At 66.7% G+C, this 55719-nt stretch carries 55 protein-coding genes and 3 tRNA genes (2 of these 58 cut by a window edge); 41 read left to right on the plus strand and 17 right to left on the minus strand.

Translation table 11 applies throughout. The features are described from left to right. The 3 genes from dnaG to ACFTR6_RS06385 form a co-directional block, all read left to right on the plus strand. A protein-coding gene (dnaG, locus tag ACFTR6_RS06375) for a DNA primase (protein WP_377957287.1) crosses the window boundary here: on the plus strand, positions 1-75 show its final stretch. The gene continues 1920 nt to the left of window position 1, outside the view; the window shows 75 of its 1995 coding nt (coding positions 1921-1995); its start codon lies beyond the left edge, outside the window; the stop codon is at positions 73-75. A 90-nt stretch (positions 76-165) separates the two neighbouring features. Then, positions 166-238 (plus strand) — tRNA-Asn (locus ACFTR6_RS06380). A 125-nt stretch (positions 239-363) separates the two neighbouring features. After that, positions 364-436, plus strand: a tRNA-Asn gene (locus ACFTR6_RS06385). Positions 437-513: 77 nt separating this feature from the next. On the opposite strand, the gene ACFTR6_RS06390 is transcribed toward ACFTR6_RS06385, so the two are convergent. Genes ACFTR6_RS06390 through ACFTR6_RS06400 form a run of 3 tightly spaced genes read right to left on the minus strand, consistent with a single transcriptional unit; the run spans position 514 to position 2409 of the window. Further along, on the minus strand, positions 514-921 hold the full coding sequence (locus tag ACFTR6_RS06390; RefSeq protein ID WP_076798221.1) for a hypothetical protein: 408 nt from the start codon (positions 919-921) through the stop codon (positions 514-516). Between the two features lie 41 nt (positions 922-962). Then, on the minus strand, positions 963-1142 hold the full coding sequence (locus ACFTR6_RS06395; protein WP_076798219.1) for a glycine zipper 2TM domain: 180 nt from the start codon (positions 1140-1142) through the stop codon (positions 963-965). 46 nt (positions 1143-1188) lie between these two features. Then, positions 1189-2409 (minus strand): multidrug effflux MFS transporter, encoded by a 1221-nt coding sequence (locus ACFTR6_RS06400; RefSeq protein ID WP_377957288.1) that lies wholly within the window; start codon positions 2407-2409, stop codon positions 1189-1191. A gap of 180 nt (positions 2410-2589) precedes the next feature. On the opposite strand from ACFTR6_RS06400, the gene ACFTR6_RS06405 reads away from it, so the two are divergent. The 6 genes from ACFTR6_RS06405 to ACFTR6_RS06430 all read left to right on the plus strand — a co-directional run bounded on the left by ACFTR6_RS06405 (position 2590) and on the right by ACFTR6_RS06430 (position 7902). Then, positions 2590-3471: a phage holin family protein gene (locus ACFTR6_RS06405; protein WP_377957289.1), complete on the plus strand. Its 882-nt coding sequence runs from the start codon at positions 2590-2592 to the stop codon at positions 3469-3471. A 55-nt stretch (positions 3472-3526) separates the two neighbouring features. After that, complete coding sequence (locus tag ACFTR6_RS06410; protein ID WP_377957290.1) at positions 3527-4150, plus strand: CDP-alcohol phosphatidyltransferase family protein; 624 nt, start codon at positions 3527-3529, stop codon at positions 4148-4150. After that, on the plus strand, positions 4150-5058 hold the full coding sequence (locus ACFTR6_RS06415) for a DMT family transporter (protein ID WP_076798211.1): 909 nt from the start codon (positions 4150-4152) through the stop codon (positions 5056-5058). Before ACFTR6_RS06410 ends, ACFTR6_RS06415 begins: the two co-directional genes overlap by 1 nt. 107 nt (positions 5059-5165) lie before the next feature. Then, entirely contained in the window at positions 5166-6362 is a 1197-nt protein-coding gene (locus ACFTR6_RS06420; protein WP_377957291.1) for a glycosyltransferase, read from the plus strand. A gap of 129 nt (positions 6363-6491) precedes the next feature. Continuing rightward, positions 6492-6565, plus strand: a tRNA-Ile gene (locus tag ACFTR6_RS06425). Positions 6566-6711: 146 nt separating this feature from the next. Further along, positions 6712-7902, plus strand: coding sequence for an acyl-CoA dehydrogenase family protein (locus tag ACFTR6_RS06430; protein ID WP_377957292.1), 1191 nt, complete (start codon positions 6712-6714; stop codon positions 7900-7902). Here ACFTR6_RS06430 and ACFTR6_RS06435 read toward each other — a convergent pair. Further along, positions 7899-8450, minus strand: a complete 552-nt coding sequence (locus ACFTR6_RS06435) for a M23 family metallopeptidase (RefSeq protein ID WP_377957293.1) — start codon at positions 8448-8450, stop codon at positions 7899-7901. The genes ACFTR6_RS06430 and ACFTR6_RS06435 overlap by 4 nt on opposite strands. Positions 8451-8900: 450 nt before the next feature. Here ACFTR6_RS06435 and rpsB point away from each other — a divergent pair, with 450 nt between their 5' ends. The 6 genes from rpsB to ACFTR6_RS06465 all read left to right on the plus strand — a co-directional run bounded on the left by rpsB (position 8901) and on the right by ACFTR6_RS06465 (position 13856). Then, on the plus strand, positions 8901-9749 hold the full coding sequence (gene rpsB, locus ACFTR6_RS06440) for a 30S ribosomal protein S2 (RefSeq protein WP_076798204.1): 849 nt from the start codon (positions 8901-8903) through the stop codon (positions 9747-9749). 126 nt (positions 9750-9875) lie between these two features. Beyond that, positions 9876-10712: a translation elongation factor Ts gene (tsf, locus tag ACFTR6_RS06445; protein WP_076798202.1), complete on the plus strand. Its 837-nt coding sequence runs from the start codon at positions 9876-9878 to the stop codon at positions 10710-10712. A gap of 124 nt (positions 10713-10836) precedes the next feature. Continuing rightward, entirely contained in the window at positions 10837-11574 is a 738-nt protein-coding gene (gene pyrH, locus ACFTR6_RS06450; RefSeq protein WP_076798200.1) for a UMP kinase, read from the plus strand. 98 nt (positions 11575-11672) lie between these two features. Beyond that, positions 11673-12230, plus strand: coding sequence for a ribosome recycling factor (gene frr, locus ACFTR6_RS06455; protein ID WP_076798197.1), 558 nt, complete (start codon positions 11673-11675; stop codon positions 12228-12230). After that, entirely contained in the window at positions 12230-13153 is a 924-nt protein-coding gene (locus ACFTR6_RS06460) for a phosphatidate cytidylyltransferase (protein ID WP_377957294.1), read from the plus strand. The genes frr and ACFTR6_RS06460 overlap by 1 nt, the downstream gene beginning before the upstream one ends. 115 nt (positions 13154-13268) lie before the next feature. Continuing rightward, a complete protein-coding gene (locus tag ACFTR6_RS06465) occupies positions 13269-13856 on the plus strand; it encodes a DivIVA domain-containing protein (RefSeq protein WP_377957295.1) in 588 nt (195 codons plus the stop codon). A gap of 30 nt (positions 13857-13886) precedes the next feature. On the opposite strand, the gene ACFTR6_RS06470 is transcribed toward ACFTR6_RS06465, so the two are convergent. From ACFTR6_RS06470 to ACFTR6_RS06485, 4 genes are all read right to left on the minus strand, one after another. After that, positions 13887-15353, minus strand: a complete 1467-nt coding sequence (locus ACFTR6_RS06470; protein ID WP_377957296.1) for a cation acetate symporter — start codon at positions 15351-15353, stop codon at positions 13887-13889. A 7-nt stretch (positions 15354-15360) separates the two neighbouring features. After that, the gene (locus tag ACFTR6_RS06475; RefSeq protein ID WP_076798192.1) at positions 15361-15723 is read right to left on the minus strand and encodes a hypothetical protein; all 363 of its coding nucleotides are present in this window, start codon (positions 15721-15723) and stop codon (positions 15361-15363) included. After that, positions 15720-16439, minus strand: a complete 720-nt coding sequence (locus tag ACFTR6_RS06480; RefSeq protein ID WP_076798190.1) for a LytTR family DNA-binding domain-containing protein — start codon at positions 16437-16439, stop codon at positions 15720-15722. Before ACFTR6_RS06480 ends, ACFTR6_RS06475 begins: the two co-directional genes overlap by 4 nt. Positions 16440-16506: 67 nt before the next feature. Further along, complete coding sequence (locus ACFTR6_RS06485; protein WP_377957297.1) at positions 16507-17703, minus strand: sensor histidine kinase; 1197 nt, start codon at positions 17701-17703, stop codon at positions 16507-16509. A 168-nt stretch (positions 17704-17871) separates the two neighbouring features. Here ACFTR6_RS06485 and ACFTR6_RS06490 point away from each other — a divergent pair, with 168 nt between their 5' ends. Next, entirely contained in the window at positions 17872-18267 is a 396-nt protein-coding gene (locus ACFTR6_RS06490; RefSeq protein WP_076803473.1) for a DUF485 domain-containing protein, read from the plus strand. After that, positions 18264-19880 carry a cation acetate symporter gene (locus ACFTR6_RS06495; protein ID WP_076798188.1) on the plus strand — a complete coding sequence of 539 codons (1617 nt, stop codon included), beginning with the start codon at positions 18264-18266 and terminating at the stop codon, positions 19878-19880. The genes ACFTR6_RS06490 and ACFTR6_RS06495 overlap by 4 nt, the downstream gene beginning before the upstream one ends. An 86-nt stretch (positions 19881-19966) precedes the next feature. Here the strand turns inward: ACFTR6_RS06495 and ACFTR6_RS06500 are convergent, their stop codons facing one another. The 4 genes from ACFTR6_RS06500 to ACFTR6_RS06515 all read right to left on the minus strand — a co-directional run bounded on the left by ACFTR6_RS06500 (position 19967) and on the right by ACFTR6_RS06515 (position 22370). After that, complete coding sequence (locus tag ACFTR6_RS06500) at positions 19967-20569, minus strand: hypothetical protein (protein ID WP_377957298.1); 603 nt, start codon at positions 20567-20569, stop codon at positions 19967-19969. 19 nt (positions 20570-20588) lie between these two features. Then, positions 20589-20993, minus strand: coding sequence for a DUF4383 domain-containing protein (locus tag ACFTR6_RS06505; protein ID WP_076798187.1), 405 nt, complete (start codon positions 20991-20993; stop codon positions 20589-20591). Positions 20994-21119: 126 nt separating this feature from the next. Continuing rightward, on the minus strand, positions 21120-21758 hold the full coding sequence (locus ACFTR6_RS06510) for a hypothetical protein (protein ID WP_377957299.1): 639 nt from the start codon (positions 21756-21758) through the stop codon (positions 21120-21122). A 138-nt stretch (positions 21759-21896) separates the two neighbouring features. Continuing rightward, entirely contained in the window at positions 21897-22370 is a 474-nt protein-coding gene (locus ACFTR6_RS06515) for an Lrp/AsnC family transcriptional regulator (RefSeq protein WP_087873573.1), read from the minus strand. A 196-nt stretch (positions 22371-22566) separates the two neighbouring features. Between ACFTR6_RS06515 and pdhA the strand changes: the two genes are divergently transcribed. Genes pdhA through ACFTR6_RS06530 form a run of 3 tightly spaced genes read left to right on the plus strand, consistent with a single transcriptional unit; the run spans position 22567 to position 26146 of the window. Then, on the plus strand, positions 22567-23742 hold the full coding sequence (pdhA, locus tag ACFTR6_RS06520) for a pyruvate dehydrogenase (acetyl-transferring) E1 component subunit alpha (protein WP_377957300.1): 1176 nt from the start codon (positions 22567-22569) through the stop codon (positions 23740-23742). Further along, positions 23742-24752 carry an alpha-ketoacid dehydrogenase subunit beta gene (locus ACFTR6_RS06525; protein ID WP_377957301.1) on the plus strand — a complete coding sequence of 337 codons (1011 nt, stop codon included), beginning with the start codon at positions 23742-23744 and terminating at the stop codon, positions 24750-24752. Before pdhA ends, ACFTR6_RS06525 begins: the two co-directional genes overlap by 1 nt. A gap of 8 nt (positions 24753-24760) precedes the next feature. Continuing rightward, the gene (locus ACFTR6_RS06530; RefSeq protein WP_377957302.1) at positions 24761-26146 is read left to right on the plus strand and encodes a dihydrolipoamide acetyltransferase family protein; all 1386 of its coding nucleotides are present in this window, start codon (positions 24761-24763) and stop codon (positions 26144-26146) included. Between the two features lie 185 nt (positions 26147-26331). Here the strand turns inward: ACFTR6_RS06530 and ACFTR6_RS06535 are convergent, their stop codons facing one another. Further along, entirely contained in the window at positions 26332-27027 is a 696-nt protein-coding gene (locus tag ACFTR6_RS06535) for a TetR/AcrR family transcriptional regulator (RefSeq protein ID WP_087873567.1), read from the minus strand. A gap of 146 nt (positions 27028-27173) precedes the next feature. Between ACFTR6_RS06535 and ACFTR6_RS06540 the strand changes: the two genes are divergently transcribed. The 8 genes from ACFTR6_RS06540 to ACFTR6_RS06575 all read left to right on the plus strand — a co-directional run bounded on the left by ACFTR6_RS06540 (position 27174) and on the right by ACFTR6_RS06575 (position 37903). Continuing rightward, positions 27174-28781: a carboxyl transferase domain-containing protein gene (locus ACFTR6_RS06540; protein WP_377957303.1), complete on the plus strand. Its 1608-nt coding sequence runs from the start codon at positions 27174-27176 to the stop codon at positions 28779-28781. Positions 28782-28788: 7 nt separating this feature from the next. Next, entirely contained in the window at positions 28789-31053 is a 2265-nt protein-coding gene (locus ACFTR6_RS06545) for a biotin carboxylase N-terminal domain-containing protein (RefSeq protein ID WP_377957304.1), read from the plus strand. Between the two features lie 2 nt (positions 31054-31055). Beyond that, positions 31056-32231, plus strand: coding sequence for an acyl-CoA dehydrogenase family protein (locus tag ACFTR6_RS06550; RefSeq protein WP_087873565.1), 1176 nt, complete (start codon positions 31056-31058; stop codon positions 32229-32231). Between the two features lie 55 nt (positions 32232-32286). After that, positions 32287-33111 carry a CoA transferase subunit A gene (locus ACFTR6_RS06555; protein ID WP_377957305.1) on the plus strand — a complete coding sequence of 275 codons (825 nt, stop codon included), beginning with the start codon at positions 32287-32289 and terminating at the stop codon, positions 33109-33111. 2 nt (positions 33112-33113) lie between these two features. Then, positions 33114-33860, plus strand: a complete 747-nt coding sequence (locus tag ACFTR6_RS06560; RefSeq protein WP_087873563.1) for a CoA transferase subunit B — start codon at positions 33114-33116, stop codon at positions 33858-33860. Next, positions 33857-34384, plus strand: a complete 528-nt coding sequence (locus ACFTR6_RS06565; protein WP_076798175.1) for a MaoC family dehydratase — start codon at positions 33857-33859, stop codon at positions 34382-34384. Before ACFTR6_RS06560 ends, ACFTR6_RS06565 begins: the two co-directional genes overlap by 4 nt. A gap of 15 nt (positions 34385-34399) precedes the next feature. After that, positions 34400-35230, plus strand: a complete 831-nt coding sequence (locus ACFTR6_RS06570; protein WP_076798174.1) for a CoA ester lyase — start codon at positions 34400-34402, stop codon at positions 35228-35230. A 108-nt stretch (positions 35231-35338) separates the two neighbouring features. After that, complete coding sequence (locus tag ACFTR6_RS06575; RefSeq protein WP_377957306.1) at positions 35339-37903, plus strand: ATP-dependent Clp protease ATP-binding subunit; 2565 nt, start codon at positions 35339-35341, stop codon at positions 37901-37903. Positions 37904-37967: 64 nt separating this feature from the next. On the opposite strand, the gene ACFTR6_RS06580 is transcribed toward ACFTR6_RS06575, so the two are convergent. Next, the gene (locus ACFTR6_RS06580) at positions 37968-39413 is read right to left on the minus strand and encodes a lipase maturation factor family protein (protein WP_377957307.1); all 1446 of its coding nucleotides are present in this window, start codon (positions 39411-39413) and stop codon (positions 37968-37970) included. A 135-nt stretch (positions 39414-39548) separates the two neighbouring features. Here ACFTR6_RS06580 and dxr point away from each other — a divergent pair, with 135 nt between their 5' ends. The 10 genes from dxr (at position 39549) to ACFTR6_RS06630 (ending at position 50235) form a co-directional block, all read left to right on the plus strand. After that, positions 39549-40739 carry a 1-deoxy-D-xylulose-5-phosphate reductoisomerase gene (gene dxr, locus ACFTR6_RS06585; protein WP_377957332.1) on the plus strand — a complete coding sequence of 397 codons (1191 nt, stop codon included), beginning with the start codon at positions 39549-39551 and terminating at the stop codon, positions 40737-40739. 19 nt (positions 40740-40758) lie between these two features. Further along, entirely contained in the window at positions 40759-42090 is a 1332-nt protein-coding gene (locus ACFTR6_RS06590) for a M50 family metallopeptidase (RefSeq protein ID WP_377957308.1), read from the plus strand. Between the two features lie 84 nt (positions 42091-42174). Beyond that, positions 42175-42906, plus strand: a complete 732-nt coding sequence (locus tag ACFTR6_RS06595) for a MarR family transcriptional regulator (RefSeq protein ID WP_377957309.1) — start codon at positions 42175-42177, stop codon at positions 42904-42906. Then, positions 42903-43424: a hypothetical protein gene (locus ACFTR6_RS06600; protein ID WP_377957310.1), complete on the plus strand. Its 522-nt coding sequence runs from the start codon at positions 42903-42905 to the stop codon at positions 43422-43424. The genes ACFTR6_RS06595 and ACFTR6_RS06600 overlap by 4 nt, the downstream gene beginning before the upstream one ends. Positions 43425-43449: 25 nt before the next feature. After that, entirely contained in the window at positions 43450-43743 is a 294-nt protein-coding gene (locus ACFTR6_RS06605; protein WP_377957311.1) for a YciI family protein, read from the plus strand. A 39-nt stretch (positions 43744-43782) separates the two neighbouring features. Further along, entirely contained in the window at positions 43783-44949 is a 1167-nt protein-coding gene (ispG, locus tag ACFTR6_RS06610; protein WP_076798168.1) for a flavodoxin-dependent (E)-4-hydroxy-3-methylbut-2-enyl-diphosphate synthase, read from the plus strand. Beyond that, a complete protein-coding gene (locus tag ACFTR6_RS06615; RefSeq protein ID WP_076798167.1) occupies positions 44912-45799 on the plus strand; it encodes a GNAT family N-acetyltransferase in 888 nt (295 codons plus the stop codon). The genes ispG and ACFTR6_RS06615 overlap by 38 nt, the downstream gene beginning before the upstream one ends. A gap of 322 nt (positions 45800-46121) precedes the next feature. Beyond that, a complete protein-coding gene (locus ACFTR6_RS06620) occupies positions 46122-47933 on the plus strand; it encodes a proline--tRNA ligase (RefSeq protein ID WP_377957312.1) in 1812 nt (603 codons plus the stop codon). A 12-nt stretch (positions 47934-47945) separates the two neighbouring features. Further along, the gene (locus ACFTR6_RS06625) at positions 47946-48740 is read left to right on the plus strand and encodes a TSUP family transporter (protein WP_076798165.1); all 795 of its coding nucleotides are present in this window, start codon (positions 47946-47948) and stop codon (positions 48738-48740) included. Between the two features lie 58 nt (positions 48741-48798). After that, positions 48799-50235, plus strand: a complete 1437-nt coding sequence (locus ACFTR6_RS06630) for a pyridoxal phosphate-dependent decarboxylase family protein (protein ID WP_377957313.1) — start codon at positions 48799-48801, stop codon at positions 50233-50235. A gap of 5 nt (positions 50236-50240) precedes the next feature. Here the strand turns inward: ACFTR6_RS06630 and ACFTR6_RS06635 are convergent, their stop codons facing one another. From ACFTR6_RS06635 to ACFTR6_RS06645, 3 genes are all read right to left on the minus strand, one after another. Beyond that, complete coding sequence (locus ACFTR6_RS06635; protein WP_377957314.1) at positions 50241-51281, minus strand: aminoglycoside phosphotransferase family protein; 1041 nt, start codon at positions 51279-51281, stop codon at positions 50241-50243. A gap of 74 nt (positions 51282-51355) precedes the next feature. Beyond that, positions 51356-52099 carry a VIT family protein gene (locus ACFTR6_RS06640; protein WP_087873553.1) on the minus strand — a complete coding sequence of 248 codons (744 nt, stop codon included), beginning with the start codon at positions 52097-52099 and terminating at the stop codon, positions 51356-51358. A 43-nt stretch (positions 52100-52142) separates the two neighbouring features. Further along, on the minus strand, positions 52143-53441 hold the full coding sequence (locus ACFTR6_RS06645; RefSeq protein WP_377957315.1) for a DUF4439 domain-containing protein: 1299 nt from the start codon (positions 53439-53441) through the stop codon (positions 52143-52145). 105 nt (positions 53442-53546) lie between these two features. Here ACFTR6_RS06645 and rimP point away from each other — a divergent pair, with 105 nt between their 5' ends. The 3 genes from rimP to ACFTR6_RS06660 form a co-directional block, all read left to right on the plus strand. Continuing rightward, positions 53547-54164 (plus strand): ribosome maturation factor RimP, encoded by a 618-nt coding sequence (rimP, locus tag ACFTR6_RS06650; RefSeq protein WP_076798161.1) that lies wholly within the window; start codon positions 53547-53549, stop codon positions 54162-54164. After that, entirely contained in the window at positions 54164-55141 is a 978-nt protein-coding gene (gene nusA, locus ACFTR6_RS06655; protein ID WP_076798160.1) for a transcription termination factor NusA, read from the plus strand. The genes rimP and nusA overlap by 1 nt, the downstream gene beginning before the upstream one ends. Positions 55142-55389: 248 nt before the next feature. Next, positions 55390-55719 carry the 5' portion of a YlxR family protein gene (locus ACFTR6_RS06660; RefSeq protein ID WP_236783186.1) on the plus strand. Its footprint extends 3 nt past the window's final position, so only the first 330 of its 333 coding nucleotides appear in the window; it begins with the start codon at positions 55390-55392; its stop codon lies off the right edge, out of view.

A 55719-nucleotide genomic window follows, 5' to 3' on the forward strand; every position in this document is an offset into this window, starting at 1 on the left:
GAGGAGTTCCAGCAGCTGAACCGGGAGCTCATGATGCTTGAAATGGAGCGCCGGTCGCTGCGCTCCGATGCGTGACCTGTGCCGATTTTGTGTGGCCGATCTTCGCTGACACTGCACCGATTTCGTTTCCGGGGCAAGTGTTTGCTAGGCTGGTACCCGCTTCATTCCTCCTTAGCTCAATTGGCAGAGCATTCGACTGTTAATCGAAGGGTTGCTGGTTCAAGTCCAGCAGGAGGAGCGCACAGTCCCCGTTCCGGGTTCCGGAACGGGGACTTTTTTATACCCGGGAGGGGTATTTCTTCCCAGTAACGGCGCCGATTTCACATTGCGGCAGAACGTTTGCTAATGTCATACCTGCTTCATTCCTCCTTAGCTCAATTGGCAGAGCATTCGACTGTTAATCGAAGGGTTGCTGGTTCAAGTCCAGCAGGAGGAGCGCACAGTCCCGCGGTTGGCCCAAGAGCCGGCCGCGGGACTTTTTTATGTTCTGCCTGGTTTATGTGCTGCCTGGGCTTAGACGAAATCCATCTCCACCTGGAGGAAGCGCTCAGCTTCGGCTATGGCGGCCTCAAACGCTTCCCGCTCCGTCGGGGACTTCCGCGGCTCCCTGGGGTGCCATTCGTGGGGCGAGGAGTGCACTCGGGTGAAGCCGCCGTCGGGCGGCGCATAGAAGATGCCGAACCGCTGGACGGGCCACTCAGGGGAGGTTTCCGGGGCCACCAGCAGGGCAGCGTTGAAAGCCGGGTTGAACCACTGGGCTATGGGCCGGCGCCGGTCCTCAGTGAAAAGTCCCGCCGCATAGAGCGCCGCCGACTGGGCACTGGTCTGAGTGCACAGCCGGTCCCACCACAACGGCAGAATGCCGGAGTCGCACCGCTGCCACGTGGCCGGAAGTGGAGGATGATCCTGCCAGTGGGGCACGTAACAACTTTATCGCGCAGCTACCCGGGCGAACAGATGGCCTAGGGCCTGTTCCAGGGCCCGGGATTCACGCGGTACAGCAGGGCTGAAACGACGACGGCCCCCACCAGGATGCCGAGCACAGCGTTGCCCATCATCCTGCCGGCGAAGAAGCCGGCCACGCCGCCGAGGATGGCTCCGAGGAACAGCCCCCGGCCGTTGCGGTGGGGTTTGCGGGTCATGGTGCCAGCCTACCCGCCGGCGGCTGCAGGAGGAGGCGAACAGGGGTCAGTGGATGGAGGGCACGGTCCGCGGGCGGACCACAAGCCACAGGGCAGCCGCCGCAAGGAAGATGCAGCAGGCCTGGACGGCCCCCATCGGCGTGGCGGAATTTCCTCCCAGCCACCCCACCACAGGCGAGATGATGCCGGCCATGAAGAATGTGGACGCCCCAAGAAGGGAGGCGGCGGTGCCGGCCTGCGCTCCGTGGCTGGCCAGCGCCAGGACCTGGACGCAAGGGAAGGTGAAGCCCGTGCCAAGGATGTAGAACCACAGCGGAACCAGGACGCCCCAGAGCCCGAGCCCCAATTGGTCGAACACGACGATCAGGACGGCCATCAGGAACATCCACGCGGTGGAGCAGGCCAGGATCCACTGCGGGGGGACGCGCTTTATCAGCCGGGCGCTTGTCTGCACTCCGGCGACGATGCCCAGCGAGTTGATGCCGAACAGGAGGCCGTACTCCTGGGGTGAAAACCCGAAAACGTCCTGGAACAGGAAGGGTGACGCGGAGAGATAGGTGAACAGTCCGCCGAAGTTCATGCCACCCAGCATCAGCAGGCCCACGAAGATCCGGTCAGAGAACAGGACGCGGTACCGCTGCCGGGCCGTCAGGCCGGACTGGCCGCGCTTCTCCGGCGGCAGCGTCTCCCGGACGAACACGACGGCGGCCAGGATCACCGCGGTGCCGTAGCAGGCCAGGAAGACGAAGATGCCCGGCCACGCCATGACAAGGAGAAGCTGGGACCCGATCACGGGGGCCAGGATGGGCGCGAGCCCGTTGACCAGTGCCATCCGGGAGAACATCCTCACCATGGCATACCCGCTGAACAGGTCACGGACCATGGCCATCGCCACCACGCCGCCGCCTGCCGCCCCGATGCCCATGAGGACACGGAACGCCCCCAGGGTGGCAATGTCGGTGGAGAGTGCGGCGCCTAGAGAGGCGGCGATGTGCAGGGTGGTGGCCAGGATGAGTGGGAGCCGGCGTCCGAACTTGTCGCTGAAGGGCCCCACCACCAGCTGCCCCAGCGCAAAGCCGACAGTGGTGCCGGTCAGCGTCAGCTGGACTGCGGCCTCCGAGACGTTGAGGCTCGCTTCCAGGGCAGGGAATGCGGGCAGGTAGAGGTCCACCGTGAACGGCCCGAGGGCGGTGAGGGCGCCGAGTAGAAGGATGTAGAGGAATTTCTGCCGGCGGCTGAGCGCATCGCCCGGGTTGCTGGTGGTCACAAGGACCCATCCTAGGGCTGTCAGATCAGACTTTTACAGCGTTGGAGGGCACGCCGGGGCTAATTCCAGAAGTTCCGGCTGACACTGAATGATAGTTTTGTCAGCGGGGGCGCGCGGGCGCACCGGAAACCCCCTCAGCAGCGAAGAAAAATCGACGACGGAACCAGTTAGGCGGAACCTATGAGCGGACGTCACAGCGGGCGGACCAACCAGGGATTGCGGATCACCGCGCTGCCTAAGACGGTGAAACTGGCCCTCAAGCTTGCGCCCCGCCAGCTCAATGACGAGATCGCCCTGGCCAAGATCGAGGCGAAGCGCAAGGGCAAGCAGCTTGGCGTCGCCGGAGCCTTCTTCGGCGTGGCCGCCGTTTTTTTGGCGCTCCTGGTCACCGGCCTGATTGTCGCCGCGATCATGGGCCTGGCCACCATCATGCCGGCCTGGCTGGCAGCGCTGCTCGTCAGCGCGGTTTTCCTGCTCATTGCCCTCATCGGCGGTCTGATCGGACTCCGGAAGTTCAAACAGGCCATGCCGCTGATTCCGGAGGACAGCGTCCGCGGCCTCAAGCATGACCTTGGCATCGCCAAGGAGGGCTCGGACTTCAATGCCGCCGTGCTCGATCCCAACTCACCGCAGGCCAAGGCCGCGGCAGAAGCCAAGGCCGCCGAGAAGGCCAAGGCCAAGGCTGACAAGGAAGCCAAGAAAGCCGCCGAGGCAGTGGATGTTCCCGTGGCCACCGAGCCTGAACTGCGCCGCCGCCTGAAGCAGCGCCGTGAGCACCTCACCGGCGTACGTGATGAGCTCGGCGAGGAGCTCGACGTCAAGACCCAGGCCCAGGCACTGCTCGGCGTCGCCAGGCACCGCGCTGCGGAAGGCAACGAGCGGTTCCAGGAGGTCCGCGGACGGGCGGTTGAACGGTTCGCCGCCCTGTCGGCGTCGGCCCGCTCCGGCGCTCCGGCAGGCTCGCTGCCCGGGCAGCTTGAGGCGCGCTGGAAGCCGCTCGTTGCCCTTGCTGCCTCAACGGCCGTCCTGGTCGCCTTGCTGCGCAAACTCTTCAAGAGCTGAGCCTTGTCCTGAACGAAGACTGTAAGAGGCCGCTGGCCGCGGAGAGGGAGGGCTGATGAAATTCATCGGCGCTGGTTCCCGTCCCGGCCAGCCGCATGTGGACCGCGACCTGGTCTACACCGTCCCAAATCTCCTCACGGTACTGCGCTTCATGGGCGTGCCGGTCTTCGTCTGGCTTGTGCTGGCCCGGAAGGACTACGGACTCGCTGTGCTGGTGCTGGCGATCATGGGCAGCACCGACTGGGTTGACGGATATGTCGCCCGGCGGTTCAACCAGACCTCCAAACTGGGACGCGTTCTGGACCCGATCGCCGACCGGCTGGCCATGATCGCGGTCGCCGTCACCCTGGTGATCGCCGGCGTCGTGCAGTGGTGGTACCTGGCGGCGCTGGTGGTGCCCGATGCCGTCCTGCTGGGCATGTCGCTGTTCTACTTCCGCGGACACCCGGACCTTCCCGTCAGCCTGGTGGGCAAAACCCGGACCGGACTGCTGCTGCTGGGAACTCCGCTCCTGGTCCTGTCCAGGCTGCCCATTCCGTTCGCGGAAGCGTGGTTCGTCGCGGCCTGGGTGGTGCTGGGGCTGGGTCTTATTGGCCATTGGGTTGCCGCCTACAACTATTTCTGGGCGATCCGGCGCAAAGGCAAAATGCTGGCTGCCGGCGACGGCGGGAACGGCTGATGGTCTGGGTTGCGGTTTTGCTCGCGGTCCTGGGCGCCTTTTGCCTCGCCTTCGGTGCGCAGCGCCAGGGCAGCGCCGTCAAGGCGGACACGGGCGGGCTGGCGCTGAGCTCCAACGGTTTCCTGCGCCTGCTGCGGAACCCCCGGTGGGTCTTCGGCCTCTTCCTGCTCTGCCTCGGCATGGCGATGAACGCCGTGGCGCTGGTGACGGCACCCCTCACCGTGGTGCAGCCCATCGGCGCCATCGCCCTGGTGATCACCACCGTGGTCAACACCAAGGACCAGGGACTGAGCATCAACCGCGCCACGGTGGTGGCGATCACCGCGTGCGTGACGGGTTCGGCGCTGTTCGTCCTGCTCGCTGTGAACGTCACGCAGGAAAGCCACCACGTCACGCCGGAAGATGAGCTCACGATTGTGCTGCTGCTTGCCCTGGCGGTGGGCATTTTCGGCACCCTCGCCGCCATGTTCAAGCACCGCATGAGTGCGTTCATCTACATCCTGGGTGCCGGCATCCTGTTTGGCTTCGTAGCCGTGTTGACGCGGATCATCGGCAAGCACCTGCTGGATCCGAATGGCCTCTTCCTGCTGAATGTGCCGTGGTACTCGGTGGTGGCCATCGCAGCGGCCGGGGGACTGGGCTCCTGGTTCGTGCAGAGCGCATACTCCACCGGTCCGCCGGACCTGGTGATTGCCGGTCTCACCGTGATCGACCCCATTGTGGGCATCGCCATCGGCATCACGATCCTTGGCGAGTTACGCCCCGATGTCCACGCTGTCATGGCGATTGCGATGGGGACGGCGGCAACCCTTGCTATCGTGGGGGTAATCGCCCTTTCAAGACACCATCCCGAGGTCACCAAACGGAAGAAGGATGTTCGGAAGGCCACGGGCAGGGCGTCCCACTAGCCGACTTTGACTGCGGACCAGGAAAGAATGTGCCGGTGCATCCCGTGCCGGCAGCGGCCAGTGTGGTCAGCCGCAGCCGACCACCATGACCACCAGGAGCTTTCTACGTGACCATGCCCGACGCCCAGCGCCCACTGACCATCCTCATCGCGGCGGACACGTACCCGCCCCACGTTAACGGAGCCGCCCAGTTCGGCTACCGGCTGGCCAAGGGCATGACACAACGCGGACACGACGTCCACGTGCTGGCCTGCCGGCAGGACAAGGGCAAGAGCTTTACGGAGTTCCGTGCCGAAGCGACTGTCCACCGCCTCCGTTCGCACAGCGTCTTCACGCACGAATATTTCCGGATCTGCTTTCCATGGGAGATCAAGAAGGAAATCAGCCTGCTGTTCGACAAGGTCCAGCCGGACGTCGTGCACATCCAAAGCCATTACATGATCGGCGAGCACGTCCTGTACGAGGCAGTGAAGCGCGGCGTCCGCATCGTGGCCACCAACCACTTCATGCCTGAGAACCTTAACCCGTTCCTGCCGTTCCCGCAGTGGTTCAAGGACCTCATCGGGAAGATCTCCTGGAAAGACATGGGCAAGGTCATGGGCAAGGCGGATGTCGTCACCACGCCCACGCCCCTGGCGGCCAAGGCGATGCACCAGCATGCCTTCCTGCGCAAGGTGCTCCCGCTGTCCAACGGCATCGACTCGGCGGCCTACGAGCTCAAGCCGGACGAGATCATTGAGCCGCACGAATATCCCACCGTGCTGTTCGCGGGCCGGCTGGCGGAGGAAAAGCACGTTGACGTGCTGATCAAGGCGGTGGCTGCCACCCCCGCCGACCTGAACGTCCACCTGGAGATCGTCGGCGGCGGCGAGGTGCGTCCGTCGCTCGAGGCCCTGGTGGAACGGCTTGGCCTGCAGGACCGGGTGAAGTTCCTGGGCCTCGCCAGCGACGACGAACTCCGCGAGGCCTACATCCGGGCCGACCTGTTCTGCATGCCCGGGACGGCGGAACTGCAGTCGCTGGTTACGCTGGAGGCCATGTCCGCATCGACGCCTGTCCTGCTGGCGGACGCCATGGCCCTTCCGCACCTGGTGCGCGACGGCGAAAACGGCTACCTGTTCACGCCGAATGACAGCGCCGACCTGGCGGAGAAAATCACCCGGATCTTCCGGCTGCCGGCCGAAGAACGCAAGGCCATGGGCAACGCCAGCCGGTGCATGGTGGAGCCGCACAGCATCGAGGGGACCCTGCAGACGTTCGAGGATCTTTACTATGGGGCGAACTACGAGGACAAGGTGGTCTGAAGACCACGCTTGCCTGAAGTGGTCAGAAGCCTGTCGCCGGTTTGCTAGAGTGAATCTGCCCAGCGACGACGGGCCCCTTGAGGGCCGGCGCTGGCAGGGCGCGCCTCCCGCAATGCGGGACCGGTGCACGGGGCTATAGCTCAGCTGGTTAGAGCGCGGGACTCATAATCCTAAGGTCCTCGGTTCAAGTCCGAGTAGCCCTACCTTCAGAGCCCTGATCTGCGACTCCGCGGATCAGGGCTCTTTCCATTTCCTGCGCCCCTGCGATATGTTACTGGCGAGTAACTAGTCCTTTCCGGCGCCCGTGTTTCTGTTCCTTCGCGACCGCCGGCCACCGCGAAGGAGCGCCATGTCCGCCGCTGCCACAGATATCATCAGCCTGCCCTACGCCGACGGCGACTTCTTCGCCTTTGAGGAGATGCTCAGTTCCAAGGAGCGCGACCGGCTGGCAGAGGTGCGCTCCTTCCTGGCGCGGGAAGTAAAGCCGATTGCCGTGGAGTGCTGGAACCGCGGTGAATTTCCGCTGGAACTGATTCCCAAGCTGGCCGAGCTCGACCTTGTCAGCCCGGTCAGGCGCCAGGGTTACTCCAATCTCTTCGCCGGCATAGTGCACGCTGAGGTCACCCGCGCGGATACCTCCATCGCCACCTTCATGGGTGTGCACGACGGCCTCTTCACCGGCTCCATCGAAGCCCTGGCTTCCCCGGAACAGCAGGATGCCTGGTTGCCGGACATCTACTCGCTGCGCAAGATCGGGGCCTTCGGACTGACCGAACCCCTGGGCGGCTCCGATGTTGCCGGCGGCACGCGCACCACGGCCAGGCGGGACGGCGACCACTGGTTCCTCAACGGCGCGAAGCGCTGGATCGGCAACGCGACATTCTCCGACTGGGTGGTGGTCTACGCCCGCGATGTGGCCGACAACCAGGTCAAGGCATTCCTCGTGGATACGGCGCTGCCCGGGTTCAGCGCCACGAAGATCGAGAACAAGATTTCGCTGCGGACCGTGCAGAACGCAGACATCACACTCGAGGACGTGGTGGTGCCGGACTTCTTCAAGCTGGCCAACGCCAACAGCTTCCGTGACACCAACAAGGTCCTGAAGGTCACCCGCCTCGCTGTCGCCTGGCAGGCGGTGGGCCAGCAGCTCGCCGCCTTCGACGTGGCCCGGCGCTATGCCGTGGAGCGGCACCAGTTCGGGCGCCCGCTGGCCTCTTTCCAGCTCGTGCAGAGCCAGCTGGTCCAGATCCTGGGGAACGCCGTCAGTTCGATGGGCATGATGGTGCGCCTGTCCCAGCTTGAGGATGCAGGCCAGGCGAAGGACGAGCAGTCGGCCCTCGCCAAGGCCTTCACCACGGCCCGGATGCGCGAAAGCGTGGCCATTGGCCGGAGCCTCCTCGGTGGCAACGGCATCGTGACGGACTTCGAGATGGCAAAGATCTTTGCCGATGCGGAGGCGATCTACTCCTACGAGGGCACCCACGAGGTGAACACTCTGGTGGCGGGCCGGGCCGTTACCGGCGTCTCCGCAATCGTCTAACCACCCGGTTCCCCGCTGCCCTTTAGCGGCAACAGCACCGAAGGCCGCAGGTCCAGGATGAAGGACAGCGGGTTAAGGTACTCCTCGCCGCGGCGGACACCCCAGTGCACGCACGGGGACCGGCCGCAGTGGCCGGCGACCAGCGTGCCCACCACGGCGCCTTTGGCCACGTAAACGCCCTTTTTGAGCGGGCTCCGCACCGGTTCGAAGCTGCTGCGAAGGCCATTGCCGTGGTCAATGGTGATAACGGGCCGGTCCACCACCACGCCGACGAAGCTGACGGTGCCGGACTCCGGGGCGGTGACCGGGCCGCCGTCGGACGCGGCGCGAAGGTCCACGCCCCGGTGCCCGCTCAGCCACGGCTGGGGCGGGGGATCGAAGGGCCGCAGGACCGCCGGCCGCGGCGCCAGCGGCCAGCTCCACGCCGCCGGGGCCGGAACGGCAGCAGAAACAGCGGGCAAGGTGCGGACAGCGGAAGGTGCCGGTGCGGCGGAAGGTGCAGCCGCCGTCGTGAACAGGAGCAGCGCCAGCATCACGTAAGCTTTCATGTCCCCAGCATGGGCGCCCGGTCCGGCTGCCGGAACGGGGCCCTTGGCCTATGTGGAAAACGCCCTACGCCGCGGCGGGGGCGAGGCGGATCCGGTGCATTTGCCGCGGACCGCTGTAGTACACTTGGTGGAGCAGTCCGCTGTGCCCTCCACGCATTTCATGGACATGGCATTCCATGGACATGGGTAGCGTCAGCACGCCCCATTCAGGAGTGCGGGGGAGCAGCAACTGACTACGCGTATCCAGCCCTCCACAACCGGTAAGCAGCTGCTTGCTGCTGAGGAGGATTGTGCCTCTCGCGGTCGGGTCCGGCAACGGTCCTGATGAGATGTGCAATGGATGCCAGGAGCCTGTGCCCGCCTGGGCAAGGCTAAATAACCGTCAACTATTGGCAGGGTAAGAGCGGCTGCGGCCGTTCTCATGAATGACCTGCCGGAAGGAGCGTCGGCATGCCCGTCGTAACCATGCGCCAGCTGCTTGACAGCGGCGTCCACTTTGGACACCAGACCCGCCGTTGGAACCCGAAGATGAAGCGCTTCATCTTCACCGAGCGCAACGGCATCTACATCATTGACCTCCAGCAGTCGCTGTCCTACATCGACCGCGCCTACGAGTTCGTCAAGGCCACCGTCGCCCACGGCGGCACCGTGCTGTTCGTCGGCACCAAGAAGCAGGCCCAGGAAGCCATTGCCGAGCAGGCCACCCGCGTTGGCCAGCCGTACGTCAACCAGCGTTGGCTCGGCGGTATGCTCACCAACTTCCAGACCGTTGCCAAGCGTATCCAGCGCATGAAGGAACTCGAAGAGATCGACTTCGACGACGTCGCCGGTTCCGCTTACACCAAGAAGGAACTGCTGCTGCTCCGCCGCGAGCTCACCAAGCTCGAGTCCAACCTCGGCGGTATCCGCAACCTGACCAAGGCTCCGTCCGTGCTGTGGGTTGTTGACACCAAGAAGGAGCACCTCGCGGTTGACGAGGCCAAGAAGCTCAACATCCCGGTTGTGGCCATCCTGGACACCAACTGCGATCCGGACGAGGTCGACTTCCCGATCCCGGGCAACGACGACGCCATCCGCTCCGTGAACCTCCTGACCCGCGTTGTTGCTGACGCTGTTGCCGAGGGTTTGATCGCCCGCAACCAGCGCGCAACCGGCACCACCGAGACTCCGGAAGAGCCCCTGGCTGAGTGGGAGCGCGAGCTCCTCGAAGGCAGCAAGGCCGAGGCTCCGGCTGCCGAGGCTGCTCCCGCCGCTGAGGAAGCCCCGGCTGCCGCCGAGGGCACCGACTCCGCGAAGTAACAACTTCATCGGGATTTCCGGGCGCTGTCCGCAGCGCCCGGGCAACTGACAGGATGGCCGCTCACCTGGTGAGCAGCCGTCCTGTCGGTCCGTACACACAAAAATTTTCTAGACAGAGGGGTTCACATGGCGAACTACACTGCCGCTGATATCAAGGCTCTGCGCGAGCGCACCGGCGCCGGCATGATGGATGTCAAGAAGGCTCTCGACGAAGCCAACGGCGACGCCGAGAAGGCGATCGAGATCATCCGCATCAAGGGCCTGAAGGGCGCCACCAAGCGCGAAGGCCGCTCCACCGCCGAAGGCCTGGTTGCTGCCAAGGTCGAAGGCGGCGTCGGCGTAATGATCGAGGTCAACTGCGAGACCGACTTCGTCGCCAAGGCTGACAAGTTCATCCAGCTGGCTGACAAGGTCCTGGCCATCGCCGTCGAGTCCGGCGCTGCCGACCTCGAGACCCTGCTCGCCACCGATGTTGACGGCAAGCCGCTGTCCGAGGTTGTCGTCGAAGAGGGCGCTGTCCTCGGCGAGAAGGTTGTTGTCCGCCGCATCGCCCGCATCGAGGGCGCCACGGTCGACGCTTACCTGCACAAGACCTCCAAGGACCTCCCGGCCCAGGTCGGCGTCCTGTTCGCAGTTGACGGCGAAGGCGAAGCAGCCACCACCGCAGCCCACGACGTTGCCGTGCACATCGCCGCGATGGCCCCGAACTACCTCTCCCGCGAGGACGTTCCGGCTGAACTGGTCGAATCCGAGCGCCGCATCGCCGAGGAAACCGCCAAGGCCGAGGGCAAGCCCGAAGCTGCCCTGACCAAGATCGTCGAAGGCCGCGTTACCGGCTTCTACAAGGGCGAGGTCCTGGTTGACCAGGCATTCGCCAAGGACGCCAAGAAGACTGTGGCGCAGGTCCTCGAAGAGGCCGGCGTCAAGGGAACCGCTTTCACGCGCTTCCGCGTCGGCTCCTAGTCTGACACGCAAGGGGGTGGCCACTTCGGTGGCCGCCCCTTTTGCATGCACCGGCCACATAAGAATGTGAGCGCTGGCCGGATGCGCGATAACCTAGCTCAGAGTTCACCAACCGGAAGGCACCATGGAAGCCGTCAACACTCCCGTCCAGTCAGAGAAAACCAGGCGCCGGGTCCTCCTGAAGCTGTCCGGTGAGGTCTTCGGCGGCGGCAAGCTGGGCGTCGACCCGGACACTGTCCGCGGCGTGGCCAAGCAGATCGCGGCAGCCGTTCCGGAGGTCGAAGTGGCCATCGTGGTCGGCGGCGGCAACTTCTTCCGCGGCGCCGAACTGTCCGACGGCGGCATGGACCGTTCGCGTGCCGATTACATGGGCATGCTGGGAACGGTCATGAACTGCCTCGCCCTGCAGGACTTCCTGGAACAGGCCGGTGTTGAGACCCGGGTGCAGAGCGCCATCACCATGGGGCAGGTGGCCGAGGCCTATATCCCGCGCCGCGCCATCCGCCACATGGAGAAGAACCGTGTGGTCATCTTCGGGGCCGGAGCCGGCCTGCCCTACTTCTCCACGGACACCGTGGCAGCCCAGCGTGCACTCGAAGTGCACGCCGACGTCGTCCTGATGGCCAAGAGCGGCGTGGACGGCGTATACACGGCCGACCCCAAGAAGGACCCGGCGGCCGAGAAGCTGGAAAAGCTCAGCTACGACGACGCACTCCGCCGCGACATCCGCGTCATGGACCAGACCGCCATGACCATGTGCAAAGACAACAAGCTCTCCATGGTGGTGTTTGGCATGGAAGGCGAAGGCAACGTCACCCGCGCCATCCGCGGCGAAACGCTGGGAACGCTGGTCACGCCCTAGTTACAGCTAGGATATTTCTAGGACGGTCCCGCCCGGTGGGCGGGGCCAGGATTGTGAAATGCCCCGGTTGGCCGGGAACCAATTTCTGAGGAGAGATCGTGATCGAAGAAACCTTGCTCGAAGCCGGAGACAAGATGGACAAGGCGGTTGAGGTAGCCAAGGAAGACTTCGCCTCGATCCGCACCGGGCGGGCAAACCCCGGGCTGTACAACAAGGTCATGGTGGAGTACTACGGGACCCCCACGCCGCTGCAGCAGCTGGCATCCTTCGCGATCCCCGATGCCCGCACCATCCTCATCACGCCGTTCGACAAGACCGCACTGCGCGACATCGAGCGCGCGCTGAGCGACTCAGAGGTCGGCGCCAACCCGTCCAACGACGGCAACGTCATTCGCATCACCATCCCGGAACTGACGAAGGAACGCCGCAAGGAATACGTCAAAATCGTCAAGTCCAAGGGTGAGGACGCCAAGGTGTCCATCCGCAACATCCGCCGCAAGGCCAAGGAAACCCTGGACCGCCTGGTCAAGGACGGCGAAGCGGGCGAGGATGAGGGCGCCCGGGGCGAGAAGGAACTCGACGCGATCACCAAGCAGCACGTCGACGGCATCGACGAGCTCCTCAAGCGCAAGGAAGCTGAGCTGCTCGAGGTCTGATGGGCCAGGCACAGCAGGCCCCCGGTGCGCGGGCCCGAACCCGGTCCCGCCAGCCAAGGCCCAACCCCACGCCCGGGGCTGGGCGCAACCTGCCGGCGGCCATCGCCGTGGGCCTGGCCATGCTTCTTGCGGTGCTCGGCGGGCTGCTCTTCCTGCCACTCGGCTTTGTCGCCGTCGTCACCACCTTCGCCGCCTTCGGCGTATGGGAGGTTTTCCGGGCGCTTGAAGCGAACGGTACGCGCCTGCCCATCGTGCCTGTCATGGTGGGCACACTGGCCATGCCGTTCTCGGCCTACTTCGGCGGACTGGAAAGCCTGTTGTTCGCGATGCTCGCCAGCAGCGTGGCCGTGTTGCTCTGGCGCTCGGTGGAAAGTGCGACGGGCTCGGCCCGCAGCATTTTCGCCGGTGTGTTCGCCCTCGCCTGGGTGCCCTTCCTGATCAGCTTCGCCGCACTCCCGCTGCACGTGGAGGGCGGCGCTTCCCCGGTGGGCCCTTGGCCCGGCGGAGTGGTGCCGGAGGGCGCCTGGCAGATTGTCATCCTGCTGCTCCTGGTGGTTTCCAACGACACGTTCGGATACCTTGTGGGCGCACGCATGGGCAAGCACCCGATGGCGCCCAAGATCAGCCCGAAAAAGTCCTGGGAGGGATTTGCCGGATCCATCGCCGGCGCGATGCTCGTCGGGGTGCTGGCCAGTATCTTCCTGCTGGACAAGCCCTGGTGGGTGGGGGTGGTGCTCGCGATCGGCATGGTGGCGGCCGCCACGGCCGGAGACCTTGCCGAATCGATGGTCAAGCGCGAACTCGGCGTCAAGGACATGAGCAGCATCCTGCCGGGGCACGGCGGGGTGATGGACCGGCTGGACTCGATCGTGTTCGCCTCGCCCGTGGCCTTCATGCTGTTCGTCCTGTTCTCCGGCGCCTGAGCCTTTCAAGGGCCTGAGCCGTTCCGGTCCCGGTTGTCCCGGGACGGCCCCCGGGCCCTCCGCAACGCCCTAGAATAATGCGGTTACGACCCGCCGATGAAGTATCGAAGGAAACATGGTGAGAGTGGACAGCAAGCGGCAGATTCCGGCGTCGTTCGAACGTGTGGCGCGGACGGAGTACGGCTACAACGCCAAGCAGGTGGACCAGTTCCTGCAGCAGGCGCGCGTATCGCTGGAGACGCCCGAGGCCGCCGCCCACCCCATCAAAAGCGCCGACGTCCGGTCCGTGTCCTTCGATCCTGTCAAGGGCGGATACTCGGCCACCGCGGTGGACGCCGCGCTGGACCGGCTGGAGGACGCCTTCGCCCGCCGGGAGCGGGACGACCTTATCGCCGAGCGGGGCGAGGACGCCTGGCTCCGGCAGATCGGCCAGCTGTCCGGGACACTCCGCGGCCGGCTTCACCGGCCCGACGGTGAAAGGTTCCGCCGCCCGGCCAAGAAAAAGTCACGCAGCTACAACACCAAGGACGTGGACAGCCTGTGCCGCGACCTGATCGGCTACCTCGAACAGGACAAGCCCCTCAGCGTTGACAACGTCCGCCGGGCCGTCTTCCGGCCCGCCGTGGGCCAGGACGGCTACGAGGAGACCCAGGTGGACGCGTTCCTCGACCGGGTGGTCGAACTGATGGCTGCCATCGACTGACGCCCTCACCGCCCGGCTCGGGACCTGGAATCAGCGCTCCGTGGCCAGCGGCCGCTCAGGCGTGTGCAGCCGTACCATCACCCTGGTGATGGTACGCGGCACCCGGGACCGGGTGGCCCGCGACGTCACCACCATCACCGTGAAGGCCGCCGGCACGGTCCAGGCCGCGGGCTGCGCCAGCCACGGCGGCGTCCCCGCTACCCCCAGCACCGAGCCCGCCACCATGGCGCCGCCGCACAGCAGCCCGCCCGTCACCATCCCCGCGATGGCACCGGCGTCGGTCAGCCCCCGCCACCAGATGCCCAGCAGCAAGACCGGGCAGATCGTGGATGCCGTAAACGCGAAGACCAGGCCCACGCTGCCGGCCAGGGCCAGCGAGTCCGTCATGAGCGCCAGACCCAGCGGAACGGTGATCGAGATCAGCGCCGCCACCCGGAAGCCGCGCACACTGCCGCCCAGCACATCCTGGCTGATCACACCAGCAAGCGAGACCACCAGGCCGGACGTTGTGGACAGGAAAGCGGCGAACGCCCCTGCCACCACCAGGGCGGACAGCAGCTCGCCAGCCGGGCCGCCCACCAGGCGTCCCGGCAGCAGCAGCACCAGCGCATCCGCCTGGCCCGCCCGCGCCAGGTCCGGGGCGAACAGGCGCCCGGCCAGGCCGTACGCCGTCGGAAACAGATAAAACACGGACAGCAGGCCAAGCACGATCAGCGTGGTCCGGCGCGCCGACTGCCCGTCCGGGTTGGTGTAGAAGCGCACCAGGACGTGCGGCAGCCCCAGTGTTCCGAACAACAGGGCAACGAGCAGCGAGATGCTCTGGTAGGGGCTGGCGGGATCCGCGCCGTCGGGGTTGGCGGCCGGCACCGTCACTGCGGGCGAGCCGTTGTCTGCCAGCACCAGCAGGATGAAGATGAGGGGTACCGCAAGCGCCGTGAGCTTCAGCCAGTACTGGAAGGCCTGGACGAAGGTGATGGAACGCATCCCGCCGGCCACCACGGTGAGGCATACCACCACCACGACGGCGGTCGAGCCCGCCCAGGCGGGCAGCCCCGTGGTGGTCCGGATGGTCAGGGCGGCGCCGTGCAGCTGCGGAACGATGTAGAGCCAGCCCACAATGACCACGGCCAGGCTGGTTACCCGGCGCACGGCACGTGAATCCAGCCGCGCTTCGGTGAAGTCCGGGATGGTGTAGGCCCCGGAACGGCGCAGCGGCGCGGCCACGAACAGCAGGAGCATCAGGTATCCGGCGGTGTAGCCCACGGGATACCAGAGCGCATCCGTGCCGGACAGCAGGATCAGGCCGGCCACGCCCAGGAAACTGGCCGCGGACAGATATTCCCCGCCGATCGCCGACGCGTTCCACCACGGGGGCACGGTCCGGGAGGCTACGTAGAAGTCGCCGGTGGTCCGCGAGATCCGCAGTCCATAGAAACCGATCACCGCCGTCGCCACGGAAACGGCGGCCACCGCCGCAATGCCCACTGCAGGATTCACCCCAGCATCACCGGTCGCCTGCGAGGTCTCGGTAACGGGCCTCGTTGCGTGCTGCGCTGCGGATGTACAGCCAGGCGCTGATTCCTGTCACGGGATAGATCCCGGCTCCCAGCAGGAGCCAGTCCAGGGGGATTCCGGCGAGCCGGGTTTCAGCCATCTCCGGTATCGCCGCGAGCAGCAGCGGAAAGGCGCCGAGGATCAGCAGGAATCCGCCGGCCACCACCAGGGCAAGCCGGAGCTGGGAGCGGATCAGCGAGCGGACGAACACCTGGCCGACGGCCGACTCCTCGGCGGACTCGCGCGGGTCGGCCGAGGAGTCGGGATATATGCGCGACGCCGAACGGGGCGCCGTGACCCTGACACGGGTCATGCCTGGGGCCGGATCCGGGTTGCCTCAAGCTTCTCGCGGACGGCCGGCAGGTGCCGGCGGCTGATCGGCAGTTCGGCGTCCTCGACGGAGACGCTGGGCCGGCCGGCGGCGAGCCTGAGGTGCGAGACGTGGGCGAGTGCCACGAGGTAGGAACGGTGGGTGCGGATGAAGCCCGCGTCCGCCCACTGCTGTTCGAGGTCTGCCAGCGGAACACGGATCAGGTAGCTGGCGTCGGCTGTGTGGAGCCGCGCATAGTCGCCCTGGGCCTGGACGTACGTGACGTCTTCGCGCCGGATCATCCTGGTGGTGCCGCCTTGGTCCACGGTGATCATCTCCGGCGCGGCCCCGCCGTCGCGGATCAGCTCACTGATCCGGCCCACGGAGCTGGCCAGCCGCTCGGCCCGCACGGGTTTGAGCAGATAGTCCACAGCCGCCAGCTCGAACGCCTCAAGCGCACAGTCCTCGTCGGCAGTGACAAAAACGACGGCGGGCGGCCGGCTGCTGCGGGAAATGGCCCGGGCGATGTCCAGGCCGGACACTGCCGGCATGTGGATGTCGAGGAAGACAGCGTCCACAGCGCCGGCTTCGAGGACCCGCAGGGCCTCGGCGCCGGAGGAGGCGCGCAGGATGGTGCCGATCCGCTCATCACGGCCGAGGAGGAAGGCAAGCTCCTCGACTGCGGGCAGCTCGTCGTCGACGACGAGAACGTTAATCATGGTCCTAGGTTATCTTTCCGGGTCCCTGCCGCGGCCACGCGCGCCGGGCGTTCAGGCATCGTGTATTTCAGGCGTCATGGTCCGGCTGGGACTTGGGGACCCGCATGGTGATGAGCGTGCCTTCTCCGGGAGCCGTCTCGATCACCAGGCCGTGGTCGTCCCCGTACACCTGCCGGAGGCGGGCATCGACGTTCCGCAGCCCCACATGCTCGCCGTCCGTGTGGCCGGCGAGCATGGACTGCAGCTGCACCGGGTCCATGCCCACGCCGTCGTCCTCTATGGTCACCTCGGCGAACGCGCCCGAATCATTGGCGCAGATGGTGATGTGGCCGGGCCCCTCCTTGGCCTCCAGGCCGTGCCGGACGGCGTTCTCCACGAGCGGCTGCAGGCTCAGAAAGGGGATCACCGTGCTCAGCACCTCCGGCGCGATCCGCAGGCTGACCTGAACCCGCTCACCGAACCGTGCCCGCTCCAGCAGCAGGTACCTGTCGATGCACCGCAGCTCCTCGGCCAGGGTGGTGAAGTCCCCGTGCCGGCGGAACGAGTACCGGGTGAAATCCGCAAACTCCACCACGAGTTCCCGGGCCCGGGCCGGGTCGGTGTTGATAAAGGAGGCGATCGCGTTCAGCGAGTTGTAGATGAAGTGCGGGCTGATCTGGGCGCGGAGTGCCCGCACCTCGGCCTCCATCAGGAGTGTCCGGGAGGCGTCCAGCTCGGCCAGCTCCACCTGCGCTGCCACCCAGTCGGCGACTTCGGTGGTGGCACGCACCAGCCCCGCTCCTGCCTGCGGCGCCAAGGCAGCCACGGCACCCACCACCCGTGCGCCGGCCCGCACGGGAGCAACGACGGCGGCGGCAACGGATCCGGATTTGGGGGAGTGGAGCTGCAGGTCGGCAGCGTTGAACACCTGCGTCCTTCCGCTGGCCAGGACCTCCGCGGCCAGGCCCGCCAGCCGGGTCCGCAGCTCCTCGGCCGTCCCGTCCCAGGCCAGCACGCCGGACACGTCTAGGATGGCCAGCGCGTCACAGCCGAGCAGGGCCCGCAGCTGGCGGCTGGCTTTTGCAGCGCCAGCGGGGTTCAGGCCGGTCCGCAGGTGGCGTCCGGCTTTCGACGCGGCGTGGAGGGTGTTGTAGGTGGCCCGTTCGGCGTCAGTGCCCAGGTCGCGGAAGGAGCGCAGCACCTTGAGGCCGATAGCGACGACGGCGGCCACCGCGAGCGCGATGACGGCCACGGCGGCCGCGGAATAGAGAGGCGAGTCCGGCATGCTGCCCAGCGTAGCGCGTGCCGTTTGGCGCAGCATCGACGCCGTTGACCGACCGGAAGCGCGCATCCACTATAAAAACATCCGCGCTACGACGCACAGTGAGGACAGTCACATTTGGCTGGTGAATCGTGCAGCCGGTGTGGGAGACAGTCTCAATGAGGAGGAATGATGGGTAACGATGCCCGAACTCCGGACGCCCCGGCGTCCGCGGACTTCGAGGAAGTCCAGGCCACCCAACAGTTCAGGGAGCTGCGCAAGCGCCACCGCAGCTTCGTGTTCCCCATGGCCATCGCGTTTCTGCTCTGGTACTTCGCGTACGTCATCCTTGCCGCCTACGCCGTGGACTTCATGTCCACCAAGGTGTGGGGCAACATCAACATCGGCATCATCATGGGGCTGTTGCAGTTCGTGACCACCTTCGCCATCACCGGCTGGTACGTCAGCTACTCGAACAGGCGCCTGGACCCGATCGCCACCGACATCCGGCACGGCATTGAGGGCCACGAGTACGACAAGACCGGCAGCACGGCATCAGGCAGTTCAGTAGGCGGAGGAACACAATGATCAGCATTCCCACAGCGGTTGACGTCTCGGCGCTGAAGGACACCACGCTGCTGAACATGGGCATCTTCGGCCTGTTCGTCGCAGTCACCATGGTGATCGTCTTCCGGGCCAGCCGGAACAACAGGACAGCAGCCGACTACTACGCCGCCGGCCGCTCCTTCACCGGTTCGCAGAACGGAACGGCCATCGCGGGCGACTACCTGTCAGCTGCCTCCTTCCTGGGCATTACCGGGGCCATCGCCATCAACGGATACGACGGCTTCATGTACTCCATCGGCTTCCTTGTTGCCTGGCTTGTGGCCCTCCTGCTCGTCGCCGAACTGCTGCGGAACACCGGCAAGTTCACCATGGCGGACGTCCTGTCCTTCCGCCTTCGGCAGCGCCCGGTCCGCATCGCCGCCGCCATCTCCACCCTGGCCGTCTGCTTCTTCTACCTCCTGGCCCAGATGGCCGGTGCCGGAAGCCTGATCTCCCTGCTGCTCGGCATCAGCGACTGGGGCGGACAGTCGCTGGTGATCATCGTCGTCGGCGCGCTCATGATCATGTACGTCCTGATCGGCGGCATGAAGGGCACCACCTGGGTGCAGATCATCAAGGCCATCCTGCTCATCGCCGGTGCCGCCGTCATGACCCTCTGGGTCCTGGCCATCTACGGGTTCAACCTCTCCAGCCTGCTGGGCGGCGCGGTGGAGGCGGCGAACAATCCGGCCGTTCTGAACCCCGGCCTGCAGTACGGCAAGACCGAAACATCCAAGCTGGACTTCATGTCCCTGGGCCTTGCCCTGGTGCTGGGCACCGCCGCTCTGCCGCACGTGCTCATGCGCTTCTACACCGTCCCCACCGCCAAGGAAGCCCGCAAGTCCGTGGTGTGGTCCATCTGGCTGATCGGGCTGTTCTACATCTTCACTCTGGTCCTGGGCTACGGCGCCGCTGCCCTGGTGGGTGCGGACACCATCAAGAACGCGCCGGGCGGCGTGAACTCGGCAGCACCGCTGCTGGCCTTCCACCTGGGCGGGCCGCTGCTGCTGGGCTTCATCTCGGCGGTGGCTTTTGCCACGATCCTCGCCGTGGTCGCCGGCCTCACCATCACCGCTGCCGCCTCGTTCGCGCATGACATCTATGCCAATGTCATAGCCAAGGGAAAGGCCGACGCCGACACTGAAGTTAAAGTCGCACGCCGCACCGTAATCGTGATCGGCATCCTCGCCATCCTGGGCGGCATCCTGGCCAACGGCCAGAACGTGGCCTTCCTGGTGGCTCTGGCCTTCGCGGTGGCCGCCTCGGCCAACCTGCCCACCATCATCTACTCGCTGTTCTGGCGCCGGTTCACCACCCAGGGAGCGATCTGGAGCATGTACGGAGGGCTCGCCTCCGCGATCATCCTGATCGCACTGTCGCCGGTGGTGTCCGGCGGTGCGACGTCCATGATCAAGAACGCCAACTTCGCCATCTTCCCGTTGAGCAACCCGGGCATTGTGTCCATCCCGCTGGCCTTCCTGCTGGGCTGGCTGGGCACCGTCCTGGACAAGAAGCAGGAGGACCGCAGCAAGCAGGCCGAAATGGAGGTCCGGTCACTGACCGGGGTCGGCGCCGAGAAGGCCGTGGAGCACTAGCTTCTTCCGTCCGGCCTTACCAGGGCAGGAGCCCCCGCGCATCGTGAACTGCGCGGGGGCTCCTGCCTTTGTGGCCGCCGGCGCACTTATGGCGCGTGGTGGCCCCGGGTGTGTTCACCGTGCGGGACCGCGAACTGGCCTGCCGTCGACGCGGCGAGTCCCGGCGTCGTAATGGCTGCAACCAGCAGTGCCCCGGCGAACGCGGCGGCGAGCAGCTGACCGGCGCCCAGCCGGGCAGCAGCGTTCCGGCCCGGCATGCCGGGAAGTTTCTGCGAGCTGCGGCGGAGCCATGAGGTGGCCGCGAGGACCATGAGGGTCAGTAGCAGGGCGGCGAGGTGGCTGATGCCCAGGCCGGCCATTCCGGTCCCGGCCCCCAGCGTGATGGCCGCCACGTGCGCCGCGGCAGCGGCGGGCAGCACTGCGGCGAAGGTCCGCGGCAGCGGGAAGCGGTTCCTGCTCAGCCCGGCAACGGTCCATCCCAGCAGGACACCTCCCCAGACGAGGGCGGCCGCGGCGCCGGCCGCCCTCCCGGGGAGGACAGGGCCGGCGGCCGCGAACAGGCTGGAGGATACGGCCAGGTTGACCGCTGCCGCACCGAGCCCGGCGAAGCCCGCGAACAGCCGCACGGCATCGGAACGGAACGTTTGCTGCGGTGCCGGGGCTGCCGCGATGGCCTGGCTGGTCATCATCTCTTAGGCGCCGGGTCTTCTAGGCGCGGGCTGTGGCGGGGACCTTGTCCAGGGACAGTCCGACGCCGAGCAGCAGGACGGCGCTCGCCAGGTGGAGTACGTTGTCCGCGCCGTTGAGGGCAATGATGTTCAGCGGCGAGTTGAGCAGGAACAGGCCGACGATGCCCACCAGCAGGTACACGGCACCCACTGCCGTGTTGACGGTGCGCGCCAGCTGGACGTCCTTGACACCGGCGTAGAGCAGTGCGGCGCCAATGGCCAGGTGGATCACGTTGTGCAGCGGGTTGACTTCGAAGATGATCAGGTTGGCGCCTTCGGTGGAGAAGAAGCCCACTCCCGACGTCACGGCGAAGCCAACGAGTCCCACCAGCAGGTAGACGGCTCCGAAAACGGTGGCGACAAGTCGGTTGGGTGAGTTGCGCATGGCCCATGTCCTTCCGGTTGGGGCCGGGCAGGTGCCCGGCCTGGGTGCGGAGTCCCCGGGCGGGACCCTTCGGAAGCAATTCGGCCCTGGTATGCGCTTGGATGGGTGGACGGTCAAAAAAGAGGATCAGGACTTAGGCCGGAGCCGGATGGTGACCATTTTCAGGTCGTCCTTGCCGGCGAACCGGTACACGAGTTCAATGTCCTTGTCCCGGCATTTGATGAGCCCTGCGACATCCGCGATGTTGTTGCCGTTCTCGGTCGTGACCTTGAGGTCGTCGTAGGTCGTGGTGCAGGACGGATCGAGTTGGAGGCTCTGGACGCCGGAAGCGAAGCCCTCGCGGCTCAGCTGCTCCTTGAGGCTGGGGTCCATGTAGTCGTTGTAGGCCTTGTCCGTGTCGCCCGCGATGACCAGCTTGGTGAAGCCGTCCGCAAGGTCCCCGGCCTGCCTGGTGCCGCCGCCCACGAGGTTCATCAGGAGCCACGCCCCGACGCCCACCAGCAAGAGCACGCCCGCCACAATGCCCGCCACGAGCCAGGTGCCCTTGCGGCTCCTGGCCGCCGGCACGCCGGGCAGGCCGAACGGAGACGGCGGGAGCGGCCTCCGGCCAACCGGCTGCTGCGGACCGGGCTGGTTTGGGCCGGACGGATAGGGACCCGGCTGCTGCGGACCGGGCTGGTTCGGGCAGGACGGATAGGTGCCGGGCTGCTGCGGAGCAGGCTGTTGCCCGCCCGGCTGCTGCGGGGGGAGCGGGGGATTGCTCAAGGGTGGCCTTTCCGGCACCGCACCAGCGGCGCTCCAATTAACGGGCACGCCGGCGCCCGGTCACGTTTGTGGAATAGCCTATAGCGCCCGCGCGGCCGAACATCGATGTGTCCCGCGGTTACAGCCGGCCGGCCATGCTCACTCTCCGGCTGAGTTGCGGTCCAGCAGCGGCTGGATCCGGAACGGGATCAGTTCCCCCATGGCCAGGGCGGTATCGGTCCGCTCGACACCGTCGCAGGCCAGGATCTTCCCGTTGATCCGGAAGAGGTCCTCGGCGTCCAGTGCCACCACGCGCAGCAGCAGGTCCGCAGAGCCGGTCAGGCCATAGCCCTCGAGGATCTCCGGCACGGCGGCCAGTTCATCGGCGAGGGAACCGAGCTTCTGCTGCTGGACGTGGACCGAGATGAAGGCCATGAGCGGATACCCCAGGGACACCGGATTGATGCGCCGCTCGAACGAGAGGAAGGCGTGCTTCTTCTCAAGCTGGGCCATGCGCGCCTGGACGGTGTTGCGGGAAAGGCCGAGCTTTTGCGCGAGGGCCACCACAGTACGGCGGGGATCCTGCGCCAGGGCGGAGAGCAGCCGGGTGTCAGTGCCATCCAAAGCTTGCATAATGCGCAAGGCTAGCACGGTCTGAGTCCGCCAAACAGTGCATTCTGCTCAGTTTCCACCGCAGTGGTTGTACCACTTGAACATTGTGAGTATGGTCACAATTAACCGGGGCAAAGGCGCCCGGGAGGCCGGAATGCGGCGGTATCACAAGTCCTGCCGCGGGATGGTTACACGACGTCAGAAGGTTGCGGCAACAGTGGTGACAGACGATGCGGGCCAGGGCGGAACAACCGCCGGCCGGGACAACAAGGCAGGGCACCAGGGTGGCGCAGGCCACGGCATGGTTCAGCTGATCACCCCCGCGGGGGAGCGCGTCAGCCATCCGGAGTATGACCCCTGGGTCAAGGACATCTCGGACGAGCAGCTGTGCTCGCTTTACGAGGACCTGGTGGTGATCCGGCGGATCGACAAAGAGGCTACCGCCCTGCAGCGCCAGGGTGAGCTGGGTCTGTGGCCACCGCTGCTGGGCCAGGAGGCCTCGCAGGTGGGCTCCGTGCGGGCCCTGCGGGACGACGACTTCATTTTCCCCAGCTACCGCGAGAACGGTGTTGCCTACTGCCGCGGGGTCGACCTGCCGGACATTCTGCGCGTCTGGCGCGGCGCCGCCTCCGGCGGTTGGGACCCGTACACGGTCAACATGGCAATACCGCAGATCGTCATCGGGGCGCAGACGCTGCATGCCACCGGGTACGCCATGGGAATCCAGAACGACGGCGCCGATTCCGCGGCCATTGTTTACTTCGGCGACGGAGCCACCAGCGAGGGCGATGTCAGCGAGGCCATGGTCTTCGCCGCCAGTTACCAGGTCCCTCTCGTGTTCTTCTGCCAGAACAACCACTGGGCCATCTCCGAACCGGTGCGCCTCCAGTCCCACACACAGCTGGTGGAACGCGGGATCGGATTCGGACTCCCGAGCATGCGCGTTGACGGCAACGACGTGCTGGCGGTCATGGCAGCCACGCGGGTGGCCCTTGACCGTGCCCGCCGCGGCGGCGGCCCCACCTTCATCGAGGCCGTCACCTACCGGATGGGACCGCATACGACGGCAGACGATCCCACCCGGTACCGCGACCCCAACGAACTCGAGGACTGGGCGGCCAAGGACCCCATCGGCCGGGTCCATGCGCTGCTGGACCGGAAGGGCCTGTTCACCGAGGAGTTCGAAACCAGCGTGCGGACCAAGGCAGACGCCGTCGCCCGCGAGCTGCGGGCCGGCTGCGTGGACATGCCGGACCCCGCCCCCCTCGACGTGTTCCAGCACGTCTACAGCACCCCCAACTCCTGGCTGGAACGCCAGCAGGACCACTACTCCCGTTACCTTGCCAGTTTCGGCGATCCCGACGCGGCAACCCAAGAAGAAGGTGCGCGCTGATGACGCAGATGACCTTTGCGCGGGCAATAAACTCCGGCCTTCGCAGATCCCTCGACAACGATCCCAAAGTGGTCCTCATGGGCGAGGACATCGGCACCCTTGGTGGTGTCTTCCGCGTGACCGACGGGCTGCAGAAGGACTTCGGCAAGCACCGCGTAGTGGACACGCCCCTGGCCGAGTCCGGGATTGTGGGCACCGCTGTGGGCCTGGCCTACCGCGGGTACCGCCCGGTGGTGGAAATCCAGTTCGACGGCTTCGTCTACCCCGCCTTCGACCAGATCGTGTCCCAGGTGGCGAAGATGCATTACCGCAGCCGGGGCACCGTGAAAATGCCCATCACCATACGCATCCCGTTCGGCGGCGGCATCGGGTCCCCGGAACACCACTCCGAGTCGCCTGAGGCTTACTTCGCGCACACCGCGGGCCTGCGCGTGATTACGCCGGCCAGCCCGCAGGATGCCCACACCATGATCCAGCAGGCCATTTCCTGCGACGACCCCGTGGTGTTCTTTGAGCCCAAACGCCGCTACCACGACAAAGGCGAGGTGGACGAGGCGCTCGATCCTGCTTCGGCCCCGCCAATGGGCCAGGCGAGGGTGGTCACGGACGGCAGCGACGTCACGCTCGTCGCCTACGGGCCGTTGGTCAAGACCGCCCGCGATGCTGCCACGGCGGCCGCGGACGAGGGAGTCTCTGTGGAGGTCATCGACCTGCGCTCGCTGGCTCCCGTCGATTTCGCCACCGTGGAGGCCTCCGTCCGCAAGACGGGCAGGCTGGTGATCACCCATGAGGCCGGGCAGTCGGGCGGACTCGGCGCGGAGGTTGCGGCCAGCATTACCGAACGCTGCTTCTACCACCTTGAGGCCGCACCCGTCCGCATCACCGGGTTTGACGTGCCATACCCCTATTCGAGGGTGGAGATGCACCACCTTCCGGATCTTGACCGGATTCTCGACGGCGTGGACCGCGCGCTGGGCCGGCCGAATTCGCTGAGCGGGCTGGAAGGATGACCGCCACCATGATCAAGGAATTCCGGCTGCCCGATCTTGGCGAAGGACTGACCGAATCGGAAATCGTCAGCTGGAAGGTGGGGGTAGGGGATACCGTCAGCCTGAACCAGGTCATTGCCGAGGTGGAGACTGCCAAGGCGGTGGTGGAGTTGCCTTCCCCGTTCGCCGGCGTCATCACCGCCCTGCATGAACAGCCGGGAACGGTCGTGGAGGTGGGCAAGCCGATCGTCTCGTTCGAGGTGAAGGACGACGCCGGCACCCAGCCTGCCGCTGCTGCCCCGGCTGAGGCGGCGCTCCCCAAAAGGGAACCCAACCTCGTCGGGTACGGCGCCGTGGTCGAAAGCACCGGCCGCCCAGTCCGGCGGCAGCGCACGCTGGCCGAGCCGGCCGAGCCCCGGCCCGTCGAGACCAAGCCCGTCGAAACCAAAGCCCCGCTGGCTGAGCCTGCCGAAATCAGGCCTGTGGAAACCAAGCCTGCCGAAACCAAGTCCGCTGAGCGCCCGCGTTCCACACCGCCGGTCCGGAAGCTTGCCAAGGACCTGGGTGTCGAACTGGAAAAGGTGGCCGGAAGCGGTCCCAGCGGCCTGATTACCCGGGACGACGTCCGCAACTTCGTGGGCGGCGGGGACCTTCCCGCAGCGGCGCACGAGTTGGCGGCACAGCCGGCGGCACCCCAGGCTGTGCCACAGGGCGAGCGCGAGGTCCGCACGCCAATCAAGGGTGTCCGCAAATTCACGGCAGCCGCGATGGTCAGCAGTGCCTTCACGGCGCCGCACGTCACGGAATTCCTCACGGTGGACGTCACGCCGGCCATGGAACTGCTGGCAAGGCTGAAGGAGAGCAAGGCCTTTGCCGGCCACAAGCTGACGCCGCTGACCCTCGTGGCCAAGGCCGTGCTGATCGCGCTGCGCCGCAACCCCGGGCTCAATGCCAAGTGGGACGAGGCCAACCAGGAGATCGTGCAGTTCAACTACGTGAACCTGGGTATCGCGGCCGCAACCCCGCGCGGGCTCACCGTCCCCAATATCAAGGACGCCGACCGCCTGGCGCTCGTGGACCTTTCCACGGCGCTCGCGGAACTGACGGACACCGCCAGGGCAGGCAAGACCAGCCCGGAGGACCTTTCAGGTGGCACCATCTCCATCACCAACATCGGTGTCTTCGGGATCGACGCCGGCACGCCCATCCTCAACCCGGGGGAGGCCGCGATCCTCGCCATGGGCGCCGTCCGCAAGATGCCATGGGAGTACCAGGACCAGGTCGCACTGCGGCAGGTCATGACCTTGAGCCTGTCCTTCGACCACCGGCTGGTGGACGGTGAGCAGGGCTCCAGGTTCCTGGCTGACGTCGGTGCCCTTCTCGCGGATCCCGGCATGGCCCTCGCAATGGCCTGATCCTTCACCGCAGTTTCTTTCGAGCCTGCAACCAAAACGGGGTACTTTGGCGCCGCAGTGGGGGTTTGATGGCCCCAACGTCGGCGTGTCCGTATCGAAGTGCCCCGTTTTGGCCTGGCGGGAGGTTCGCCGCGGCACCCTGGCCCAGGGATGCCGGATAGGCGCGGGGCCAGCAGGGGGAGGGCTCAGGTGCCGAGCGGGCTGGACGTCACCAGCAGGGCCGCCAGCGCCATGTTCTCCAGGAGCGGCCGGGCCGACCTGATGGCCATCCGCCGGCCGTGGTTGCGGACAGAGTGCGGCGTCGAGTTGATGAGGCCGAAGGTTGCCAGGGCGCGCATGCGCAGTTCTGCGGTGTCTGTGGTGCCATGGATGCCGGCGAGCACGTCAACCCACACCTCCACGTAGCTGCGCTGCAGGGCCCGCACCTGCTCCTGGTCTTCACTGGTCAGGTTGCTGAAATCCCGGTCCTGGACCCGGATCACGTCGGGGTTGCTGAGGGCGAAGTCCACATGGAACTGCACCAGACGGGCCAAAGCCGCGGAGGGTTCGGCGGCGTTGGCAACCACGCGGCGGCCGCCGTCGAGCAGGTCCTGGCTGACAGTGAGCAGCAACGCGCCGAGCACGGCCTGCTTGCCCGGGAAGTGGCGGTATACGGCCGGTCCGCTCACTCCGGCTGCGGCCCCGAGGTCCTCGAGGGAGACCCTATTGAAGCCGTTGCCGGCGAAGAGCGTGGCCGCGGCTGACAGCAGCGCCTGCCGGCGGGATTCCTTCGCCCGGCTGCGCTGGGTGGGGCCGGGTGTTGAATCAGGGCCGGGCGCTGTTTCTTGGCCGGGCGCGGCCTGGCCGGCAGCGGTGAGCTCTCCGTGATCTGTGGTGGGCACATTTCCTCCTCGAAAACCCAAAGAACTCTACCAACATCCTGTGTTGGACATCACAGTCACTAGAGACTAACCTAAACTCAGTTACGAGGCACTAACCGAAATGCGGCGCGACTGCCGCCGGAAGTGCCCGGGAATGGAAGCGGTCAATGGAGACACTCGCCAGCCGGCTGGATACCGCCGGTAGCGCGTTTGAGGCGAACAGCCTTGCGCAGCGCGCGCTCGCCGACGAGCTGCGGAAACGTCTTGCCACCACGGCGCTGGGCGGGCCGGAAAAATCCCGTGAGCGGCACATGTCCCGCGGCAAGCTGCTTCCCCGGGAGCGGATTGACCGGCTTCTCGACGACGGCAGCCCCTTCCTTGAGATTGCCCCGCTGGCAGCGAACGGTATGTACAACGACGATTCACCCGGCGCCGGCATCATCACGGGCATCGGCCTGGTGCACGGCCGCCATGTGCTGGTCATTTCCAACGACGCCACCGTCAAGGGCGGCACCTACTATCCCATGACGGTCAAGAAGCACCTCAGGGCGCAGGAGATCGCGCTCGAAAACCGGCTCCCGTGCATCTACCTGGTGGATTCGGGCGGGGCCTTCCTCCCGAAGCAGGACGAGGTGTTCCCGGACCGGGACCATTTCGGCCGCATCTTTTACAACCAGGCCAGGATGTCAGCCGCGCGGATTCCGCAGATCGCCGCCGTCATGGGCTCCTGCACCGCAGGGGGCGCCTACGTTCCCGCGATGAGCGATGAAACGGTGATTGTCCGCAACCAGGGAACCATCTTCCTGGGCGGGCCGCCCCTGGTGAAGGCGGCCATCGGCGAGGTCGTCAGCGCCGAAGAGCTCGGGGGCGGCGAGGTGCACTCGCGGATTTCCGGTGTCAGTGACCACCTCGCCGAAAACGACGAGCACGCCCTGCAGATCGTCCGTGACATCGTGGCCACACTGCCGGTGCCCGCGCAGCCCGTCTGGGACGTGGACGCCGCCGTCGAACCCGTTGCCGAGCCCGGCCAGCTCTACGGCGCCGTCCCCACGGACGTCAATGCGCAGTACGACGTCCGGGAGGTCATCGCCCGGCTTGTGGACGGCAGCCGCTTCCATGAGTTCAAGAAGAATTACGGTGCCACCCTGGTGACCGGATTCGCCCGGCTGCACGGACACCCCGTGGGCATCGTGGCCAACAACGGCGTGCTCTTCAGCGAGTCGGCACTCAAGGGCGCCCACTTCATTGAACTCTGCGACCAACGCGGCGTCCCGCTGATCTTTCTGCAGAATATCTCCGGCTTCATGGTGGGCAAGGACTACGAGCAGGGCGGCATTGCCAAGAACGGCGCCAAGATGGTCACCGCCGTCGCTACCACGCGCGTGCCCAAGCTGACGGTGGTGATCGGCGGGTCCTTCGGTGCCGGCAACTACTCGATGTGCGGGCGGGCTTATTCACCGCGCTTCCTGTGGATGTGGCCCGCCAGCCGGATTTCCGTCATGGGCGGCAACCAGGCCTCCAGCGTCCTGGCCACCGTCAAGCGCGACCAGTATGAGGCAGCCGGGCAGGAGTGGTCCGCCGAGGAGGAAGAAGCCTTCAAGGCTCCCATCCGGCAGCAGTACGAGGACCAGGGCAGCCCCTACTATTCCACGGCACGCCTGTGGGACGACGGCGTGATCGACCCCGCGGACACCCGCACGGTCCTGGGCCTGGCCCTCGACGTCGTCTCCCGCGTCCCGCTGCCGGAGCCCTCCTTCGGCCTCTTCCGGATGTGAGCCTGACATGACTATCGAACGTAAGTTCCGCACGGTCCTGGTGGCCAACCGCGGTGAGATTGCCTGCCGGGTGATCAGGACCCTGCGCGCCATGGGAATCCGTTCCGTTGCGGTCTACAGCGATGCCGACGCCGGTGCCCGCCACGTGCGCGAAGCCGACACCGCCGTCAGGATCGGGCCCGCCGCGGCGGCCGAGAGCTATCTCAGCATCGACGCCATCATCAGGGCGTGCCAGGACTCCGGTGCCCAGGCGGTGCATCCGGGCTACGGGTTCCTGAGCGAGAATGCCGACTTTGCCCGGGCACTAGCGGCCGCCGGCATCGCCTTCATCGGCCCCGGGGCCGAGGCGCTGGATGTCATGGGGGACAAGATCCGCTCGAAAAACCACGTGTCGGGGTACGGCGTTCCGGTGGTTCCGGGCATCGCCGAACCCGGCATGACGGATGCGGAACTCATCGCGGCCGCCCCGGCCGTGGGTTTCCCCCTGCTGATCAAGCCCTCGGCGGGCGGCGGCGGCAAGGGAATGCATGCCGTGGACCGGCCAGAGGACCTGCCGTCCGCCCTGGCCACCGCGCGGCGCGTTGCTGCGGGCGCGTTCGGGGACGACACCCTGTTCCTGGAACGCCTGGTGACGTCCCCGCGGCACATCGAGGTGCAGGTCCTGGCCGATACCCACGGCAACGTCATCCACCTGGGGGAGCGCGAGTGCTCCCTGCAGCGGCGGCACCAGAAGGTCATCGAGGAGTCCCCGTCACCGCTGCTGGAATCACTGCCCGACGGCGAGGCCGTCCGGGCGAAGATCGGCGAGGCCGCCTGCCAGGCCGCCCGCAGCGTCCACTACACCGGTGCCGGCACCGTGGAATTCCTGGTGTCGGACGACTCGCCGGATGAGTTCTTCTTCATGGAAATGAACACCCGGCTCCAGGTGGAACACCCGGTGACGGAAATGGTCACCGGCATTGACCTCGTCGAGTGGCAGGTGCGCATCGCCGCCGGCGAGGTGCTCACCGTCGGGCAGGACGACGTCGTGCTTAACGGCCATGCAGCCGAAGCCCGCGTCTACGCCGAAACCCCGCACCGGAACTTCCTGCCCTCCTCGGGCGAGGTGGTGCTCCTTGACGAATACGGCGCCTCGTTCGGGACCGGGTTCCGGCCGGAGCACCAGGACGAGGGCGTCCGCATTGACTCATCGCTGCTGCCGGGGCTGCAAATCTCCAGCGACTACGATCCCATGCTGTCCAAGGTCATTGCCTGGGGAACGGACCGCAAGGCCGCCCTGGACAGGCTGGACGCGGCCCTGGAACGCTACACCGTCCTGGGCATCGACACGAACGTGGAATACCTGCGGCTCCTGATCAATGACGACGACGTCCGCGCCGGCCGGCTGGACACGACGCTGATCGACCGGAGGATGCCGGACCTGGCGTTCCGGGAAGCCGGCGAGGCAGAGCTTACGGCTGCCGCCCTGACATTCTGGACGCGCGAGGCCGCGGCTGCTGAAGACGCCGGCGCGGGCGCTTTCGGTGGCAGACGGACAGGTCCCCGGCCGCCCTGGGACAGCGCACGGGGCTGGCGACTCGGTGCCCCGGCACCATGGCGGATTAACTTCGGCCTTCCCGGCGGCGGCATGGCCACCGTGGGCATCACCTGGCAGGGCGACGCCGGCCATGCCCTGGTGCGCGTCGGCGACGGCCCGGAGCGGACGGTGCACGTCCTCGGAGCGGCGGGTGCCGCCGTCGGGCCGGACGGCCGGGAGCATGCCGCAGAGTCCGCATCCGGCGTCATCAGGTTCGAGCTGGAGGACCAGCAGCACACGTTCGCCGTGGGGATGTCCGGGGAGCTGCACGGCAGCGCCGGCCTTCGCGGGCAAGCGCGGACGCGGCACGTTTACGTAGGCAGCGGCGGCTGCGCGTGCGGACTCGAGGTCCTCACCCGCGAGAGCCGCGTGGAGCGCGTGCTGGCCGCCATCGAACGGGAAGAAGGCGCGGCCGATCCGGAAGTCCGGTCACCCATGCCCGGAACGGTTGTCTCCGTGGCGGTGCAGGAGGGAGATCCCGTGGCCGCGGGACAGGTGCTGCTGTCCGTGGAGGCCATGAAGATGGAGCACCAGCTCGTGGCCGAAGTCGCCGGGACCGTCCATATCAGCGTCAGCACGGGTGACCTCGTCAGGGCAGGCCAGACCGTCGCCACCATCCACCCGGCGGACACTTCCGGCCCTGTATCGGAAGGCACCGCAACCCACGATGCAACAGATGAACGTAAGGAGGCCTAACCATGGCCGATTTTGACCTCAGCGAGGAGTACCAGGACCTCAGCAAGACCGTCCGGGAGTTCGCCGACGAGGTGGTGGCACCCGTCTCCACCAAGCACGACGAGGAACACAGCTTCCCCTACGAGGTAGTGGCACAAATGGCCGATATGGGCCTGTTCGGCCTGCCGTTCCCGGAGGAATACGGCGGCATGGGCGGCGATTACTTCGCGCTGGCACTTGCGCTGGAGCAGCTGGGACGGGTGGACCAGTCAGTTGCCATCACGCTCGAGGCCGGTGTTTCGCTCGGCGCCATGCCCGTTTTCCGCTTCGGCACCGAGGCCCAGAAGCAGGAGTGGCTGCCGCTGCTCGCGTCCGGAAAGGCGCTCGCGGGCTTTGGCCTGACCGAACCGGAGGCGGGCTCGGACGCCGGCGGCACGAAGACCACAGCCCGGCTGGAGGACAGCGGGGACGGAAAAAACTGGGTCATCAACGGCAACAAGGAATTCATCACCAACTCGGGAACGGACATCAGCAGGCTGGTGACCGTCACCGCCGTCACCGGCCAGCAGGAGCGCAAGGACGGCAGCGTCAAGAAGGAGATTTCCACGATCCTGGTGCCCACCGACACGCCCGGGTTCAAGGCGGAGAAGGCGTACAACAAGGTGGGCTGGAATGCGTCGGACACCCACCCCCTGACCCTGCGGGACGTCACTGTGCCCGAGGCGAACCTGCTGGGGGAGCGGGGCCGCGGCTACGCCAACTTCCTGTCCATCCTGGACGAGGGCCGGATCGCCATCGCTGCCCTGGCCACCGGCGCTGCGCAGGGCTGCGTGGATCTTTCGGTCCGCTACGCCAAGGACCGCAGCGCCTTCGGCACCAATATCGGCAAGCACCAGGCCATCTCGTTCAAGATCGCCCGCATGCAGGCACGTGCCCATACCGCGCGTCTTACCTACTACGATGCGGCCGCCCGGATGCTCGCCGGCAAGCCGTTCAAGACCCAGGCGGCCATAGCTAAGATGGTCGCAGGCGAGGCGGCCATGGACAACGCGCGGGATGCCACCCAGGTATTCGGCGGCTATGGCTTCATCAACGAGTTCACCGTGGCGCGCCACTACCGGGACTCCAAGATCCTGGAGGTGGGGGAGGGCACCACGGAGGTCCAGCTGATGCTTATCGCCCGCGAACTCGGGCTGTAAAAGGCCAGGTGGCCGTGTCTGTCGAGAGTCTGTGGAGACGCCGAAAGGATCAAGGATGATTGACAAGGTTGTTGCCAGCGCTGACGAAGCGGTCGCCGACATATCCGACGGCGCATCGCTCGCCGTCGGGGGTTTTGGCCTGTGCGGGATCCCGGTGGCGCTCATAGATGCCCTCCACCGCCGCGGCACCAAGGACCTCGAGACCGTCAGCAACAACTGCGGCGTGGACGACTGGGGCCTGGGCGTCCTCCTCAGGGACGGCCGGATCCGGCGGACTGTCAGCTCGTACGTGGGGGAGAACAAGGAGTTCGCCCGGCAGTACCTCGCCGGCGAACTTGAAGTGGTCCTCACCCCGCAGGGCACCCTCGCCGAAAAGCTGCGCGCCGGCGGCGCCGGCATCCCCGCCTTTTACACGAAGGCGGGGGTTGGAACGCAGGTGTCCGACGGCGGCCTGCCGCAGAAATACGACGCCGACGGAGGCATCGCCATCGCGTCCCCGCCAAAGGAAGTGCGCAGCTTCGATGGCGTCGACTATGTCCTGGAGGAATCACTGACCCCCGACTACGGCCTGGTCCACGCCTGGAAGGGCGACCGGCACGGGAACCTCGTCTTCCACGCGACGGCCATGAACTTCAACCCCCTCTGCGCCATGGCGGGACGGATCACGATTGCAGAGGTGGAAGAACTCGTGGAGCCGGGCGAGCTGGATCCGGAGCACGTCCACCTGCCGGGCATCTTTGTCCAGCGCGTGGTGGTGGTGCCCGAGTCCGAGAAGCGTATTGAGAAGCGGACCGTGGCACTGTCTGCGGCGTCTGCAGCCCAGCCCGGAAGCACGGGGGCAGCCGAAAGCACCGCAACCAGCGAACAGGCAGGAGCGTAACGATGGACCCGAACAGCCCCCTGGCTCCCCGCCCCGAGGCCGTGCGGCACGAATACCGCCGGGCCGCCTCCTCCCACCCGGAAGGCAAGGGCTGGACGCGCAATGAGCTCGCCGCCCGCGTAGCCCAGGAGCTGAGCAACGGCCAGTACGTGAACCTCGGCATCGGCATGCCCACCCTGATCCCCAACTACATCCCGGCCGGCGTCGAAGTGGTTCTGCACTCCGAGAACGGCATCCTCGGCGTCGGCCCCTATCCCGGCGAGGACGAGGTGGATCCGGATCTGATCAACGCCGGCAAGGAAACCGTCACCGTCAACAAGGGTGCCGCATTCTTCGACTCCGCCCAGTCCTTTGGCATGATCCGCGGCGGGCACGTGGACGTGGCCGTGCTCGGCGCCATGGAGGTGGCCGCCAACGGAGACCTCGCCAACTGGATGATCCCCGGAAAGATGGTCAAGGGCATGGGCGGGGCCATGGACCTGGTCTTCGGCGCCAAAAAGGTGATCGTCATGATGGAGCATGTGGACCGCAGCGGAAAGCCGAAAATCGTGGAACGGTGCTCGCTGCCGCTGACGGGCAAGGCCTGCGTGGACCGCATCATCACCGACCTCGGCGTCATCGACGTCGTCGCCGATGCCGGCGGATCCCGTCTGGTCCTGCGTGAGCTGGCGCCCAACGTGTCGGCGGAGGACATGGTCGCGGCCACCGGGGCGGAACTGTTCGAGGAAGACCAGGAACTCACCGTATGAGTGCAGTTTCGGCAGGCTCAGCCACCGGCGGCGCGCGGGTCATCGAGCAGCGCGGACTCTACTTCGAGGAACTCGAGGAGGACGTCGTGTACGCCCACCGCCCGGGGCGGACCGTTACCGAGACGGACAACGTGCTGTTCACCACCATGACCATGAACACGCAGGGGCTGCACCTGGACGCGGCCTGGAGCTCGGGACAGCCCTTCGGCCAGCGCCTGGTGAACTCCATGTTCACGCTGGCCACGGTGGTGGGGCAGTCCGTTGGCCAGCTGACCCAGGGCACCATCATTGCGCAGCTGGGGCTGACGGACGTCTCCTTCCCGCATCCGCTCTACCATGGCGACACCCTCTACACGGAGACCGTCATCACCGGAAAGAGGCTCTCCGAATCACGGCCGGGGCAGGGCGTCGTCACCATGCAGCACACCGGGCGCAACCAGGACGGAACGGTGGTGGCGCTGGCCACGCGAAGCTGCCTGATGTGGACTCGCGAGGCACACATAGAGGCGCAGCGGGACAAATAATCGGACAATGGCACTATGACTTTTGTGATGGGACCCGCCCTCCTTTTCTGCCCTGCCGACCGTCCCGAACGCTTCCAAAAAGCCGCCGAGCGCGCCGATGCGGTCATCCTGGACCTCGAGGATGCCGTGGCCGCGCCGGACAAGCAGCGGGCACGGGGCGCCATCCTGGCCCAGCTCGGCGGATCCGGGGAAGGGCCGGAGCTGGATCCCAGCCGGACCATCATTAGGATCAACCCGGCTGGCACCGAGGACTTCGAGAAGGACCTGCACTGCCTGGCCCACACCCCCTACCGCACCGTCATGCTTGCCAAGGCGGAGAGCGCCAGCCAGCTCCGGGCCCTGCCGGATTTCCACGTGATTGCCCTGTGTGAGACCGCCGCGGGCGTGGTCCACGCACCCGCCATTGCCGCCGAACCCAACGTGGTGGCCATGATGTGGGGGGCCGAGGACCTGCTTGCTTCCCTTGGCGGCACGTCCAGCAGGAACGACGACGGCAGCTACCGTGCCGTAGCCCTGCACGCCCGCTCGTCGGTGCTCCTGGCCGCCGGCGCAGCCGGCAAACAGGCCGTGGATGCCGTGTACGTGAACATCCCGGACCTTGACGGGCTGGCCGCGGAGGCCCGGGACGCCGTTGCCTCGGGTTTCGGTTCCAAGGCCTGCATCCACCCCAGCCAGGTGGCCGCCGTCCGGGAGGCGTACGCGCCCTCCGAGCGGGACGTCGCCGCGGCACGCGAACTCCTGGAAGCGGCACGCACTGCCGGAACCGGCGTGTTCCAGTACCAGGGCAGGATGATCGACGGGCCCATCCTCCGGCACGCGGAGTCGGTCCTGGCCCGATCCCGCTAGCCGTATCCAGGGACGAAGAGAACCCGGGAAAGGGGCACCGCCGGCTAGGGAATAAATCTCCAGGACCAAGACTTGAGTCAAGTACACTCAAGTTTCTATGGAGGTTGAATGCCTACGTTTTTCGGGCCTGCCGCTTCCGGCAACGGTTCGTTTGAAGAGTTCTTTGCCCGTTACCTTCAGGGCCAGCGGGGTGCCAGGCCGGCACGTACCCGGGATCTCACCCGGCTGCTGAGCCGCCGCACCCACGAGGTGCTGGCCCTCGCCGCCCGGTTCGCCACTGACCACGGTCACAGCGACGTCGACGCGTTGCACATTCTTCGCGTCATGGTGCAGACCGAACCCGCCGCCGGGTACCTGCGGCGCGCCGGCGCCGATCCCGCCACAGTCGCCCAGGCAGCGGAAGAACGGCTGCCCGAAACGTCGAGTGCGGCAGTGGACGGAGCACCGGCCCTGACGCCGTCGGCCCAGCGGGCCCTGCTTGACGCCCACCAGGTTGCCCGTGCCTTCGGCTCGACCTACATCGATCCCGAGCACCTGTTCGTTGCCCTGGTGCTCAACCAGGAAGCGCCGACAGGCCAGATCCTCATGGCCTCGGGCGTGACGCCCGAGTCCTTCCAGTCGGGGGCCAATGAGGCAGAACCTGACGGCGGATTCGCAAGCGGACCCAATTCGCCGGCTGCCGCCCAACAGGCCGCAGGGCCCGCTCCTGCGACGCCCACCCTTGACACCTACGGCACGGACCTGACCGCGCGTGCCCGCGAAGGCGGACTGGATCCGGTGATCGGACGCTCGGAGGAAACCGAACAGGCCATCGAGATCCTCGCCCGCCGGACCAAGAACAACCCTGTCCTGATCGGGGAGGCCGGCGTGGGCAAGACAGCCATTGTTGAGGGGCTGGCGCAGGCAATTGCCGCGGGCGCGGTTCCCGAGCAGCTTCGTGACAAGCGCGTCATTGCACTGGACCTGCCTGCCATGCTCGCCGGGACCCGGTACCGGGGCGACTTTGAAGAGCGTCTCACCAAGGCGATGGACGAGATCAGCGGCCAAGCGGGAAGCATCATCCTGTTCATCGACGAACTGCACACCGTGATGGGTGCCGGCGGGGCAGGCGAGGGCGGCATGGATGCGGGCAACATCCTGAAGCCCCGCCTAGCACGCGGCGAACTCCATCTCGTGGGGGCCACGACGCTGAACGAGTACCGCAAGGTGGAAAAGGACCCTGCCCTCGAACGGCGGTTCCAGCCCGTCCACGTCAGTGAACCGCACATCGAGGATGCCATCCAGATCCTGGCTGGGCTGAAGGACCGGTACGAGGAACACCACGGCGTGCAATACACCGACGCTGCCATCCGCGCCGCGGTCGAACTGTCCGCACGCTACGTGACGGACCGCTTCCTGCCGGACAAGGCCATTGACCTCATTGACCAGGCGGGAGCACGGCTCAGCCTGCAGCGCGGCACGGGTCAGCTGGATGCCCTGCGTGAGCGTCTCTCCGCCCTGAAGGAATTAAAGAATGCCTCCGTCGCTGACGAACGCTTTGAGGAGGCGTCCCGGCTGCGGGACGAGATCGTATCCCTGAAGGAGAAGATCGACTCCGGAGCGGCGCCCGCTGCCGCCCCTGCGGTTGTCGACGAAGCGGGCATTGCCGAGATTATTTCCCGGGCCACCGGCATTCCGGCAAGCCGGATTACCGAGGGTGACCGGGAGCGGCTGGCAAAGCTGGAAGAGGAACTGCATGAGCGGGTCGTCGGGCAGGACGACGCAGTGACGGCCATTGCCAAGTCTGTCCGCCGCAACCGCACCGGAATGGGCGCGGAGGGCAGGCCGATCGGCAGCTTCCTGTTCCTCGGGCCCACCGGCGTCGGTAAAACCGAACTGGCCAAGGCGCTGGCCCGGTCCCTCTTCGGCAATGAGAACGCCCTGGTGCGCTTCGACATGAGCGAGTTCGGCGAACGGCACACCGTCAGTCGCCTGGTCGGTGCCCCTCCCGGATACGTCGGGTACGGCGAGGCCGGCCAGTTGACCGAGCGGGTGCGGCGGAATCCGTACTCCATTGTGCTGCTGGACGAGATCGAGAAGGCCCACCCGGATGTGTTCAACCTCCTGCTCCAAGTCCTGGATGATGGGCGTTTGACCGACGGGCAGGGACGGACAGTTGACTTCCGGAACACCGTGATCATCATGACGTCGAATCTGGGGTCCGAGTTCCTCGCCAGCAGGACGGGCCCGGCGGGGTTCGCCATCCAGGCCAGTGAGGGGGACGCCGGTTCGGACCGGGCTCTGCGCGGACGCGTGATGGCCCGGCTTCGTGAATCGATGCGGCCGGAATTCCTCAACCGCCTCGACGAGATCGTCCTGTTCCGCAAGCTCGACCAGGCGCAGCTGCGCCAGATCGTCCGGCTCATGCTGGACGGCACGGAAGGCCGCCTGCAGGCGCAGGGGATCGGCTTTTCCGTGACCGGGGAGGCCGTCGACTGGATTGCCGCGCGGGGCTACGAACCGGAATACGGTGCGCGTGCGATGCGGCGGGTGATCCAGCGCGAGGTGGACGACCGCATCGCCGACCTGCTGGTGGCGTCCGAGGTGCAGCCGGGCGGAAGCGTCACAGTTTCCGTCGAGGGCGCGGAGATCAGCGTCAGCGCGGGCAGCCGGGTGCTTCCCCTCGCTGCGTAGACATCAGACGGAACTGGCGGGGCGGGTGCGGAGCGACGCACCCGCCCCGCCTGCCGCTTCCCTGCTACCTGCCGGCACGCAGGGAAATGGGCGGGATCGCCTCATAGAGCGGCGTCCGGATCCAGCGCTGGCCGGTCTCCCGGAACTCCGCGCGGGTGGCGAAACGGTACAGGTAGGTGCGGGCGCGCACCCACCGGGGGCGCTCGCCGTCGAACGGGTCGTGGCGCAACAGCCGCAGCATCGCTGCGTCCGCCTCCAGCAGCTTGCCCAGGAAAGCGTAGAACCATTCCTCGTGGACCGTGCGCAGGGGCAGGAACCACATGAGCCAGTCCAGCCGCAGGTGGTACGGGGCCCACTGGCGGGGCAGCCTGCGCACGTCGCCCGGCTTCCCCTTGAACCCGTACTCGCGCCAGTCGGCCGCCTCGTCCGGCTCATCGTCCAGCGTGCCCTCCACTGCCACCTCGATGCGCTGCTTCGTCACCGTGCCGAACGCGCCGTAGGTGTTCACCAGCTGCCAGCGGTTGAAGCTGGCGTTCATCAACTGGTACTGGGAGAACAGGTTCTTGATGGGCCAGTAGCTGAGGACCACCAGGAGCAGGGACGCGGCCAGCGTGATGACGAGCCACAACAGCGGAGTCTCCCCGGTGGTGTGCCACTCGAGCGGAATGAACGGGAGCACGGCGTGCGCCACGGGATCGCTGACTCCGGCGAAGGCCAGCACAATCGCAATCCAGTTCAGCCAGGCGAAATTGCCGCTGGCCACCAGCCACAGCTGGGTGAAGATGATGATGCCTGCCGCGATGCTGCCCAGCGGCTGCGGCGCGAAGAGGAAGAACGGAACCACCAGCTGGGCGAAGTGGTTGCCCACCACCTCCAGCCGGTGGAAGGGCTTGGGCAGCAGATGCGCCTGCCGGCTGAGGGGGCCCGGCATCGGCTGGGTTTCGTGGTGGTAGTACAGGGCGGTGAGGTCGCGCCATTCCCGGCCGCCGCGGATCTTGATCATGCCGGCGCCGAATTCCAGCCGGAACACCAGCCAGGCCACGAGGATCAGGACGGTCCGGGGTGGGTCGGTCTGGTCGGACCCCAGGAAGGCCACCGTGAAGCCCGCCTCCAGGAGCAGCATCTCCCAGCCGAACCCGTAGAACGTCTGCCCCACGTTGACCACCGACATGTACAGCAGCCACAGCGCCAGGAACGCGATCAGCGGCACCCAGGGCGGGCCCAGCTGCGGGATGCCCAGGACCAGGACAGCCGAAATGACCAGGCCCACCGCACAAACTGTCCGGAACAGCCGGTCCGAGTAGCGCCAGCGGAACAGCGTGGGCCTGCGCATCCGGGTGAAGGCCTTCAGGTAGTCCGGAACAGGAAGCAGGCCGCGCTCGCCGAGAAGGGCGGGAAACTGGTTAAGGGAGGACAGGAACGCGACGAAGTAGAGTGCGGCCACACCGCGCTGCAGCACCTGCCGGGCGAATTCATAGTCCGGCGCATCGAACCACGCTGCCCAGTCCACGGGCACCACGTTACCCCGGCGGGCAAGCGCGTCAAGGTGCGGCCGGCCGCATGTGTGACACGGCTCCCGCCCGTCCGGCGGCCGCCAGCAGTGCGGGATACTTAAGCAATGCAGACTTCGGGCCCCGACCTACCCATGACAGGCCAGCCGCGCAGGATCGCCATCCTCGGATCCACCGGTTCCATCGGCACCCAGGCGATTGACGTCGTCGACGGCGCCCCGCACCTTTTCGACGTGGTGGCACTGAGCGCGGGAGGCGGCAACCTCGAACTGCTCGCCCGGCAAGCCGTGCACACCCGGGCCGCCGCCGTCGGTATTGCCGAAGGTGATCCCGGGCTCCTGCGGGACCTGATCAATGATGCAGCCGGCGCGGCAGGGATCGGGCAGTATCGGCCCGAGATCGTCGCCGGCCCTGACGCCTCCGCGAGGATCGCTGCAGTGGAGGCGGACGTGGTGCTCAACGGCATCACCGGTTCGATCGGGCTGGCCCCAACCCTCGCCGCGCTGGAGTCCGGCGCCACCCTGGCGCTCGCGAACAAGGAATCCCTGATCGTGGGCGGGTCGCTGGTCAAGGCCGCTGCCGCGGAGGGACAGATCGTCCCGGTCGACTCCGAGCATTCCGCCATCGCCCAGTGCCTGCGCTCCGGGACCGCCGCAGAGGTGGACAAGCTCATCCTGACCGCCTCGGGCGGGCCGTTCCGCGGGCGCACCCGCGAAGAGCTTTTCGCCGTGACCCCCGAGGAAGCCCTGGCCCACCCCACCTGGGACATGGGCCTGATGGTCACCACCAATTCAGCCAGCCTCGTGAACAAGGGCCTGGAAGTCATCGAGGCGCACCTGCTGTTCGACATCCCCCTGGACCGGATCGACGTGGTGGTCCATCCCCAGTCCGTGATCCACTCCATGGTCCAGTTCGTGGACGGTTCCACCATCGCCCAGGCCTCGCCGCCGGACATGCGCCTGCCGATAGCCCTGGGCCTGGGCTGGCCGGACCGGGTGCCCAACGCCGCCGCGCCCTGCGACTGGAGCCAGGCCACCAGCTGGACGTTCGAGCCGCTCGACGCCGAAGCCTTTCCCGCCGTCCGGCTTGCCAAGGACGCTGCCCGGCAGGGAAGCACGTACCCCGCCGTGTTCAACGCCGCCAACGAGGAAGCCGTCATGGCCTTCCACGCGGGCCGGATCCGGTTCACGGACATCGTGGACACCATCGACGCCGTCCTCAGCGAACATTCGGGTTCCTCCGGGCTGACGGTCGGATCCGTGCTTGATGCTGAGAAGTGGGCACGTGCGCGCACGCACGAACGTTTAGCAGTGAGCAGTCTCTAGGAAGCAGCAGATCTTTAGCATGAGTCCCGTCATCCTCTTCATCCTTGGTGTCGTCTTTGTGGCCATCGGCATCGCAGCATCGATTGCGCTGCACGAGGTGGGCCACCTGCTGCCCGCCAAGCTGTTCAAGGTGCGCGTCACCAAGTACATGATCGGCTTCGGCCCCACCATCTGGTCGACCAAAAAGGGTGAGACCGAGTACGGCTTCAAGGCCCTGCCGCTGGGCGGCTACGTGTCGATGATCGGCATGTACCCGCCCAACAAGGACGACGGTTCCGTCCGCCCGTCCAGCACCGGGATGTTCCAGACCATGGCCAGCGAGGCCCGCTCCCTGGCCCATGAGGACGTGGGTCCCGGCGACGAGAACCGCGTGTTCTACCGGCTCCCGGTCTGGAAGAAGATCATCATCATGCTCGGCGGGCCCGCGATGAACCTGCTGCTTGGCCTCATTCTCACGGCGGTGCTGCTCATGGGCTTCGGGATCTCCGAGCCCACCACCACCATCGCCGACGTCTCCAAGTGCCAGGTCAAGGCGGGGGAGACCGTTGACCCGGATTCAGCAGACTGCAAGCCCACCCCGGCCGCTGCCGCCCAACTCAAGCCCAATGACGTCATCACCTCCTTTGACGGAAAAACCGTGACCAGTTGGGAGCAGCTGACAGGCTGGATCCGCGCCTCCGCCGGCAAGGAAGTGTCCATCACCGTGGAGCGCGACGGCTCGCCGGTGACCAGCACCGTCACGCCGGTCCTGTCCGCACGCCCGGTCGTCGGTGCGGACGGACGGCAGGCAAGGGACGAAGCCGGACAGCTCCTGTACCAGGACGTCGGCTTCCTCGGCATCGGTGCGCAGACCGCCCTGGTTCCCCAACCGGCGTCGTCCGTCCTGCCCATGGCAGGGGAGAACATCAGGCAGGTCGCGGGCGTCGTGCTTAACCTGCCGGCCCGGGTTGCCGGCGTTGCCCAGGCGGCGTTCAGTGAAGAACCCCGCGACCCCAACGGCCCCATCAGCGTGGTGGGCGTCGGCCGCGTCGCCGGCGAGGTGGCCGCCATGGAGGAAGTGCCGGCCCAGGCCCGGCTGGCCGCCTTGGTGGGACTCCTCGCCGGGCTGAACTTTGCCCTGGCAGTGTTCAACCTGATCCCGCTGCTCCCGCTCGACGGCGGCCATGTCGCCGGCGCACTCTACGAGGCGGTGCGGCGACGGGTCGCCAAGCTGCTGGGCAAGCCCGACCCGGGCGCATTTGATATCGCGAAGCTGCTGCCCGTGACCTACGTGGTAGCCGCGCTGCTGATGGGCATGGGTGCCCTGCTGATCTATGCGGATATCGTCAAACCGGTTAATCTCTTCGGCTAACGGACCGTTAGCCAAAATCGGCTGATTCACAAAAATCAGCTTCAAATGATTGATTCGCAAATATAAGCCGGATACGGTTTCGGCATGTACGTTCTGACTATTGACCAGCGGGGCAGCACGAATGACGTGGACCGCGTACCCGAATTCCTCGGGGACCTCGGCGCGTATCCCGATGTTCGCTTTGAACGCTCGGTCGGCGACGAGGTGCAGGGGGTCCTGCAGGACCCTGCCTTGGTCGTCGACATCGCCCTCCGCGCCCTGCGAAGCGGGCGCTGGTACGTGGGAATCGGCGTCGGGCCCGGAACCTTGGCGCCGGACGCCAGCCCCCGCGAAGGATCCGGGGCCGCCTTCGTTGCTGCACGCCACGCGGTGGAGCGGGCCAAGTCAGCCGCGGGCCAGGTGCCCGTGGCCGTAATCGCGGGGAGCCGGGAGCGCGAGTCCGCCGCGGCATGCGCCAACGCGGAGGCAGTGCTGCGGCTGGTCGGTAGGCTGGTGCAGGACCGGACCGAGGCCCAGTGGCGCGTGGTGGATGCCCTCCGCGCGAAGAGCGGGGCAGCAACCGGGCAGGGGACCGGACGCCACGGGCTCCAGAAACTGGTTGCGCAGGAACTGGGAATCAGCGAACAGTCGGTGAGCCGCTCCGTGCTCCGGTCGGGCTGGCAGGAAGAATGGGCGGCAAGGCCCGCGGTGGAAATGCTGCTGGCCACCGCACACCGCCTCACCCTGGAGAGCCCCGGCTGTGAAGACCCGGACCCCGCCGGTAACCGGAACCATCACCAGGATCAGGGCCGCGACGAGAACGTAGGAGAAGCGTGAACGCTGTCTGGATCGCAGCCGCCCTGCTGACGGCCGGATTCGTGGGCTGGCCTGTCACGGCCCTGGTTTTCCGGCTGGCGCGCACCATCGACGACAAGGCGGACGCTGCCGCCGGCGCCGGAAGGGACGCCGCCGACGACCCCTCGGCCGATGTGACGGTGGACCGCCCCGTCGCGGATAATACGTCCGCGGCCGACAGGGGCAATACCGTGAACGGCGACATTACGGTGGAAGCCGGCGCTGCTGCCGCACTGGAATCCGGGGGCGAGGCGCCGGTCACACGGATTCTCCGGGGCGGGGCCATCATCGGCGTGCTCGAGCGGCTGGCAGTCTGCCTTGCCATCCTGGCGGGACAGCCCGTGGCCATCGCCTATGTGGTGGCCATCAAGGGCCTGGGCCGGTTCGCGGAACTCAAGGAGACGCCTGTGGCTGCCGAGCGGTTCATCATCGGCACCCTGGCCTCCATGCTGTGGGCGGCCGGAGTTGCGGCCTTCACGAAGGTCGTGCTCCTCGGGTAGCCCGGCCGCGGGATAGGGTATCTCTATGACTGTTTTTGCTGTTGAGTACGTATACGACGCCGAGTCCTCCGAAACGCGCGCGGCCAGCCGCCCCGCCCACCGCGAATGGACCGCAGGACTGGCGCAGGATGGCACGCTTCTTGCCAGCGGACCTTACGGCGACGGCGCGGGCGCCCTGCTCATCTTCAAGGCAGTCGACGAAGCTGCCCTCAACGAGGTCCTGCGGCAGGACCCCTTCGCCGCTGCGGGCGTCATTTCCGGCACGCGAACCACCGAATGGGTCCCTGTGACCGGCCTCCTGGCTGAGCACGCCGCCTAGCCAACCCCGCACCACGATTTTCGATTTCAAGGAGTCCATGTGACCTCGGTCAGCCTGGGAATGCCGTCCGCACCGCCGCCCGTTCTTGCTCCGCGCCGCAAGACACGCCAGATCAAAGTGGGCTCCGTCGGCGTCGGTTCCGATTTCCCCATCAGCGTGCAGTCGATGACCACCACGCCCACCACGGACATCAACGCCACGCTGCAGCAGATTGCCGAGCTGACCGCTTCCGGCTGCGACATCGTCCGAGTGGCCTGCCCCTCGGCCGATGACGCCGAGGCGCTTCCCATCATCGCCCGGAAGTCGCAGATCCCGGTCATCGCGGACATCCACTTCCAGCCGAAGTACGTCTTCGCGGCCATCGAGGCCGGCTGCGCGGCGGTGCGCGTGAACCCGGGCAACATCCGCAAGTTCGACGACCAGGTCAAGGAAATCGCCCAGGCGGCAAAGGACCACGGCACGTCCATCCGCATCGGCGTCAATGCCGGATCGCTGGAACCGGGCCTCTTGAAGAAGTACGGCAAAGCCACCCCGGAGGCCCTGGTCGAATCTGCGGTCTGGGAAGCCTCGCTGTTCGAGGAACACGGCTTCCACGACTTCAAGATCTCCGTCAAGCACAATGACCCGGTGGTCATGGTGGCGGCCTACGAAATGCTCGCCGAAAAGGGTGACTGGCCGCTGCACCTGGGCGTGACCGAAGCCGGACCGGCCTTCCAGGGAACCATCAAGTCGGCCACGGCCTTCGGTGCCCTGCTCTCGCGCGGCATCGGAGACACCATCCGCGTGTCCCTCTCCGCTCCTCCCGTCGAGGAAATCAAGGTGGGCAACCAGATCCTGCAGTCGCTGAACCTGCGCCCGCGCAAGCTGGAAATCGTCTCCTGCCCGTCCTGCGGCCGTGCCCAGGTGGATGTCTACACCCTCGCCGAGCAGGTCACCGCCGGCCTCGAGGGCATGGAGATCCCGCTGCGCGTGGCCGTCATGGGCTGCGTCGTCAACGGTCCGGGCGAAGCGCGGGAGGCCGACCTCGGCGTCGCCTCCGGCAACGGCAAGGGCCAGATATTTGTGAAGGGCGAGGTCATCAAGACTGTCCCCGAGAGCCAGATTGTTGAGACACTGATCGAAGAGGCCATGCGTATCGCGGAAGAGATGGGGGAGGCCGATGGCGAAGATGCTGTCAAGGGTAGCCCCGTGGTTAGCGTCTCATAAGGACGGCGCCGCCCCGGACGGTGCCGCCGTCCGGGTACTGGGTGTTGCGGACACCCGCCAATTGCGCGACCTGGCCGGGACGGATCCTGTTGCCAACGTGTTCATCCTGGCGCACCTGGAGTCGACGGACTCTGCCGCGCCCACCCCGGGCGGCGCCAGCGTCCTCGGCGTTTTCGACGACGACGCGCTGGTCGGCGCCTGCTGGGCAGGCGCCAACCTGGTCCCTATCCAGCTCGATCCGGAACTGGCCGGCCCGGTGGCTGCTGTAGCCCACCGCTCCGGGCGCCGGTACGCTTCGATCTTCGGACCGGCCGGCACGGTTCTTGCCCTGCACCGCCACCTCGAGGAGCTGGGCCATGTCGCCCATGAGGTCCGGCCCGACCAGCCGCTTATGACCATCACCGGTGCCCCGGCCGTTGAACCGAACTGGGAGCTGGGATTCGGGCAGTACGCAGATTTCGATGCCATCCTTCCCGCCTGTGCGGCAATGTTCGAGGAAGAGGTTGGCTATTCGCCGTACCTCGGCGGGCGCGACTTTTACAGCCGCCGCGTGGCAGGACTGATCCGCCAGGGCCACTCCCTGGTCCACCTCAAGGACGGCGAAGTGGTGTTCAAGGCGGAACTGGGCGCCGTCACCTCCGAGGTCACCCAGGTGCAGGGCGTATGGATGAATCCCAGCCACCGAGGACTCGGGCTCAGCGCCGGGTATATGGCGGCCGTAGTGCTGCTGGCCCAGAAACTGGCGCCGGTCACCAGCCTGTACGTCAACGACTACAACTCCCGGGCGCGGGCAACCTACGAACGTGTTGGCTTCCGGCAGGTGGGCACCTTCGCTACTGTCCTCTTCTAGCCGATGCCGCCGGCGTGCTGTACGGCGGCATCGGGGCACAGCCGGCCCGGGTCAAAAGTGGATTTGAATTCGGTGACGGCTATCACATAGGTTCTATTTAATCGCGTTTTCGGACGCGGGTGGTCTTTCGAGAATTAGCGGCATGACCGGCCGTGGAGCCACGCCACCACAGGGATGACCAGCCGCCAACGGCCAGGGGCTTCTCCTGCGGGGCGTGGCTTTTCTGTTCAGCTCCCACAGGGCCCGGAACCTGTACTGCTGCCCAGCCGGTAGATTAGTACCCAGACAATCAGCACTTCCCCCAAGAAACGGACACCTACCCGTGGTTCTTCGACTCTCCAAGCTTTTCCTGCGCACCCTGCGTGAAGACCCCGCCGATGCCGAGGTGGCCAGCCACCGGCTGCTCGTGCGCGCGGGATACATCCGCCGCGCGGCCCCGGGCATCTACACCTGGCTGCCGCTGGGGCTGAGCGTGCTGCGCAAGGTGGAACAGATCATCCGCGAAGAGATGGCCGCCATCGGCGCCCAGGAAGTCCACTTTCCTGCGCTGCTCCCGAAGGAGCCCTACGAGGCGACCAACCGCTGGACCGAATACGGCGAAGGGCTGTTCCGGCTTCAGGACCGCAAGGGCGGTGACTACCTGCTGGCACCGACGCACGAGGAAATGTTCACCCTGCTGGTCAAGGACCTGTACTCCTCGTACAAGGACCTGCCGCTGAGCATCTACCAGATCCAGAACAAGTACCGCGACGAGGCACGCCCGCGCGCCGGCCTGCTCCGCGGCCGCGAATTCATCATGAAGGATTCGTACTCGTTCGACGTCGACGACGCCGGGCTGGATGCCGCCTACGCCGCCCACCGTGAGGCCTACCTGAAGATCTTCGAACGGCTGGGCCTGGAAGTCATTCCCGTCACGGCCACGGCCGGCGCCATGGGCGGCTCCAAGAGCGAGGAATTCCTGCACCCCACGGAGGTTGGCGAGGACACGTTCGTTCGCTCCGCCGGCGGCTATGCCGCCAACGTCGAAGCCGTGACCACGGTGGCCCCCGCCGAGATCGACTTCACCAACGCCCCGGCCGCGGTGATCCGCGACACCCCGAACACCCCCACGATCGACACGCTCGTGGCGGCATCCAACGAGCTCGCGCCGCGCAGCGAGGCCGACGGCGGCCCCTGGACTGCCGCTGACACGCTCAAGAACGTCGTTCTCGCCGTTACGCTGCCCACCGGTGAGCGCCAGATCGTCGTCCTCGGTGTGCCGGGCGACCGGGGTGTGGACCTCAAGCGCGTCGAGGCCAACATCGGCGCCTACCTTCCGGTCGCCGGCGAAATTGCCGTGGAAGCCGCCGGCGAGGAGGACCTGGCCCGCAACCCGCTCATCGTTCGCGGCTACCTTGGCCCGGGCATGTCCCTGGACGAGCCGCTCCTTGGCCTGGAAGGCGCCGCCAAGCTCCTGTACCTGGTGGATCCGCGCGTCGTCAGCGGCACGGCCTGGATCACCGGCGCCAACATGGCTGGCAAGCATGTCTATGACCTTGTGGCGGGACGCGACTTCACCTGGGACGGGGTCATCGAGTGCACCGAAGTGCGCGCAGGTGACGAAGCCCCGGACGGCTCCGGACCGCTCGAGATCGCACGCGGCATCGAGATGGGCCACATCTTCCAGCTGGGACGCAAGTACGCCGAAGCGCTGGAACTGAAGGTCCTGGACCAGAACGGCAAGCAGGTTGTGGTCACCATGGGTTCCTACGGCGTGGGTGTCACCCGCGCGGTGGCCGCGCTGGCGGAATCCAACCACGACGCCAAGGGCCTCGTCTGGCCCCGCTCCGTGGCTCCGGCGGACGTCCATGTCGTGGCGGTCGGCCGCGGTGACGAAATCTTCGCGGCCGCCGAGCAGCTCGCCCTCGAGCTCGAAGGCGCAGGCCTCGAGGTCATCTACGATGACCGGCCCAAGGTTTCCCCTGGAGTTAAGTTCGGCGACGCCGAGCTTGTCGGTGTGCCCACTATCCTGGCCGTCGGCCGCGGGCTCGCGGACGGCGTCGTCGAAATCAAGGACCGCCGCAGCGGCGAGGCCGAAAACGTGGCCGTGGACAAGGCTGTTGACTACGTGGTCAACGCCGTCCGCAGCAACTGACGCCCGCCCCCAGTGGTTTCGGGGTTTGAGTCAATCCAGCTCGCCACTATCGTCCTGATAGTGGTGGCTGGCTTCTCAGCCGGCTGGGTGGATGCCGTGGTGGGCGGTGGCGGCCTGCTGCAGCTGCCGGCGCTGCTGCTGGTGCCGGGGATCACCCCGGTACAGGCACTGGCCACCAACAAGATGGGCTCCATCTTCGGCACCACCACGAGTGCCGTGACCTATTACGGCCGCGTTCGGCCGGATCTGAGGACTGCCGTGCCGATGGCGGCCATTGCGCTGGCGGGCAGCTTCGGCGGTGCACTGCTGGCCACCCGGCTGCCGGCGGAGGTGTTCAAACCCATCATTGTGGTGGCGCTGGTGGCCGTCGCGCTGTTCACGGCCCTCAAGCCCGACGCCGGACACCTCACCGAGCTCAGGCACGACGGCCGCACCCACTATGTGGTGGCCTGTGCCATCGGCGCCGTCATCGGCTTCTACGACGGCCTGATCGGGCCAGGCACTGGTTCATTCCTGGTGATCGCACTGGTTTCGGCGATGGGATACGCGTTCCTCGAGGCCAGCGCCAAGGCGAAGATCGTCAACATGGCCACGAACGCCGGGGCCCTCATTTTCTTCCTTCCGCACGGGTCGCTGCTGTGGGGCGTGGGCCTGCTGCTCGGCGCAGCGAACATGGCCGGCGGCTACCTCGGCGCACGCACCGCTGTAAAACAGGGGAGCAAATTCGTGCGCGTGGTCTTCCTCGTGGTGGTTTTCGCCCTGATCGTCAAGCTCGCCTTTGACGTCTGGCAGGAAAACTTCGCCTGAGCCAACTCCTCGCGGGCGGGCTATGTCGTCGCGGCCGGGGACGGCGTAGCATGCCTCTATGTCCGCCGGTGCAGAACCGTACAGGGACGCCTTGGCTGCAGCCGTCCGGCACGCTACGCTCTGGCTGGAAAGCCAGCCCACCCGCCGGGTAGGTCCGCGGCAGGCAGCCCGGGAACTCGCCGCAGCGTTCGACGGCGCGCTGCCACAGTCCGGGTCGGCCCCGGCCGACGTGGTGGACTACCTGGCCCGCCACGCCGAACCGGGCCTCATGGCGATGCCCTCCGGGCGCTTCTTCGGGTGGGTCATCGGCGGCACACTTCCTGCCGCCATGGCGGCCGACTGGCTCGTCAGCGCGTGGGACCAGAACTCGGTGCTGCGCTACGCGACGCCCGCGATAGCCGCGATCGAGGATGCCGCCGGTCACTGGCTGCTCCAGCTGCTGCGCCTTCCGGAGGAATCCGACGTCGGCTTTGTCACCGGAGCCACCATGGCCAACTTCACCGGACTGGCGGCCGCCCGGTGGCGGCTCCTGAAAGACGCCGGCTGGGACCTGGAACGCGACGGACTCTTCGGCGCGCCGCGGATCCACTGCCTGGTGGGGGAGGAACGGCACGAGACGGTGGACGTCGCGCTGCGCTACCTCGGAATGGGCAGCCCGACAGTGGTCCCTGCGGACAGCGAGGGGCGCATCGAGGCCGCTGAGCTTGACTGTGAGCTGGACCGGATCGCGCTGGACCATGCTTCGGCATCCGGCGAAAGCTCCCGTCCCGCCCTCGTGCTGGTGTGCCTGCAGGCCGGCAACCTCCACTCCGGAGCCTTCGACCCTTTCGGCGCAGCCATCGCCGTGTCCAAGGCACATGGGGCCTGGGTGCACGTGGACGGCGCCTTCGGACTCTGGGCCGCTGCCGTCCCGGAGCTCGCCGGACTGACCGCGGGCGTCGAAGGGGCGGACTCCTGGGCCACCGACGCGCACAAGAGCCTCAATGTCCCGTACGATTGCGGCGTCGTCGCGGTCCGCGATGTGCAGGCCCTGCGCAGCGCCATGGGGCTGAACGCCAGCTACCTCCTTCAGGACGCTGACGGCGCTGGTGATCCCAGCCAGCGGGTCCCGGAGCTTTCCCGCAGGGCCAGGGGAGTGCCGGTCTGGGCCGCGCTGAAGTCGCTCGGCAGGGACGGCGTGGCCGAACAGATACGCCGCCTCGCCGCGTCTGCCGCCCGGCTCGCCGAGGAGCTCGCCGCCGTCGAGGGGGTGGAGGTCCTCAACGACGTTGGCTATACCCAGATCACGGTCGCCTTCGGGGACGACGCCATGACGCGCCGGGTAGCGGACAGGCTTATCGCCGACGGTAAGGTCTGGATGTCCGGTTCCCGCTGGCACGGCAGGGACGTGGTGCGGATATCCGTGAGCAACTGGAGCACCGACGCCGACGACCTGGCCACGGCTGTGGAGGCGGTCCGGACCGCGTTGGAAGCCGCCCGCTCCGAAAGGTCCTGACCGCGCTAGGCCGGGGATGAATTCAGGGCGTCCCCGCCCGGTTCGGGCAGATCATGGGCGGCCGGAAGCCCGTCCAGTGTCCGCCCCGCGAGCGTGCTGGCCACCCACAGCGAGCGGGCCATGTCTCCGCCATGGCCGGGCCTGGAGGCGTAGTGCAGGGCGTTGTCCACCTCGCGGGCCAGGCTCCACTGGCGGGCCACTTCAGGGTCCAGTCCAGCGGCGACGCTGAAGTCATGGCACCTGGCGAGCAGGCCGGCGGCGGGATCTCTTGCGGGCAGGTCCGGAATCCGGTTCCAGAGTACGGGTGCAACGGCGAATTCCGCCTCGCCCACCATCGGCTGCGGGTCGATGGCGGCAAAGCCGGTGGCTGCAGCACTGCCTCCCTCGTCAAGCCTGGCCAGGATGTTGAGGTAGTGGAAATCAGTGTTGACCAAGACGTCGTCGGAGGAGCGGCGGCCCACGGCACCGCGCGTCTGGCAGACCTCGAGCGCGGCCTCCAGCAGCCACCGGGGGAACGGGCGGCCCAGCTGTTCCCATTCGGCTGGCAGGTCGTCGCTCCACTGTTCCGCCCGGGCGGCCACGTGCACAAATTCCTGCCACTGCGGCCGGCCGTCGGGAACGAGGCACAGCTCCCGCATCAGCCTGCCCCACACCTCAAGGGCAGTTTCCATCGGCTCGGTCCGCAGCGACCTGGCGGCATCCAGGCGCTCAAGGAGCATGGAGCACGTACCGGCGTCGGAGGCAAGCAGCTGCACTGCACCATGGCCATCCCACAGCGCCAGCGCATGGCGCTCCACCAGCGCTTCGTCGTGCGGAAAAGCCACCTTCAATGCAGAGGCCACTCCTGCCGCGCGGACCGGGACCACAACACCGCCGTGCCCGCTCCACGGAAGGGTTCCCGGTTCCAGGTCAAGCTCGAGCTGCCACTGGTCCAGCCGGCCCCGGATCATGTCCGGCAACGACGCCAGCCAGGCCCTGCCGGCACTGCTGCGGGAATAGCGGCGCATCAGGTCCGGCGGAATAGGAACGTCTGCTGGCGGGCTCACATCTCCAGCGTAGTAGAGGGGGCGTCGGAAGGCCGGTAGGGGACAGCTCCTGCCAGAAAGGACCTCTGGCGCCCCTACATGATGCCGGTGGCGCCCAGCAGGTTGCCGATGGTGAAGGTCGCGGCAAGGGCAAGGCCGCCTCCCACCACCACCCGTGCAGCTGCCCGGATTTTTGAGCCGCCGCCAATCCACGCGCCGACGGCACCCGTCACGGCCAGGGCCAGCAGGACCGCTCCAAAGGTCACCGCAACGCGAATGTTTTCGGGAGGCAGCATGATGGCGAGCATCGGCAGCAAGGCCCCCAGTGTGAACGCGATGGCTGACGCAAAGGCGGCATGCCAAGGGCTCACGATGTCCTCTTCGTCAATATTGAGCTCGGCGGAAAGGTGAGCAGCCAGGGCATCGTGCTCGGTGAGTTCCCGTGCCACGTTCCGGGCCGTTTCTTCGCTGAGGCCCTTGCTCCGGTAGATCGCAGCGAGTTCCATCAGCTCCTCTTCCGGTTCCTCGGCAAGTTCCCGCCGTTCCTTCTCGATCATTGCCTTCTGGCTGTCGCTCTGGCTGCTGACGGAGACGTACTCGCCCAGGGCCATCGAGACGGCACCGCCCACCAGGCCGGCTGCACCGGCCGCGAGGATGGGGCCGTGCTCGCTGGTTGCCCCGGCCACGCCCACCACAATTGCCGCGACCGAGACGATCCCGTCGTTGGCTCCGAGGACACCGGCACGCAGCCAGTTCAGGCGGTGCACGATGTCATTGCTGTGGGGCTCATTGGCGTGCTGCCCCTCAGGGGGCAATGCCGGATTGTCCGCTGACTCCATGGCTCCAGCAAACCACTTGGGGGCAGCCTCCTGCCAGTGGAACCTAGGGCGTTGCCGCGCCGTCTCCGGTCGGTTGCGCCGAGGGTGCGTCCGGCTCCGGAAGCTCCGGCAGGAGCGAGGTGTCCAGCACAATGCCGGGCACGGGGCCGGGATCGGATCCCCAGCGCATGGTCCGCTGGGCGGCTGCGACCAGCGAGGAGACGGCCCACTTCCGCGTCTCCCCGTCGCTCAGGGCCACAAGGTCGCCGTAGACCGGGAGCGTTCCGGCTTCCAGGCTGGCCAAGCCAGCGGCAGGCTTCTGCAGGAACGAGGTGTCCAGGGTGTAGCCCGGTTCGCGGGGAGGAACGGAGACGCAGTGAACGCGCGTGTACGCCTCGGCCTGGCCCACCACGGCCTCGTGCTTGGCCAACAGTCCGGCGGCCTGTTCCGCGGCGGCCCCCTCCAGGCGGGTCAGTGCCACCTGGTAGCCATAGACCGTTTCCACCTCTGTCCGGACTGCCCGGACAAGGGCGGCAGCCAGCGTGGCAGTGTCGGCGGGACCGGTTGTTTGGCCGGACTGGTCACTGCCACTGGATTGGCCACTGCTGCTTGATGGGTCACTGTTGTTTGATTGATCACTGCTGCTTGATTGGGCGCCATCCTGCGACGGGGCACCGCTGCCCGAGGGGCTGGTGACCGAACAGGCGGTGGCGGCGTTGCGCTGTGTCGCCGACGGCGCCGGGAGCGCCGGTGGCGGCGTTCCCGCAGCCTGCGCCAGGGTCGTCGCCTGAAGCAGTTGGGCGGTCCCCACCGCCGTAAGCAGGCGGGCCATCCCGCCGTCGGCCTTCTCGGCGTGGAGGAGGCGTTCCTTGCCGCTCTTGGACAGCGCAGTGACCAGCGCCGGCAGTGTTGCCGTGCCCGAGGGCGCTGGTGCCGATGTTGCCCCGGCGGACGCGCTGGCGGTTCCGGGCGCCCCGGCGGACGGGCCGTCGGTTCCGGACGCGCCGGCCGCTGAACTGGCGCCGGGCGCCGAACCTGTCCCAACCGCAGGGCTGGAGGTGTCGCCGCCCGGCAGAAGGAGCGCCCTTGCCTGCGTAGTCAGCAAAGTCACAGCGTGCGAAAACAGCTGGCGCCGGGCACCGGACGATCCGTTCGCGAGCTGCTGGCTGGCAGCCCTCAAATCCAGGGTTTCGGCGAGGGCAGCGGTGCGTGCCTGCTCGGAGAACGAAGGGGCTGCAGGTGCCGGTGATTCCCGCGGAATCAGCGCAAAACCGAGACTCAGCACCAGGAACGCGGCGAGTGCCAGCAGGGCATACCGGAGATAATTGCCCGGCCTTCTTTTTCGCCCGCTGTCGTCATTCACAACAGACCATGTTGTCACGGCCGGGAGGAAGTCCGTGCACCAAGGCGCCCGGAAAATCGCTACGCTAGTAGTCACAACATCATCTATCGGGAGGCGGCCGGCATCGTGAGTAATGCAGAAGCCACGACTTCATCAGACCGGACCGGCGCGGGAAAGGCTGAAGCCGCGGCTGTCCACAATCCCGAGGCTGAACGCCTTCGGTCGCTACTGGAGCCCGCGGTCCAGTCCCACCGCCTCTACCTGGAGGATGTTGCCATCCAGATTGCAGGTTCCAACCGGATAGTCCACGTAGTGGTGGATCTGCCGCAGGAAGAAACGGGCGGCGTGAGCCTTGACGTCATTGCGGATATCTCCAAGGAACTTTCCGACATCCTGGACAACGACCCCGGAACAGACAGCCGGCCCTATGACCTTGAGGTCTCATCGCCCGGCGTGGGGCGCCCGCTGACCGAGCCCCGGCACTGGCACCGCGCCCGTGGCCGCATGGTCACCGTGAACGTGATCCAGGATGAGAATGTCACGGGCAGGATCAGTTCCGTCGACGACGCCGGCGTGACCATCGTCCCCGAAATCGCCGTGAAAAAGGGTATGAAGCCCAGGCAGGGCGACCCCGTAAAACTTCCTTTCGACAAGATCCGCAGCGGAAAAGTCGAAATTGAGTTCAGCCGCCTCGACGAGGCCGGTCTGGAAACTGAGCACAATGGACCTTCTGAGGAGGCCTGATGGATATTGATATGAGCGCGCTGAGACTCCTGGAGCGTGAGCGCGAAATCCCGCTGGATCTCCTCATCCCCACAATCGAGCAGGCACTGCTCGTTGCCTACCACAAGTCGCCGGGCGCCTTTGAGAAGGCCAGGGCGGAGCTGGACCGCAAGAGCGGCCATGTGACCATCTGGGCCACCGAGATTGACGACGACGGCGCACCGATCGGCGAGTTCGAACACACGCCGGCCGGGTTCGGCCGCATCGCCGCCAGCACCGCGCGCCAGATCATCCTGCAGCGGCTGCGCGACGTTGAGGATGACAACGTCCTGGGCGAGTTCAAGGGGCGCGAGGGTGAGCTTGTTGCCGGTTTGATCCAGCAGGGCAACAACCCGCACATGATCCAGGTCAACCTCGGCACCGTGGAGGCCCTGCTTCCGCCGCCGGAACAGGTGCCGGGGGAGAAGTACATTCACGGGAACCGGCTCCGCGCGTACGTGATCGACGTGCACCGCGGTACCAAGGGCCCGTCCATCACCCTGTCCCGTTCGCACCCGGGCCTGGTTCGGAAGCTTTTCGAACTGGAGGTCCCCGAGATCGCCGACCGCTCCGTGGAGATTGTCGCCCTGGCCCGCGAGGCCGGGCACCGCACCAAGATTGCGGTCAAGGCGAACACCCCGGGCATCAACGCCAAGGGCGCGTGCATCGGCGAAATGGGCTCGCGCGTGCGGGCGGTCATGACCGAACTGAACGATGAGAAGATCGACATCGTTGACTTCAGCGAGGATCCGGCAACGTTCATCGCCAGTGCATTGTCGCCGTCGCGCGTGAATTCCGTCACCATCACCGACGAGGCAACCCGTTCGGCCCGCGTTGTGGTTCCGGACTACCAGCTCTCACTCGCCATCGGCAAGGAAGGCCAGAACGCCCGGCTTGCCGCCAAGCTGACGGGCTGGCGCATCGATATCGTCTCCGACGCCGCCGCTCCCCGCGGCTAGGAGGCGTGGCCGGACGGCCGAAAAACCATCCGGCACAGCACCTGATGCCGACCGGACTGTCCGCTCCTGTGGCGGGCAGTTCCGGTTTCCGGTTTCGGGTATAAGGCCCGTGAGGGGCTAGAATAGAACTTGGCCGCGCCTAGCGGCCGGCATCAGCGTGTTCGGGCGCCGGGTCTTGCCGAAAGGTAGAGGCAGGCGACCGGGCAGGCAGATAGGTACAGGCAGGAAGATACTCGGAAGTGGCACACGTGCAACATGTCGGGAATCAGCCGCAGCGTACCTGCATCGGATGCCGGAAAAAGGGGCCGCGGTCAGAGTTACTCCGGCTCGTCTCCGACGCCGGCGGTTCGTCCGCCGTCGTAGTGGATGAACGACGCCGGATGGCTGGCCGGGGTGCATGGCTGCACCCCAGCGAAGCGTGCCTGGCCCTGGCGGTCAAGCGGCGAGCCTTCGGAAGGGCCCTCAACGGGTCAACCGGAACCGCCGCCGTCGAACGCCGGATAACGGCAGGAGCGCACGCTGCGGATGTCCCGGCGTCTGCAGTACCAACCGTCCAACCTGAAAGCGGGTCAGAAATC

It is taken from the genome of Arthrobacter sp. NPDC057009 (genome assembly GCF_042673905.1).
Lineage (GTDB): Bacteria > Actinomycetota > Actinomycetes > Actinomycetales > Micrococcaceae > Arthrobacter.

Excerpts from the sequence above, each read along its gene's own strand:
- ACFTR6_RS06395 (WP_076798219.1), bottom strand. The coding sequence starts at position 1,142 with ATGACCCGCAAACCCCACCGCAACGGCCGGGGGCTGTTCCTCGGAGCC.
- ACFTR6_RS06405 (WP_377957289.1), top strand. The coding sequence starts at position 2,590 with ATGAGCGGACGTCACAGCGGGCGGACCAACCAGGGATTGCGGATCACC.
- ACFTR6_RS06410 (WP_377957290.1), top strand. The coding sequence starts at position 3,527 with ATGAAATTCATCGGCGCTGGTTCCCGTCCCGGCCAGCCGCATGTGGAC.
- ACFTR6_RS06415 (WP_076798211.1), top strand. The coding sequence starts at position 4,150 with ATGGTCTGGGTTGCGGTTTTGCTCGCGGTCCTGGGCGCCTTTTGCCTC.
- ACFTR6_RS06430 (WP_377957292.1), top strand. The coding sequence starts at position 6,712 with ATGTCCGCCGCTGCCACAGATATCATCAGCCTGCCCTACGCCGACGGC.
- ACFTR6_RS06435 (WP_377957293.1), bottom strand. The coding sequence starts at position 8,450 with ATGAAAGCTTACGTGATGCTGGCGCTGCTCCTGTTCACGACGGCGGCT.
- rpsB (WP_076798204.1), top strand. The coding sequence starts at position 8,901 with ATGCCCGTCGTAACCATGCGCCAGCTGCTTGACAGCGGCGTCCACTTT.
- tsf (WP_076798202.1), top strand. The coding sequence starts at position 9,876 with ATGGCGAACTACACTGCCGCTGATATCAAGGCTCTGCGCGAGCGCACC.
- pyrH (WP_076798200.1), top strand. The coding sequence starts at position 10,837 with ATGGAAGCCGTCAACACTCCCGTCCAGTCAGAGAAAACCAGGCGCCGG.
- ACFTR6_RS06460 (WP_377957294.1), top strand. The coding sequence starts at position 12,230 with ATGGGCCAGGCACAGCAGGCCCCCGGTGCGCGGGCCCGAACCCGGTCC.
- ACFTR6_RS06465 (WP_377957295.1), top strand. The coding sequence starts at position 13,269 with ATGGTGAGAGTGGACAGCAAGCGGCAGATTCCGGCGTCGTTCGAACGT.
- ACFTR6_RS06475 (WP_076798192.1), bottom strand. The coding sequence starts at position 15,723 with ATGACCCGTGTCAGGGTCACGGCGCCCCGTTCGGCGTCGCGCATATAT.
- ACFTR6_RS06480 (WP_076798190.1), bottom strand. The coding sequence starts at position 16,439 with ATGATTAACGTTCTCGTCGTCGACGACGAGCTGCCCGCAGTCGAGGAG.
- ACFTR6_RS06485 (WP_377957297.1), bottom strand. The coding sequence starts at position 17,703 with ATGCCGGACTCGCCTCTCTATTCCGCGGCCGCCGTGGCCGTCATCGCG.
- ACFTR6_RS06490 (WP_076803473.1), top strand. The coding sequence starts at position 17,872 with ATGGGTAACGATGCCCGAACTCCGGACGCCCCGGCGTCCGCGGACTTC.
- ACFTR6_RS06495 (WP_076798188.1), top strand. The coding sequence starts at position 18,264 with ATGATCAGCATTCCCACAGCGGTTGACGTCTCGGCGCTGAAGGACACC.
- ACFTR6_RS06500 (WP_377957298.1), bottom strand. The coding sequence starts at position 20,569 with ATGATGACCAGCCAGGCCATCGCGGCAGCCCCGGCACCGCAGCAAACG.
- ACFTR6_RS06505 (WP_076798187.1), bottom strand. The coding sequence starts at position 20,993 with ATGCGCAACTCACCCAACCGACTTGTCGCCACCGTTTTCGGAGCCGTC.
- ACFTR6_RS06515 (WP_087873573.1), bottom strand. The coding sequence starts at position 22,370 with ATGCAAGCTTTGGATGGCACTGACACCCGGCTGCTCTCCGCCCTGGCG.
- ACFTR6_RS06525 (WP_377957301.1), top strand. The coding sequence starts at position 23,742 with ATGACGCAGATGACCTTTGCGCGGGCAATAAACTCCGGCCTTCGCAGA.
- ACFTR6_RS06530 (WP_377957302.1), top strand. The coding sequence starts at position 24,761 with ATGATCAAGGAATTCCGGCTGCCCGATCTTGGCGAAGGACTGACCGAA.
- ACFTR6_RS06540 (WP_377957303.1), top strand. The coding sequence starts at position 27,174 with ATGGAGACACTCGCCAGCCGGCTGGATACCGCCGGTAGCGCGTTTGAG.
- ACFTR6_RS06545 (WP_377957304.1), top strand. The coding sequence starts at position 28,789 with ATGACTATCGAACGTAAGTTCCGCACGGTCCTGGTGGCCAACCGCGGT.
- ACFTR6_RS06550 (WP_087873565.1), top strand. The coding sequence starts at position 31,056 with ATGGCCGATTTTGACCTCAGCGAGGAGTACCAGGACCTCAGCAAGACC.
- ACFTR6_RS06555 (WP_377957305.1), top strand. The coding sequence starts at position 32,287 with ATGATTGACAAGGTTGTTGCCAGCGCTGACGAAGCGGTCGCCGACATA.
- ACFTR6_RS06560 (WP_087873563.1), top strand. The coding sequence starts at position 33,114 with ATGGACCCGAACAGCCCCCTGGCTCCCCGCCCCGAGGCCGTGCGGCAC.
- ACFTR6_RS06565 (WP_076798175.1), top strand. The coding sequence starts at position 33,857 with ATGAGTGCAGTTTCGGCAGGCTCAGCCACCGGCGGCGCGCGGGTCATC.
- ACFTR6_RS06570 (WP_076798174.1), top strand. The coding sequence starts at position 34,400 with ATGACTTTTGTGATGGGACCCGCCCTCCTTTTCTGCCCTGCCGACCGT.
- ACFTR6_RS06575 (WP_377957306.1), top strand. The coding sequence starts at position 35,339 with ATGCCTACGTTTTTCGGGCCTGCCGCTTCCGGCAACGGTTCGTTTGAA.
- dxr (WP_377957332.1), top strand. The coding sequence starts at position 39,549 with ATGACAGGCCAGCCGCGCAGGATCGCCATCCTCGGATCCACCGGTTCC.
- ACFTR6_RS06590 (WP_377957308.1), top strand. The coding sequence starts at position 40,759 with ATGAGTCCCGTCATCCTCTTCATCCTTGGTGTCGTCTTTGTGGCCATC.
- ACFTR6_RS06595 (WP_377957309.1), top strand. The coding sequence starts at position 42,175 with ATGTACGTTCTGACTATTGACCAGCGGGGCAGCACGAATGACGTGGAC.
- ACFTR6_RS06605 (WP_377957311.1), top strand. The coding sequence starts at position 43,450 with ATGACTGTTTTTGCTGTTGAGTACGTATACGACGCCGAGTCCTCCGAA.
- ACFTR6_RS06615 (WP_076798167.1), top strand. The coding sequence starts at position 44,912 with ATGCTGTCAAGGGTAGCCCCGTGGTTAGCGTCTCATAAGGACGGCGCC.
- ACFTR6_RS06630 (WP_377957313.1), top strand. The coding sequence starts at position 48,799 with ATGTCCGCCGGTGCAGAACCGTACAGGGACGCCTTGGCTGCAGCCGTC.
- ACFTR6_RS06640 (WP_087873553.1), bottom strand. The coding sequence starts at position 52,099 with ATGGAGTCAGCGGACAATCCGGCATTGCCCCCTGAGGGGCAGCACGCC.
- nusA (WP_076798160.1), top strand. The coding sequence starts at position 54,164 with ATGGATATTGATATGAGCGCGCTGAGACTCCTGGAGCGTGAGCGCGAA.